This window comes from Streptomyces sp. NPDC058157 (genome assembly GCF_042884105.1).
Taxonomy (GTDB): Bacteria; Actinomycetota; Actinomycetes; order Streptomycetales; family Streptomycetaceae; genus Streptomyces.
In genome coordinates, this window is sequence record NZ_JBHVUQ010000060.1 from 1 (window position 1) to 41,299 (window position 41,299).

Genomic DNA, 41,299 nt, shown 5'->3' on the forward strand with positions numbered 1-41,299 from the left:
GGATGCAGCCCCGCCGGCGTTTGAGGCGCTGGGGATACCCCCAGCGGTAGCTGGGGGAGGGTCTGGGGGCGGAGCCCCCAGGACGGGTCCGGGCAGCGCCCGGGGAACGGGCGAAGGGCGGGTAGGGGACTTCCCGCCCGGCGGCGGCCGCGCCGCCGCGACCGCCGCCCCGGCAGCGCGCTCCGCCCCGTCCGACGACCACGCCGCCGGACTGGTCGCAGCCCTCGCGTTCCCCGAGCGGGTGGCGAAGGCCAAGGGCTCGGGGGCTTTCCTCATGGCCTCCGGAACCGGGGCCGAGCTTCCCGAGGGCTCCGCGCTGCGGCACGCGCCCTGGCTGGCCGTCGCCGTCGCCGACCGGCCCCCGCACTCGGCGTCCGCCCGCGTCCGGCTGGCCGCCGTCCTGGACGAGGACACCGCCCGGGCCGCGGCCGCCCACCTGCTCACCGAGGGCGAGGAGGTCCGCTGGGAGGACGGCGACGTGGTCGCCCGGGCCGTCGAGCGGCTCGGGGCGATCGGGCTGGTGGAGCGCGCACTGCGGGACCCGGACCCGGCGCTGGTGCGGGAGGCCCTGCTGGACGGGCTGCGCGCCGAGGGCCTCGGCCTGCTGCGCTGGTCCCCCGACGCCCTCGCGCTCCGCGCCCGCCTCGGGTTCCTGCACCGCACTCTCGGCGGCGCCTGGCCGGACGTGGCGGACGACGCGGCGCTGGTGGCGCGGGCCGACGACTGGCTGGAGCCCGAGCTGTCGCGGGCGCGCCGCCGGGCCGACCTCGGCCGGATCGACGCCGGCCAGGCCCTCCAGCGGCTGCTGCCCTGGGCCACCGGGGAGGCGGTCCGGCTGGACGAGCTGGCCCCGGAACGGATCGAGGTGCCCAGCGGTTCCCGGATCCGGGTGGACTACTCGGCCGAGCAGCCGGTGCTGGCCGTGAAGCTCCAGGAGCTGTTCGGGCTGGCGGAGACCCCGAAGGTGGCGGGGGTCCCCGTACTGGTGCACCTGCTGTCGCCCGCCGGGCGGCCCGCCGCCGTCACCGCCGACCTGGCCTCCTTCTGGCAGGGCGGCTACCGCGCCGTCCGCGCCGAGCTGCGCGGGCGCTACCCGAAGCACCCGTGGCCGGAGGACCCGGCGACGGCCGAGCCCACCCGGCACACGAACGCCCGGCTCAGGGGCCGCTGACCGGGGCGCCCGGGGCCCGGCGGCCCCGGGCCTCCAGCCAGAGGGCGGCCGCGAGGAGGGCGAGGCCGGCGAGGGCGAGGCCGGCCGGGGCGTAGGTGTGCAGCGCGAGGACCTTCGTCCGGTTGGCGGCGACCAGGTCGCGGGTGTACTTCGCGTAGTCCTCGCGCATCGTCACGTGCCCGGCGAAGGCGGTGAGCCGGCCCTCGGGGGCGCTCGCCGCGATGCCGCCGCGCATCTCCTGCTGGATGTCCTGCTCGGCGTTGACGGGCGCGCCGGTGACCGGGTCGACCCAGAAGCGGGCCTTGACCGTGTACCAGAGGGTGGTGCCGGTGGTCTGCTCGATGGTCGCCGGGTCGATGCCCTCGATCGGCATCTTCTTGGGCATCGGCACCTTGGTCCAGGGGACGGTCTGCTCGAAGTAGTAGACGTCCATGCCCCGGTAGGTGCGCGGTCCGACGTAGTGGATGGGCGAGGAGGTCCTCGTCTGCGCGTCGAAGTAGAGGTAGTCGCGCGGCTCGGTGAAGAACGGCCACTTGAACTCGATGCCCTCGCGCTTGACGGGGTCGCCGTCGACCATCTCGCCGGTGGCGTGCACCGGGTCCTGGGTGTGGGCGTCGAAGATGTAGCGCTCGGGGATCCGGGAGACCATCTTGCCGTCCGGGCCCGCGATGTAGGTCAGGGTGTCCCAGACGACGACGTCCTTGCCGGCGTCGGCCTCGATCTGCCGGGACGCCTCGACGTTGCCCTTGAGGGTCTGGACGATGGTGACCTTGTCGACCTTCTTGGGCTGCATCCCGCCGGTGTAGTCGAGGAGGGTGGCGTCCTTGGCCTCCAGGACCACCGCCTGGTACTGGTTCGCCGGGATCTTGGCCAGGCGGGGGTACGCGTACCAGCGCAGCAGTGGTGCGAGGGCTGCGCAGAACACCGCGAAGGCAAGCAGGACGAGGCTCGCTCTGCGTCGCACGGCCGGACCTCCTTACTCCTGTCCGGGCGCGGGGGGCGCGGTGGTGAGCAGGGGCTTGGGCGAGGTCCCGCCTTCGGGCGCCCCGAACGCCGTGACGGCGAGGACGAGGGCCAGCGCGGCGGCCAGCCCGACGGCGGCGGCGACGAGTGCGCGCACGGCGGAGCCTCCCTGGATCTGATGGGTCGTCAGGGAGGCGTACCGTAGCAACGCGGGGGTCAGATGAGAACCGTCGGACAGGCCCTAGGAAGCGGCGGGGGCGGGCTTCGTCGAGACGGAGGCGGAGACGGAGCCGGAGGCGGACGGGGCGGCCGTGGGCGTGGCGGCGCCGGTCGGCTTCGGGGAGGCCGAGGGGCTCGGGGTCGCGCTCGGCTTCGGCGTGGGCGTGGGGGTGGAACTCGGCTTCGGGGTCGGCGTGGCCGTCGGCCCGGGGGTCTGAGTGGGGGTGGGCGTCGGCGTCGGCGTCGGGCTCGGCGTCGGCGTCGGGCTCGGCGTCGGCTTCGGGCTCGGCGTCGGCGTGGGGGTGGGCGTCGGCGTGGGGGTGGGCGTCGGGCTCGGCTTCGGGGTCGTCGGGGTGCCCGGCTGCGGGAGCGGGGCGCCGCTGCCGTCGGGGATCTCGTGCGCGCCCTGGAGGTAGTACGCGTACCAGGACCGCACCGTCCGCAGGTACTCCGCCGACTGGTTGTACGAGAGCACCGCCCGGTCCAGGCCGGAACCGGTCCTCAGGTCACGGCTGCCCGCGCACAGGTAGCGGCCGGCCGCCAGGGCGGCGTCGTAGACGTTGTTGGGGTCGCGCCGGCCGTCGCCGTTGCCGTCCTGGCCCCAGGCCGCCCACGTGGAGGGGATGAACTGCATCGGGCCGACGGCCCGGTCGTAGCGGGCGTCGCCGTCGTAGGCCCCGCCGTCGGTGTCGGTGATGTTCGCGAAGCCGGCGCCGTTCAGCACGGGCCCCAGGATCGGCCGCAGGGTGGTCCCGTTCGCGTCGACCCGGCCGCCGCCGGCCTGCCCGGACTCGACCTTGCCGATCGCCGCGAGCAGTTGCCAGCGCAGCCCGCACCCGGGGTCGCTCTCGCCCACCCGCTGCTCGGCCCGCCGGTAGGCGGCGAGCACGCTCGCCGGTATGCCCTGCGCACCCTCCCCCGCCGGCTGCACCGCGGACGTCGCGGGCGCGGGGTCCGGTGAGGCGGCGGGGGCCGGGGCCGTCGTCTCACCGTCCGGCAGGAGCGCGGCCGGCGGCGCGGGGCTGTCCAGCGGCGGGAGTTCGGTGAAGTACGACGAGTCCCCGCCCGCCGCCGACGCGGCGGCGGGCGGCTGCGCGGCGCCCTCCCCGGCCGCGGCGATCCGTTCCGGGCCCGCGACGGCCGGTCCCTGGGAGGCCGTCATCGCGGCGGCCACCAGCGCCGATACCAGTGCCGCGGCCGCGCCCCGGCGCAGACCGCGTCCGAATATTCGTGCCGACATGAGCAGGACCCTCCCCTGGACGTCCGAACGTCCGCGTGACCCTACGTCAACTCCCTGCACACGGCACGCAAAGGGGTTCCGACATTCACCACATCCCCACGAGCCTGCGCAGTTCACGCATACTGTCCCGACACCGGCAACCCCAGGGGAGGCTCCGTGCCGTTCACTCTCAGCCACGCGGCCGCCGTACTTCCGGCCATCCGCCGCACCGGCCGGGCACGGGGCCCGCTGGTCGCCTCGGCGCTGGTGCTGGGGTCGTTCGCGCCGGACTCCCTCTTCTTCGCGGACTCGCTCGTCGGCGGTCTCATGCACTACGGCGAGTTCACCCACTCCCTCCTCGGGGTGATCACCGCGGACGCCGCCCTCACCGCCGTCCTCGCCGCGTGCTGGCTGCTGCTGCGCGAGCCGCTGCTCGCGCTGCTGCCGGGCTCCTGGCGGGGCCGCCTCCACGCCCTGGTGCGCGGCGAGAGCTGGCGCGGCCGGCCGGCCGCCGCGCTCGTGCTCCGCTTCTACCTGTCGGCGGTCGCCGGGTCGCTCACCCACGTGGTGTGGGACAGCTTCACCCACGGGGACCGCTGGGGGACGGACGCGCTGCCGTGGCTGGACCGGCCCGTCGCCCTCGGCCTGCCCGCGTACACCTTCCTCCAGTACGGCACCTCCGCGGTCGCCGCGTGCGCCCTCCTCTGGTTCACGGTGAGCGCCCTGCGCCGGCTGCCGGCGCGCCCGGCGCCGCCGTCGGTGCCGGTGCTCGGCCGGGCGGAGCGGTGGTGGGCGCTGCTCCTGGTCGCCGGCTGCACGGCGATCGGGACCGCCCTGAGGCTGATCCGCTTCTTCGCCGCCCACCTGCGGGTCCGCACCCCCCTGGACATCATCCCGACGCTCTGCTTCGGAGCCGGCGGCGGACTCGTGGTCGGCCTCCTGCTGTACGGGGCCCTGGTGCGGGCCCGCCACCGCCGCGACCGGGACCCCCACCGCCCGGACCGCGAAACGCGGACGCCCGTCCCCGCCGCGTAGGCGGGGACGGGCGCGCAGGCGTCCCGTCGGGGTCAGTGCGCGGCGGACTCCCAGTCGCCGCCCACGCCCACCGACACGTCCAGCGGGGCCCGCAGCTCGACGGCCGCGCCCATCTCGCGGCGCACCAGCTCCTCGACCCGCTCCCGCTCGCCGGGGGCGATCTCCAGGACGATTTCGTCATGGACCTGGAGCAGCATCCGCGAGGCCAGCCCGGCCTCGGCGAGGGCCTTGTCCACGCGCAGCATCGCGACCTTGACGATGTCGGCGGCGGTGCCCTGGATCGGGGCGTTCAGCGCCATCCGCTCGGCGGCCTCGCGGCGCTGGCGGTTGTCGCTGTTCAGGTCGGGCAGGTAGCGGCGGCGCCCGAAGACCGTCGCGGTGTAACCGGTGGCCCGGGCCTCGTCGACCACGCGCTGGAGGTAGTCGCGGACCCCGCCGAACCGCTCGAAGAAGGTCTCCATCAGGCCGCGCGCCTCGGCGGGCTCGATGTTCAGCTGCTGGGCGAGACCGAAGGCGGAGAGCCCGTAGGCCAGACCGTAGGACATGGCCTTGATCTTGCGCCGCATCTCGGCGTCGACCTGGGAGCGCTCGACCCCGAACACCTGGGAGGCGACGGTGGTGTGCAGGTCCTCGCCGGAGTTGAACGCCTCGATCAGGCCCTCGTCCTCGGAGAGGTGGGCCATGACGCGCAGCTCGATCTGGCTGTAGTCGGCCGTCATCAGCGACTCGTAGCCCTCGCCGACGACGAAGCCGCGGCGGATGGCCCGGCCCTCGTCCGTGCGCACCGGCACGTTCTGCAGGTTCGGGTCGGTGGACGACAGCCGACCGGTGGCGGCGGTGGTCTGGCTGAAGCTGGTGTGCACCCGGCCGTCGGCGGCGATCGACTTCACCAGGCCCTCGACGGTCACCCGCAGCTTGGCCTGCTCCCGGTGGCGCAGCATGATCACGGGCAGCTCGTGGTCGGTCTGCGTGGCCAGCCAGGCCAGCGCGTCGGCGTCCGTCGTGTACCCGGTCTTGGTCTTCTTCGTCTTCGGCAGGTCCAGCTCGCCGAAGAACACCTCCTGCAGCTGCTTGGGCGAGCCGAGGTTGAACTCGTGCCCCACGGCCGCGTGGGCCTCCTTGACCGCCTGCTGGACGGCGCCCGCGAACTGCTGCTCCATGCCCTCCAGGTGGTCCCGGTCGGCGGCGATGCCCGCCCGCTCCAGGCGCGCCAGCAGCTCGGAGGTCGGCAGCTCCATCTCGTGCAGCAGTTCCACGGCGCCGACCTCGGGGAGCTTCGCCGTGAAGGCCTCGCCCAGGTCCAGGACCGCGCGGGCCTGCGCCATCAGCGCGTCCGCCTCGGCGGTCTCGTCGGCGCCGAAGGCCAGCTGGCCGTCGGCGGCCGGCGGCTGCAGCTCACGGCCCAGGTACTCCACCGACAGCACGTCCAGCGCGAAGGAGCGCCGGCCGGGCTTGACCAGGTAGGCGGCCAGCGCCGTGTCCATCGTGACGCCCGCCAGGGTCCAGCCGTGCTCCGGGAAGACCCGCATCAGGCCCTTGGCGTTGTGCACCACCTTCGGCGCGGACGCGTCCGCCGCCCACGCGGCGAACGCCTTGTCGTCGGCCTCGTCCAGCGCGGACGGGTCGAACCAGGCGGCCGCGCCGCCCGCCGCGGCCAGCGCCACCTCGGCCACGCTGCCCTGGCCCAGCGCCCAGCTGTCCACCGTCGAGACGCCCAGCGGGCCGCCCGCGTGCGCCGCGAGCCAGGGCGCGAGCTCGCCCGCGCCCAGCACCGAGCCGTCCAGCTCCACGCCCGCCGCCGGGGCCGGCGCCTCCTCCTGGTCCGCGCCCGGGTCCACGGCCAGCAGCCGCTCGCGCAGCGAGGCGTTGCGGATCTCCAGCACGTCCAGCACGCCCGTGACCGCGGAGCGGTCGTAGGGGGCGCGGGCCAGGTCGGCGGGGGTCTTGGGCAGCTCCACGTCCTTGACCATCTCGGTCAGGACCCGGTTGAGCTTCACCGCCTCCAGGTGGTCGCGGAAGTTCTGCCCGGCCTTGCCCTTGACCTCCTCGGCCCGCTCGACCAGCTCCGCGAACGAACCGAACTGGTTGATCCACTTCGCCGCGGTCTTCTCGCCGACGCCCGGGATGCCCGGCAGGTTGTCGGACGGGTCACCGCGCAGCGCCGCGAAGTCCGGGTACTGCCGCGGGGTGAGCCCGTACTTCTCCTCGACCTTCTCCGGCGTGAACCGGGTCAGCTCGGAGACGCCCTTGGTCGGGTAGAGCACGGTGGTGTGCTCGGAGACCAGCTGGAAGGAGTCCCGGTCACCGGTGACGATCAGGACGTCGAAGCCGAGGGCCTCGGCCTGCGTCGCCAGCGTCGCGATCACGTCGTCGGCCTCGAAGCCGTCGACCGCGAACCGCGGCACCTTCATCGCGTCCAGGAGCTCGCCGATCAGCTCGACCTGCCCCTTGAACTCGTCGGGGGTCTTGGAGCGGTTCGCCTTGTACTCGGGGAACTCCGTCGAACGCCACGTCTTGCGGGACACGTCGAACGCCACCGCGAAGTGCGTGGGCGCCTCGTCACGCAGGGTGTTCGCCAGCATCGACGCGAAGCCGTAGATGGCATTGGTCGGCTGGCCCGTCGCCGTCGTGAAGTTCTCCGCGGGCAGCGCGAAGAACGCCCGGTACGCCAGGGAGTGCCCGTCCATGAGCATCAGGCGGGGGCGGTCCGCTGCGGTCGTCTGCTCGGTCTTCTTCGATGCTGTCTCTGCCACGCCCCCGATCCTAGGCGCCCCCACCGACAAATCCGCCGTCGGCGATGTCGGCGGAGCGTGACAGGATCGGGGTGTACGAGAAAACTGCTCGAAGGGGAGCGACATGGCCACCAAGCCGCCCGCAGGTGATCCGGTACAGGACGCGCCGCACGTCGGACCCCCTGCGCACGCCGCGGCCGGCCTGCCCGCCATCGGCCACACCCTCAAGATCGCGAACGAGCAGATGGGCCCGGTGCGCACCGCGCGGACCCTCCTCAAGGTCAACCAGAAGAACGGCTTCGACTGCCCCGGCTGCGCCTGGCCCGAGGGCGACAAGCGGCACACCGCCGAATTCTGCGAGAACGGCGCCAAGGCCGTCGCCGAAGAGGCCACCCTGCGCCGCGTCACCCCCGCCTTCTTCGCCGCGCACCCCCTCGCCGAACTCGCCGGCCGCTCCGGCTACTGGCTCGGCCAGCAGGGCCGCATCACGCACCCCATGTACCTGCCCGAGGGCGGCGACCGCTACGAGGCCGTCAGCTGGAAGCGGGCCTTCGAGATCATCGCCGAGGAGCTGAAGGCCCTCTCCTCCCCCGACGAGGCCGTCTTCTACACCTCCGGGCGCACCAGCAACGAGGCCGCGTTCCTCTTCCAGCTGTTCGCCCGCGAGTTCGGCACCAACAACCTGCCCGACTGCTCCAACATGTGCCACGAGTCCTCCGGCTCCGCGCTCAGCGAGACCATCGGCATCGGCAAGGGCAGCGTCTCCCTCGAAGACCTCCACCAGGCCGACCTGATCATCGTCGCCGGGCAGAACCCGGGCACCAACCACCCGCGCATGCTCTCCGCCCTGGAGAAGGCCAAGCACTCCGGCGCGAAGATCATCTCGGTGAACCCGCTGCCCGAAGCCGGCATGGAGCGGTTCAAGAACCCCCAGACCCCCCTCGGCATGGTCAAGGGCACCCCCCTCAACGACCTCTTCCTGCAGATCCGCATCGGCGGCGACCAGGCCCTCTTCCGCCTCCTCAACAAGCTCGTCATCGAGACCGACGGAGCCCTCGACGAGGCCTTCATCCGCGAGCACACCCACGGCTACGAGGACCTCGCCGCGGCCGCGAAGGAGGCCGACTGGGACGAGACCCTCAAGGCCACCGGGCTCACCCGCCCCGAGATCGAACGCGCCCTCGCGATGGTCCTCGCCTCGAAGCGCACCATCGTCTGCTGGGCCATGGGCCTCACCCAGCACAAGCACGCCGTCGCCACCATCCGCGAGGTCGTCAACCTCCTCCTGCTCCGCGGGAACATCGGCCGCCCCGGCGCCGGCGTCTGCCCCGTCCGCGGCCACTCCAACGTCCAGGGCGACCGCACCATGGGCATCTTCGAACGCCCCGCACCCGCCTTCCTCGACGCCCTCGACCGCGAGTTCTCCATCACCTCGCCCCGCGCCCACGGCTACGACGTCGTCCGCGCCATCGAGGCCCTGCGCGACGGGAAGGCCAAGGTCTTCTTCGCCATGGGCGGCAACTTCATCGGCGCCACCCCCGACACCGACGTCACCGAGGCCGCGATGCGGCGCGCCTCCCTGACCGTCCACGTCTCCACCAAGCTCAACCGCTCCCACGCGGTCACCGGCCGGCGCGCCCTGATCCTGCCCACCCTCGGCCGCACCGACAAGGACGTCCGGGCGAGCACGCCCGGTAAAAAGGGCACAGTGCAGTTCGTCACCGTCGAGGACTCCATGGGCATGGTCCACGCCTCCCGCGGCAACCTCGCCCCCGCCTCCCCCCAGCTGCTCTCCGAGCCCGCCATCGTCGCCCGCATGGCCCGCGCCGTCCTCGGCACCGCCTCGAAGACCCCCTGGGAGGACTTCGAAGCCGACTACGCCGCCATCCGCGACCGCATCGCCCGCGTCGTGCCCGGCTTCGAGGACTTCAACGCCCGCGTCGCCCGCCCCGGCGGCTTCCAGCTCCCCCACGGCCCCCGCGACGAGCGCCGCTTCCCCACCAAGACCGGCAAGGCCAACTTCACCGCCGCCCCCGTCGAGTACCCCGAGGTCCCCGCCGGCCGGCTGCTCCTGCAGACCCTGCGCAGCCACGACCAGTACAACACCACCATCTACGGCCTCGACGACCGCTACCGCGGCATCACCGGCGGCCGCCGCGTGGTCATGGTCCACCCCGACGACGCCGCCGAGCTCGGCCTCGCCGACGGCTCCTACACCGACCTCGTCAGCGAATGGAAGGACGGCGTCGAGCGCCGCGCCCCCGGCTTCCGCGTCGTCCACTACCCCACCGCCCGCGGCTGCGCCGCCGCCTACTACCCCGAGACCAACGTCCTGGTCCCCCTGGACTCCACCGCCGACACCAGCAACACCCCCGCCAGCAAGTCCGTCGTCGTGCGCTTCGAACCGGCCTGATAGAACGACCCCAGGACCAGATGGTTAACGATCGTTGACGAACGGAGCAGGCCCATGGCCGACGAGCAGCAGCACGCCGTGAAGTTCCCCCAGGAAGTCCTCGACGAGTACGCGGCCCTGGGCATAGACCTGCCCGCCCTGTTCTCCGCCGGCGCCCTCGGCGAGCGGATGGAGATCAGGATCCTGGAGGCCTCCGCCGACCGCGTCGTCGCCACGATGCCCGTCAAGGGCAACACCCAGCCCTACGGACTGCTGCACGGCGGCGCCTCCGCCGTCCTCGCCGAGACCCTCGGCTCGGTCGGCGCCATGCTGCACGGCGGCAGCAAGAAGATCGCCGTCGGCGTCGACCTCAACTGCACCCACCACCGGGGCGCCCGCGACGGGATCGTCACCGGCACCGCCACCCCCGTCCACCGCGGCCGCTCCACCGCCACCTACGAGATCGTCATCACCGACGAACAGGACCGCCGCGTCTGCACCGCCCGCCTCACCTGCCTCCTGCGCGACACGGAGTCCTGACCTCCGCTCCCACGGACGTCACGGAGCCTTAACAACCGGGCCGAGACGGCCCGTTGTGCAGCCCCCGGCGCCGGTCTAGCGTTCCCGCATGGGAACCGGACCGGCGCCGCTGCGCATCACGCCCACCCCCGGCGGCCCCCGGTGAGCGGCGGGGGCGCCGGCGGGGGCATAGGCCCCCTGGAGCCGGGCGAGGGCACCTGGGACCGCGAGGACGGGCGCACGGAGCCCCGCACGCCCCCGCCACCCGGCCGGGCCGACCGCGCGCGCGCCTTCTACGCCCGCCACCGCCGCCTCGCCCTCACGGCCGCCTCGGCCGCCGTGCTGGCCGCCGCGGCCTTCCGGATCTACACCACCCGCCCGGAGCCGCCGGTGGCGCTGCCGCCGGCCGCGCCCTCCCAGACCCTCTCGCTGGCCTACGGCGAGCCCGTGGAGCCGGCGCCCGACGGGGCCGCCTTCGCGTTCACTGTCCGTGTGCGGACCTCGTCCGGGCCGCCGGTCACCGTCGAGCGGATCGGACAGCCGTCACCGGCCCTGACCGTGACGATCAAGCCACGCCTCCCCGCCGCCGTCGCCGCCGGAGAAGAACGCGAGCTCCTCGTACTGATCCGGACAAAGGACTGCGTGCATGTAGCACGGAATTCCGGACTCCCATTCCTGGAAGTAACCCTCAGTAATGGAATCCAGAAAGAGGATCACAGTTACATCCCCGGTGACCGATATGCCAGGGATCTTTCCGTGGCACTGACCAGGGCATGTCCCGAAGACCGAGACGCGCCCGCTCCGAGCCCGTCATGACCAAAAACCCTTAGAGTCCTGGCGTGTCAGGACCCAAACGGGCGCACACTCCTGCCGCATCTCAACATCCGGACAAGACGAACCGGCCTGAATTCCCCCGTTCCACCCGCACACATCCGCTATGTATTACGCCGTGGCATAACAAGAGAGTCACATCATTGGCCTCAGCCCTCCATATCCCCCGAAGACCCGCCTAGAGTCACGGCCAGTTACCGCGACCGCCGGATTTACTCAGTTCGGTTCCCCGCGTTCTACTCGACGCGTCCCACGGGGGACGCGGCGCCAGGAAAGGACTGCTTGTGCGCTCTCGTCAGCTCATCGCCGTGACCGCCGCCCTCGCCGCGGGCGCGCTCACCCTCACCGCCTGCGGCTCGCGCAACGACAACGGCGGCTCCGCCGGCGACAGCGGCAACACCACCGTCACCATCGCCGTCGACGCCCCGCTGACGGGCGACCTCTCCGCCCTCGGCCTCGGCATCAAGAACTCCGCCGAGCTCGCCGTCAAGCAGGCCAACGAGAAGAAGTACGTCAAGGGCGTCACCTTCAAGTTCACGGCCCTCGACGACCAGGCCCAGGCCACCTCCGGCCAGCAGAACGCCACCAAGCTCGTCGCCGACAAGGACGTCCTCGGCGTGGTCGGCCCGCTGAACTCCTCGGTGTCCGAGTCGATGCAGAAGGTCTTCGACGACGCCAAGCTCACCCAGATCTCCCCGGCCAACACCAGCCCCTCCCTGACCCAGGGCCCCAAGTGGGCCGAGGGCCAGAAGACCCGCACCTACAAGAGCTACTTCCGCACCGCGACCACGGACGCCATCCAGGGCCCCTTCGCCGCGCAGTACCTCTTCAACAAGGCGGGCAAGAAGAAGGTCTTCATCATCGACGACAAGAAGACCTACGGCGCCGGCCTCGCCGGAACCTTCAAGGGCGAGTTCACCAAGCTCGGCGGCCAGATCGCCGGCGAAGGCCACATCGACCCCGACTCCAAGGACTTCTCCGCCGTCGTCACCCAGGTCAAGTCCTCCGGCGCCGACGTCGTCTACTACGGCGGCGAGTACCCCGCGGCCGGCCCGCTCAGCAAGCAGATCAAGGCCGCCGGCGCCAACATCCCGCTCGTCGGCGGCGACGGCATCAAGGACAAGAAGTACGTCGAGCTCGCCGGCCCCGGCGGCCAGGGCGACCTGTGCACCTCCGTCGGTGCCCCCGTCGAGACCCTGCCCTCCGCCAAGGAGTTCATCGACAACTACAAGAAGGCCGGCTACAAGGACGACTACTCCGCCTACGGCGGCTACTCCTACGACTCCGCCTGGGCCATCATCGAAGGCGTCAAGAAGGTCGTCGACGCCAACAACGGCAAGCTCCCGTCCGACGCCCGCGCCAAGGTCCTCGAAGCCGTCCAGGGCGTCTCCTTCGACGGCGTGACCGGCAAGGTCTCCTTCGACGAGTTCGGCGACGCCACCAACAAGCAGCTGACCGTCTACAAGGTCGACGGCGACGACTTCAAGTCCGTCGAGTCCGGCACCCTCGCCGGCTGACCCTCCGCCAGTCCCCTGCACAACCCCTCACTTGCCGCGCGGGGCGCGAACCAAGCGCCCCGCGCGGTGTCACATCCGTCGAAAGACTCGGAGGACCTGCGGTGCACGAACTGCCGCAACAGCTGGTCAACGGCCTGCTACTGGGATCCATGTACGGGCTCGTCGCCATCGGCTACACGATGGTCTATGGCATCGTCCAGCTCATCAACTTCGCGCATGGCGAGATCTTCATGACCGGCGGCTTCGGAGCGCTCACCGTCTGGCTGATGCTCCCCACCGGCACCACCATGTGGCTCGCGCTGCCGCTCATGCTCATAGGCGCGGTCATCGTCGCCACCCTCATAGCCGTCGGCGCCGAACGCTTCGCCTACCGGCCCCTGCGCAGCGCACCCCGCCTCGCACCGCTCATCACCGCCATCGGCCTCTCCATCGTCCTCCAGCAGGCGGTATGGGCCTGGTACCCCGACGCGAAGTCCTCCGTCAAGTTCCCCGAAATCCCCGGCGGCCCCTTCCACATCGGCAGCATCACCATCCAGACCGGTGACCTCTTCCTCGTCATCGCCGCCCCCATCTCCATGGCCTTCCTCGGCTTCTTCGTCAAGAAGACCCGCACCGGCCGCGGCATGCAGGCCACCGCCCAGGACCCCGACACCGCGAAGCTCATGGGCATCAACACCGACCGCATCATCACGATCGCGTTCGCCCTCGGCGCCACCTTCGCCGCCGTCGGAGCCGTCGCCTACGGCCTCAAGTACGGCGAAGTCCAGTACCGCATGGGCTTCATCCTCGGCCTCAAGGCCTTCACCGCAGCCGTCCTCGGCGGCATCGGAAACATCTACGGCGCCATGGTCGGCGGCCTCGTCCTCGGCCTCGCCGAAACCCTGACCACCGCCTACATCGCCGACGTCCCCGGCATGCACCAGCTCGGCGGCCAGTCCTGGGGCAACACCTGGGCGTTCGTACTCCTCATCCTCGTACTCCTCTTCCGGCCCCAGGGCCTGATGGGTGAGCGCGTGGCGGACAGGGCGTGAGAACCATGACGACCATCACCGCGGACACCGCACAGACCACCGCAGCCGACACCGGCTTCATCGCGATCCCCGAGAAGGCGGCCCGCCTCCTCGCCACCGCGGGCGGCCTCCTCACCGTCGTCTCCTGCTTCCTGTCCTGGACCTGGACCCGCGAATTCCCCGGAGACCTCACCGTCTACGGCTACCCCGGCGGCCTCCAGTGGCTCGTCCTCGTCGGCGGCGCACTCACCGCCGTCTTCGGACTCGCCTCCTACGGCATCAAGGGCCTCGGCTGGCTCGTCCCGGCAGGCGCCGACGCCGCCATCAAGCTCTCCGCCCTCGCCGCCTTCGCCACCGCCTGGTTCACGGTCATCATGATCTGCGCCGAACTCGGCGGCATCGTCAACCTCGAACCCGGCGGCTACATCGTCGCCCTCACCTCCCTCGCCACCCTCCTCGGCGCCCTCGCCCTGCCCTTCAAGCGCCCCGAGCTCGAAGAGGCCGACCCCGACGACGGCGCCTGGGACACCTTCAAGCACAACGCCGGCAACGTCGCCACCACCATCAAGGCCGGCTTCGCCGCCCGCACCCCCGCCCCCGCCCGCGCCCTCCCCGGCTGGGCCGAGATCCTGGTCATCGCCGCCGTACTCGCGATCGCCCTCGGCGTCTTCACCTACGGCATCACCACCCCCTACCAGGAACTCTTCATGGGCTTCCTGATAGCCGCCGGCTTCGGCTTCGGCGCCCTCAACAAGAGCGGCCTCGTCGCCCGCTTCACCGCCCTCACCGCCAAGCACCGCAACGTCGCCCTCATCGGCGCCTTCGTCGCGGCCATGGCCTTCCCCCTCACCCAGACCGACGACCAGTACGCGACCGTCGGCGTCAACATCCTCATCTTCGCCACCGTCGCCCTCGGCCTGAACATCGTCGTCGGCCTCACCGGCCTCCTCGACCTCGGCTACGTCGCCTTCCTCGGCGTCGGCGCCTACACCGCCGCCCTGGTCTCCGGCGCCCCCAACTCCCCCTTCGGAGTCCAGTTCCCCTTCTGGGCCGCCATCATCATCGGCGCCGTCGCCTCCATGGTCTTCGGCGTCCTCATCGGCGCCCCCACCCTCCGCCTGCGCGGCGACTACCTCGCCATCGTGACGCTCGGCTTCGGTGAGATCTTCCGCATCACCATGAACAACTTCGACGGCGTCTCCGGCCCCAACGTCACCAACGGGTCCAAGGGCATCTCGAACATCCCCAACGTCGACCTCTTCGGCTTCGACTTCGGCGCCAGCCACACCATCGCCGGCTTCACCATCGGCCGCTTCGCCAACTACTTCCTGCTGCTCCTCCTGGTCACCCTCATCGTGGTCATGGTCTTCCGCCGCAGCGCCGAATCCCGCATCGGCCGCGCCTGGGTCGCCATCCGCGAAGACGAGACCGCCGCCGAAGCCATGGGCATCAACGGCTTCCGCGTCAAGCTCATCGCCTTCGCCCTCGGCGCCACCCTCGCCGGCCTCGCCGGCGCCGTCCAGGCCCACGTCCAGTACACGGTCACCCCCGACCAGTACCAGTTCGCCAACTCCCTCCCCCCGAACTCCGCGTTCCTGCTCGCCGCGGTCGTCCTCGGCGGCATGGGAACCATCTCCGGACCCCTCGTCGGCGGATCCCTCCTCTTCCTGATCCCCAACAAGCTCCAGTTCCTCGGCGACTACCAGCTCCTCGTCTTCGGCATCGCACTCGTCATCCTCATGCGCCTGCGCCCCGAAGGCCTCATCCCCAACCGCCGCAACCAGCTCGAGCTCCACCAGGACCTCGAAGCTCCGGCAGTCCTCAGCAAGGCAGGGGCCTGACCATGACGACGACCACCACCGAAACGGTCCTCGACGCCCGCGGCGTCACCATGCGCTTCGGCGGCCTCACCGCCGTCAAGAACGTCGACCTCACCGTCAACAGCGGCGAGATCGTCGGCCTCATCGGCCCCAACGGCGCCGGCAAGACCACCTTCTTCAACTGCCTCACCGGCCTCTACATCCCCACCGAGGGCGAAGTCCGGTACAAGGGCACGGTCCTGCCCCCCAAGTCCTTCAAGGTCACCGCGGCCGGCATCGCCCGCACCTTCCAGAACATCCGTCTCTTCAACAACATGACGGTCCTGGAAAACGTCCTCGTCGGACGCCACACCCGCACCAAAGAAGGCCTCTGGTCGGCCCTCCTGCGGCTCCCCGGCTTCCACAAGGAAGAAGCCGCCAGCCGCGAGAAGGCCATGGAGCTGCTCGAGTTCATCGGCCTCGACCACAAGGCCGAACACCTCGCCCGCAACCTCCCCTACGGCGAACAGCGCAAGCTCGAAATCGCCCGCGCCCTCGCCAGCGACCCCGGCCTCATCCTCCTCGACGAGCCCACCGCCGGCATGAACCCCCAGGAGACCCGGGCCGCCGAAGAACTCATCTTCGCCATCCGGGACAAGGGCATCGCCGTCCTCGTCATCGAGCACGACATGCGCTTCATCTTCAACCTCTGCGACCGCGTCGCCTGCCTCGTCCAGGGCGAAAAGCTCATCGAAGGCACCGCCACCGAAGTCCAGAGCGACGAACGCGTCGTCGCCGCCTACCTCGGCGAACCCTTCGAAGGCGCCCCCGGCGCCGACGAGGTCGCCGAAGTCGAGGCCGCCGAAGCCCACGCCGAAGAGGCCCACGCCGAGGAAGCCCCCGAGGCACAGGCAGAGGCCCCCGCGGGGGACAGCACCACCAGCACCACCAGCACGGACGGAGAAGCCAAGTGACCGCACTCCTGGAGGTCGAGGACCTCCGCGTCGCCTACGGCAAGATCGAAGCCGTCAAGGGCATCTCCTTCACCGTCGAAGAAGGCCAGATCGTCACCCTCATCGGGACGAACGGCGCCGGCAAGACGACCACCCTGCGCACCCTCTCCGGACTGATCAAGCCCAAGGGCGGCCAGATCAAGTTCCAGGGCAAGTCCCTCAAGAAGGTCCCCGCACACAACATCGTCTCGCTCGGTCTCGCCCACTCCCCCGAGGGCCGGCACATCTTCCCCCGCATGAGCATCGAGGACAACCTCCTCCTCGGCGCCTTCCTCCGCAGCGACAAGGAAGGCATCCAGAAGGACGTCCAGCGCGCCTACGACCTCTTCCCCATCCTGGGAGAACGCCGCAAGCAGGCCGCCGGCACCCTCTCCGGCGGCGAACAGCAGATGCTCGCCATGGGCCGCGCGCTCATGTCCCAGCCCAAGCTGCTCATGCTCGACGAGCCCTCCATGGGCCTCTCGCCGCTGATGATGCAGAAGATCATGGCGACCGTCGCCGAACTCAAGGCCTCGGGCACCACCATCCTGCTCGTCGAGCAGAACGCCCAGGCCGCGCTGTCGCTCGCCGACCAGGGCCACGTCATGGAGATCGGCAAGATCGTCCTGACCGGCCCCGGCCGCGAGCTCCTCGTCAACGAGGACGTCCGCAAGGCGTACCTCGGCGAGGACTGACCGCCCTGAAACCCGTGCGGCCCGCCTCCCCTCGGGGGGAGACGGGCCGCACGCGTGTCCGGGCTACTTGCCCGCCTGCTGCTTCTTCTCCTCGGCGTCCTCGATGACCGCCTCCGCGACCTGCTGCATCGACATGCGGCGGTCCATCGACGTCTTCTGGATCCACCGGAACGCGGCCGGCTCGGTCAGCCCGTACTGCGTCTGCAGGATGCTCTTCGCCCGGTCCACCAGCTTCCGGGTCTCCAGGCGCGCCGAGAGGTCCGCGACCTCCTTCTCCAGCGCCTTCAGCTCCGCGAACCGGGACACCGCCATCTCGATGGCCGGCACCACGTCGCTCTTGCTGAACGGCTTCACCAGGTACGCCATGGCCCCGGCGTCCCGCGCCCGCTCGACGAGGTCGCGCTGCGAGAACGCGGTGAGCATGAGGACCGGGGCGATGGACTCCCCGGCGATCTTCTCGGCGGCGGAGATCCCGTCGAGGACGGGCATCTTCACGTCGAGGATCACGAGGTCGGGACGGTGCTCGCGCGCCAGCTCGATGGCCGTCTGCCCGTCGCCGGCCTCGCCGACCACGGAGTAGCCCTCCTCTTCGAGCATCTCTTTGAGGTCGAGACGGATGAGCGCCTCGTCCTCGGCGATGACGACGCGGGTCGTCAGCGGCGGAACGTGCGACTGGTCGGCGTCGGGCGTGGGCGTCGACTCGTGCTCGGCGGTCACGGGGGCTCCTCTTTGCGGGGCTGTGCTGCTTGGATGAGCCTACCTAGCAGCGGCGGCGCACGGTCACCCGGTACACTCCGACGAGCAAGCCTGCCGGGTTGGCGGAATGGCAGACGCTGATGTCTCAAACACATCTGTCCGAAAGGGCGTGCGGGTTCGAATCCCGCACCCGGCACATGTCCGAAAAGCGGACGTTCACCTTCGCGTGAACGTTCGCTTTTTGCTACGCGGGGCAACCATGCATCACGCACGGTTGTCGCATGGAGTTTCACAGCCTCGAAGTACGCCAGACGGCCCTCACCCTCTTGCGCGGCGGCGCCAAGAACACCGAGGTGGCCCAGCGGCTCAACGTGCCACTCGGCACGATCAGCTACTGGAAGCACAAGGATCGTGTGAAGCGCAATGAGCCCGTCACCGTCCGCCCCTCCTTGCTCTGCCCCATATGTGACGAGCGGGAGCTCGACATCTCGGCCTACTCGTACCTTCTAGGCCTCTATCTGGGCGACGGCCACATCAGCCACTACGCCAAACACAAGGTACCGAGCTTGATGATCACTCTCGATGACGCTTGGCCCGGCATCCAGGACGAGGCGGAGGCTGCTCTACGTGCCGTCTTTCCCCATAACGCAACCTGCCGGGTGCGTAGCATCGGCGCACACAACATCAAGGTCTACTTCAAGCACCTCCCGTGCCTCTTTCCGCAACACGGCCCAGGCAGGAAACACGAACGGCAGATCACCCTTGAGGACTGGCAGCAGGCCATCGTGGACGCTCACCCGTGGGAGTTCATCCGGGGGCTGATCCACTCCGACGGGTGCCGGATCACCAACTGGACCGTGCGGAACGGCAAGCGGTACGAGTACCCCCGGTACTTCTTCACCAACAAGTCCGACGACATCCGGCGGCTCTGCACGGACACCCTCGCCAAGGTCGGCGTCCAGTGGACCGTCCTCGCGCGGGGCAGTGATCCCTTCAACGTCTCCATCGCCCGGAAGGAGTCCGTCGCCCTCATGGACGCCCACGTCGGGCCGAAGTACTGACGTCCAGGGCGTAGACCGTGCAGGGGCGGTCCAGGACCGTGTCCTCGCGGAGGGGGGTGAAGCCCAGGCGTTGGGCGACGGCCGTCGAGGCGGTGTTGCCGTGGTGGATCATGGCGGTGATGCGGTCGAGGGCGAGGGGGCCGAAACCCCAGGCGAGGACGGCGCGGGCCGCTTCCGTCGCGTAGCCGTGGCCCCAGTGGGGGCGGGCGAAGGTCCAGCCGATTTCGGTTTCCTGAAACCGTTCCCACCAGTTGAGGCCGCAGCGGCCGATGGGTTCGCCGGTGGTGCGGAGTTCGACGGCGCAGAGGCCGTGGCCGCGGTCGGTCCACTGCTGCTGTATGTCGCGGAGGCGGGCCGAGGCCTGGGTGTGGGTGTAGTGGCCGACGTAGCGGCTGACGTCCTCGTCGGCGTGGAGGTGGACCCACCAGTCGGTGTCGTTCTCGGTGAGCGGGCGCAGGCGGAGGCGTTCGGTGGTGATCACTGGGTTTCGGTTTCCTTGCGGTGGATGGCGGTGTGGGCGGCTTCCGCCGTGACGAGGGCGAGGGTGATGAGGGTGGCGCCGACGGGGCCGAGCCAGTGGGGGCCGAGTCGGGTGAGGCCGGCCTGTCCGGCGACCGGTGCGATCGCGACGCCGACGTAGACGGCTGCGGAGGCGAGGCCGGTGAGGAGGGGTGCGGCGGTGGGGAGGGTGGTGATGAGGCGGTGGGTCTGGGGGGCGAGGAGTCCCCAGCCGCAGAGGCCCCAGAGGGTGAGGGCGGCGAGGGTGGTGGGGAGGTGGGCGCTGGTCCAGGGGAGGAGGGCGAAGTTGACGGCGGCGAGGGTGAGGGCGGTGTTGATGATGCGGCGGCTGCCGTAGCGGTCGGTGAGGGGGCCTGAGGCGAGGGTTCCGGCGGTGGCGGCGAGGCCCCAGGCGAAGAGGAGGGCGGCGAGGGTGGTGCCGTTGTCGTGGGTGGCGCGGTCGAGGGCGGGGCCGATGAAGGAGTAGACGGTGTAGAGGCCGGTGTAGGCGAGGAGGGTGGTGAGGAGGGTGAGGCCGATGCGGTGGTCGGTGAGGGGGGTGAGGCGGGTGCGGAGGGGGATGGTGGGTGGGGTGGGGAGGGTGGGGAGGTAGAGGGCGGTGCCTGCGGCGGCGAGGAGGCCGAGGGCGGTGACGAAGAGCATGGTGGTGCGCCAGTTGTGGGTGAGGCCGGCGAGGGCGGTGCCGAGGGGTGAGCCGAGGGCGGTGGCGGCGCTGAGGCCGGTCATGACGGTGGCGATGGCGCGGCCGCGGCGTTCGGGTGGGGCGAGTGCGGTGGCTGCGGCGACGGCGGCGGGGGTGATCATGGCGCCGCCGAGTCCGGCGAGGGCGCGGGCGGCGAGGGCTAGGGGGAAGAGGGGGACGTAGGCGGTGAGGAGGTTGCCGGTGGTGAAGAGGGTGAAGCCGGTGAGGAAGAGGGTGCGGCGGGGCCATTGGGTGGTGAGGGCGGCCATGACGGGGCCGAGGAGGGCGTAGGTGAGGGCGTAGGCGGTGAGGAGCCAGCTTGCGGTGCCGAGGGGGACGTCGAGGGAGTGGGCCGCGTCGGGGAGGATGCCGGCGATGACGAAGCTGTCGGTGCCGATGGCGAACATGGCGGTGGCGAGGGTGAGGAGTGGGCGGTGGTGGTGCACGGGTGGGTGGCTCCGGGGCGTTGATGTAACCATGTTGGTTACGATGATGGGCTGAAAAGGGGCCGACCCTGGGGGTCGGCCGGTGTCAGGTGGGGGTGGCGACGGTGTCGCGGAGGACGTCGGCGATGGTGACCGTCGCCAGTTCGCGTTTCATCGCTTCTTCCGCGCGGTCGTAGGTCTCGCGGAGGACGGGTGGGATGCCGGTGCCGATGGGGCATTTCTGGTTCGGGGTGGCGGCGTGGAGTGCGAGGAGGGGGTCGGGTTCCACGGCGAGGTAGACGTCCCTGAGGGTGATCTCCCGCGGGGGGCGGGTCAGGAGCCAGCCGGCGCCGACGCCGCGGCGGGATGCGACGAGGCCGGCGTCGCGGAGGTGGCCGAGGGTGCGGCGGATGACGACGGGGTTGGTGTTGACGCTGTCGGCGATCTGGTCGGAGGTGACGATGCCGTCGGGGCGTTGGGGGCAGACGAGGGCCATCCAGGTGAGGGTGTGGGTGGCCACGGTCATGCGGCTGTTCGCGCTCATCGGCCTCTCCTGCCGTCGTCCGTGTTGCAACTGATTCTGTTACGACATCGGCCGCAAGTCTAGCCTTGAGTCTCCAGTGGGTGGAGACCTCAGGGTGGGGGCATGGACGGCGCGGCGGAGTGGTTTTCGATCGGGGAGCTGGCCCGGAGGTCGGGGCTGGCGGTGCGGACCATCCGGTTCTACTCCGATGAGGGGATCGTCGTGCCGGCCGGTCGTAGTGGTGCCGGGTACCGGTTGTACGACGTCGGGGCGCTGGTGCGCCTGGAGCTGGTGCGGACGCTGCGGGAGCTGGGGGTGGATCTGCCCAGTGTGCGGCGGGTGCTGGATCGGGAGTTGCCGGTGGCCGAGGTGGCTGCCGTGCATGCCGATGCGGTGGAGGCGCAGATCCGGGTGTTGCGGTTGCGCCGGGCGGTGTTGCGGTTGGTGGCCGAGCGCGGGTCGAGTCCTGAGGAGGTTCGGTTGATGCACGAGGTGACGCGGTTGTCGGCGCGGGAGCGGCGGCGGTTGGTGGACCGGCTGGTGGAGGGGGCGGAGGAGTCGGTGGCGGCGATGGTGCGGGTGGCTGCGCCGGATCTGCCGGAGGATCCGTCGGCGGAGCAGGTGGCGGCGTGGGTGGAGTTGGTGGGGTTGATGGGTGACGAGGGGTTCGGTGAGGCGTTCCGGGCGGGGCCGGGGGTGGAGGGGCCGGTGGATCCTCGGGTGGAGCGGTATTGGCGGTTGGTGTGGGCGGTGAACGGGTGGGAGGTGGTGCCGGGGTGGGTGCCCTAGGTTGGGGGCGACCGGAGATCGTATGAAGGGGTGCCTCGGTGAGCGAGAAGGCTCGGAAGTTGTTCGATGCGTTGGATCTGAACCATGACGGTGAGCTGACGCGGCTGGAGGTGATTTCGGCCCTGCGGTCGAAGGGGCCGACGCTGGCGGCGCGGGGGGATCTGCCGTTCTGGGGTCTGGGGGACGCGGACGCGTCGTCGGCGTTGTTCGACGCGGCGGACAAGAACGGCGATCAGGTGTTGAGCTTCGAGGAGTTCGAGGCGGAGGTGGACCGGCGGTTCGGCTGGTAAGGGGGGTTTGCCCCACCTGGGGTCGGGTGGGTGGCGGGATGCCGTCGGGGGCCGGTCCCCGGTGATCGTTGGGTGTGGCACGGAGTGGTGCCGGTTCGGCGATTTCCGGGGAGGGTCCATGGGTGGGCGGCGGATGGCGGCTGCGGTGGCGGTCGGGGTACTGGCGCTGGGGGTCGCGGCGCAGCCGGTGGCGTTCGCGGCGGGGCGGCCGGATGCGGTGCAGCGGGGGTTGGACGGGCTGGTGCGGGAGGGCGGTGTGCCCGGGGCGCTGGCGACCGTGACGGAGGGGGACGGGCGTACGCGGACCTATACGGCCGGGGTCGGTGACCGGGCGACGGGTGCGGGGGTGCCTCGGGACGGGCAGGTGCGGATCGGGAGCAACACGAAGGTGTTCACGGCCGTGGTGCTGTTGCAGCTGGTGGGTGAGGGTCGGCTGGGGTTGGACGATCTGGTGGAGAAGCACCTGCCGGGGGTGGTGCGCGGGGACGGTTTCGACGGTCGGAAGATCACCGTGCGGCAGCTGCTCCAGCACACGAGTGGTATTCCGGACTACGAGGCGGAGGTCGGGGAGGCGATCGAGCAGGGGCGGTACGTGGAGCCGCGGGAGGTGTTGGAGATCGCGTTCCGGCATCCGGCGACGTCGACGGACGGGAAGACGTTCCATTACAGCAACACGAACTACGTGCTGGCCGGTCTGATCGTGGAGAAGGTGGCGCGGCGGCCGCTCGCGGAGGAGATCGACCGGCGGGTGGTGCGGGCGCTGGGGTTGCGGCACACGTATTTCCCGGCGCCTCGTGACCGGGGCATCCGGGAGGCGCATCCGCACGGCTACCACCAGGACGCGGTGGGCGGGGCGCTGCGGGACGTGACGGCCATCGATCCGTCGGCGGCGTGGGCGGCGGGTCAGATGGTGTCGACGAACTCGGACATGAACCGGTTCTTCTCGGCGTTGCTGGGGGGTCGTCTGCTGCGGGACGAGCAGTTGCGGGCGATGCGGACGACGGTGCCGGTCGGGGATTCGGGTGCGGGGTACGGGCTGGGGCTGATGAGCCGGCCGTTGTCGTGCGGCGGGGTGTACTGGGGGCACGGCGGTGACATCACGGGGTTCGAGACCCGGGGCGGGGTGGGGCCGGACGGGCGTGCGGTGAGCATCGCGGTGACGACGGATCCGGCCGATTACGCGGTGACGGAGCGGTTGGAGGGGCTGGTGGACCAGGTCCTGTGCCGTTGAGGTGAGGTGTGGGGGCATGGGAACACCGCCGGGCCTCCGAGGGGCTGCGGCGGTGTTCTCGTGTGCGCGTCAGTGGACGGGGTCGCCGATGTGGTGGATGCGGACGAGGTTGGTCTTGCCGCTGACGCCGGGGGGTGAGCCGGCGGTGATGACGACGATGTCGCCGGTCTGGCAGCGGCCGATGCGCAGGAGTTCCTCTTCGACCTGGGCGACCATGGCGTCGGTGGAGTCGACGTGGGGGCCGAGGAAGGTTTCGACGCCCCAGGTGAGGTTGAGCTGGGAGCGGGTGGCGGGGTCGGGGGTGAAGGCGAGGAGGGGGATGGGTGAGCGGTAGCGGGAGAGCCGGCGGACGGTGTCTCCGCTCTGGGTGAAGGCGACGAGGTATTTGGCGTCGAGGAAGTCGCCCATTTCGGCGGCGGCGCGGGCGACGGCTCCGCCCTGGGTGCGGGGCTTGTTGCGGTCGGTCAGGGGCGGGAGGCCCTTGGCGAGGATGTCCTCTTCGGCTGCTTCGACGATGCGGGCCATGGTCCGGACGGTTTCGACGGGGTGCTTTCCGACGCTGGTCTCGCCGGAGAGCATGACGGCGTCGGTGCCGTCGATGACGGCGTTGGCGACGTCGGAGGCTTCGGCGCGGGTGGGGCGGGAGTTCTCGATCATCGAGTCGAGCATCTGGGTGGCGACGATGACCGGCTTGGCGTTGCGCTTGGCGAGTTTGATGGCGCGCTTCTGGACGATGGGCACCTGTTCCAGGGGCATTTCCACGCCGAGGTCGCCGCGGGCGACCATGATGCCGTCGAAGGCGGCGACGATGTCGTCGATGTTCTCGACGGCCTGGGGCTTTTCGATCTTCGCGATGACGGGGAGGCGGCGGCCTTCCTCGTCCATGATGCGGTGGACGTCTTCGATGTCGCGGCCGGTGCGGACGAAGGAGAGGGCGATGACGTCGGCGCCGGTGCGCAGGGCCCAGCGGAGGTCTTCGATGTCCTTGTCGGAGAGGGCGGGGACGGAGACGGCGACGCCGGGGAGGTTGAGTCCCTTGTGGTCGGAGACCATGCCGCCTTCGATGACGCGGGTGTGGACGCGGGGGCCTTCGACGGCGGTGACTTCGAGGGTGACGCGGCCGTCGTCGACGAGGATGCGTTCGCCGGTGGTGACGTCGTGGGCGAGGCCCTTGTAGGTGGTGCCGCAGGTGTGGCGGTCGCCTTCGTGGTCTTCGACGGTGATGGTGAACTCGTCTCCGCGTTCAAGGAGTACGGGTCCTTCGTGGAAGCGGCCGAGGCGGATCTTCGGGCCTTGAAGGTCGGCGAGGATGCCGACGCTGCGGCCGGTTTCGTCGGCGGCCTTGCGTACGCGCTGGTAGCGCTCCTCGTGTTCGGCGTAGGTGCCGTGGCTGAGGTTGAGGCGGGCGATGTCCATTCCGGCTTCGACCAGGGCTTTGATCTGGTCGTAGGAGTCGGTGGCGGGGCCCAGGGTACATACGATTTTCGCTCGGCGCATGGGGCGAGGGTATGCCCTACCGAGGGGTAGGAAATGTGGTGGGCGTGTCTGCTCAACAACCTTTGGGCAAAGGCTTGTTGACATTTGTTGAATGTGCGTGGGGGTGCTCCGATGAGCACCCCCACGGGGTCACCGCTTCGGCGTTTCGTACGGGTTTCAGAGCTGCGGCGGGGTCATCGTGAAGCGGGCGTTCACCTGGGCGTAGACGGTCTGCCGCTGGGGTTCGAGGTCGAGGGGCGGGGCGGCTTCCTCCTCGGCCGTGGCGAAGGCCATGGAGCGGTAGGCGCCGGCGGGGGCGGCCATGGCGAGGGGGGCGGCGTTCTCGGCGCCGAGGTCGGCGAGCTCGACGAGGGCGGCGAGGTCGGCGCCGAGGGCACGGGCGTATTCGCGGGCGCGCTGGACGGCTTCGAGGACGGCCTGGCGGCGGGCTTCGCCGTGGGCGGGCGAGGTGGGGCGCAGGGCCCACCAGGGGCCGTCGACGCGGGTGAGTTCGAGGTCGGCGAGGCGGGTGGTGAGTTCGCCGAGGGCGGTGAAGTCGTTCAGTTCGGCGGTGATGTGGACGGTGCCGTGGTAGGCGCGGACGCGTTCGGCACGGCCGTGGCGGGTGAGTTCGGGGGTGATGGAGAAGGCGCCGGTCTCCAGCTTCTCGACGGGGTCGCCGTAGCTCTTGACGAGGTCGAGGACGGTGTTGTTGCGGCGGGTGAGGTCGTCGAGGGCGCTGCGGCGGTCGGTGCCGCGGGCGGTGACGGTGATGCCGATGCGGGCGATCTCGGGGTCGACTTCGAGGCGGGCTTCGCCGCGGACGGCGACGCGGGGCACTTCGGGGGTGCCGTAGGGCTGGTGGGTGGCCTGGGTGTGCGTGGCGTCCTGGGTCATGGTTTCACTGTCGCACCGTCGCCCGTTCGGGTCTGGTCATCGGATCGAAACCTGGGTGGGGTGTTGCGGCTTGTTACCCATCGGTCAGAATCTACGCGCGTTGTCCACGCGTTTTGACGCTGTACTGACATACGCCTGACCAGGGGAGAGTGACATGGGGTTCGACCGTAGGACGTTCATGGGGGCTTCGGCCGCGACGGGTGCCGCCGTGGCGCTGGCGGGGGCGACGGCCGCTCCGGCCGCCGCCGCGCCGGCCGCCGCCGCGCCGTCGGCGAAGCAGCGGACGTACTCGTTCACCGTGATGGGGACGACCGACCTGCACGGGAACGTCTTCAACTGGGACTACTTCACGGACAAGGAGTTCGACGACAAGGCGCACAACGACATCGGCCTGGCGAAGATCTCGACGCTCGTGAACCAGGTGCGGGCGGAGAAGGGGCGGTGCAACACCCTCCTGATCGACGCCGGTGACACCATCCAGGGCACGCAGCTGGCGTACTACTACGCCAAGGTGGACCCGATCACCGCACGCCGGGGCCCGGTGCACCCGATGGCGCAGGCGATGAACGCGATCGGCTACGACGCGGCGGCCATCGGCAACCACGAGTTCAACTACGGCATCCCGGTGCTGCGCAAGTTCGAGGAGCAGTGCCACTTCCCGCTGCTGGGGGCGAACGCGCTCGACGCGAAGACCCTGAAGCCGGCGTTCGCCCCGTACAGCATGCACCGGCTGCGGACCCCGCACGGGCGGGACGTGAAGGTGGCGGTGCTGGGGCTGACCAACCCGGGCATCGCGATCTGGGACAAGGCGAACGTGCAGGGGAAGATGACCTTCCCGGGTCTGGAGGAGCAGGCGGCGAAGTACGTGCCCCGGCTGCGGTCGATGGGCGCGGACGTGGTGATCGTCTCGGCGCACTCGGGGTCGAGCGGTACGTCCTCGTACGGTGACCAGCTGCCGTACATCGAGAACGCGGCCGGTCTGGTGGCCGAGCAGGTGCCGGGGATCGACGCGATCCTGGTGGGCCACGCGCACACGGAGATCCCGGAGTACCGGGTGAAGAACAAGGCGACCGGCAAGGACGTGGTGCTGTCGGAGCCGCTGAAGTGGGGGCAGCGGCTGACGCTGTTCGACTTCGAGCTGGCGTGGGACCGGGGCCGCTGGTCGGTGTCGAAGGTGTCGGCGAAGGTGCTGAACTCGAACACGGCCGCCGAGGACCCGAAGATCACGAACCTGCTGTCGGACGAGCACCGCAAGGTGGTGGCGTACGTCAACCAGGTGATCGGCACCTCGAAGCTGGCGATGAGCTCGGCGGACGGCCCGGTGAAGGACGTCCCGATCATCGACCTGATCAGCCACGTGCAGGCGGAGACGGTCAAGGGCGCCCTGGCGGGCACGGAGTGGGCGGCGCTGCCGGTGCTGTCGCAGGCGTCCTGCTTCTCCCGGACGGCCTCCATCCCGGCCGGGCAGGTGACGATCAAGGACGCGGCGGGGCTGTACCCGTTCGAGAACACCCTGGAGGCGCGTCTGCTGACGGGTGCGCAGCTCAAGGACTACCTGGAGTACTCGGCGAAGTACTACGTCCAGACGGCGCCCGGTGACGTGGTGGACCCGGCGAAGATCACGAACGCGGAGTCGACCCCGGACTACAACTACGACGCGCTGTACGGGCTGTCCTACGACATCGACATCGCGCAGCCGAAGGGTGCGCGGATCTCGAACCTGTCGTTCCAGGGCAAGCCGGTGGAGGCGGCGGCGCAGTTCGTGCTGGCGGTGAACAACTACCGGGCTTCGGGTGGCGGCAACTTCCCGCACGTGCCGCAGGCCAGGCAGCTGTGGTCGAACTCGGAGGAGATCCGCACCACGATCATCCAGTGGGTGAAGGCGAAGGGGACGATCGACCCGGCGCAGTTCGCTTCGGTGGACTGGAAGCTGACGCGGGCCGGGGTGCCGGTCTTCTAGTACCGCGCTCGTCCCGTCCGGGGCCGGGTTCCGCCGTGGGGCGGGGCCCGGCCCCGGGTGCGTTCAGGGGTGGTCGACGAGCGGGAGGAGGTCGACGGCGGGGCGGGGGCGGGTGTGTTCGCGCTGTTCGAGGCCGAAGGTGGTGAAGGCGGTGCGGTCGGGCTGGGGGTAGGGCTCTTTGCCGGTGAGGGTGTTGAGGATGGCGGCGCTGCGCCAGGCGGCGAGGCCGAGGTCGGGGGCGCCGACCCCGTGGGTGTGGCGTTCGCCGTTCTGGACGAAGACGGTTCCGCTGACGGAGGGGTCGAGGACCATCCGGTAGCGGTCGTCGATGCGGGGGCGGCCGGAGGAGTCCTTGCGCATGTAGGGGTCGAGGCCGGCGAAGAGGCTGGTCAGGGGGCGTTCCCGGTAGCCGGTGGCGAGGACGACGGCGTCGGTGGTGAGGCGGGAGCGGGTGCCCTGCTGGGCGTGTTCGAGGTGGAGTTCGACCTTGGTGGTGGCGACGCGGCCGGCGGTGCGGACGGTGACTCCGGGGGTGAGGACGGTGTCGGGCCAGCCGCCGTGGAGGGTGCGGCGGTAGAGCTCCTCGTGGATGGCGGCGATGGTGGCGGCGTCGATGCCCTTGTGGAGCTGCCACTGGGCGGGGACGAGGCGGTCGCGGACGGGTTCGGGCAGGGAGTGGAAGTAGCGGGTGTAGTCGGGGGTGAAGTGTTCGAGGCCGAGCTTGGAGTACTCCATGGGGGCGAAGGAGGGGGTGCGGGCGAGCCAGGTGAGGCGTTCGCGCCCGGCCGGGCGGGCGCGCAGGAGGTCGAGGAAGACCTCGGCTCCTGACTGGCCGGATCCGATGACGGTGACGTGTTCGGCGCCGAGGATGCGGGCGCGGTTGTCGAGGTAGTCGGAGGAGTGGATGACGGGGACGGTGGGGGCGTCGGCGAGGGGGCGCAGGGGTTCGGGGACGTAGGGGGCGGTGCCGATGCCGAGGGCGAGGTTGCGGGTGTAGGTGCGGCCGAGGGCTTCGGCTTCCCCGTCGGGGTCGAGCTGGGTGTAGTCGACTTCGAAGAGGTCGCGTTCGGGGTTCCAGCGGACGGCGTCGACCTGGTGGCCGAAGTGGAGTGAGGGCAGGCGGCCGGCGACCCAGCGGCAGTAGGCGTCGTATTCGGCGCGCTGGATGTGGAACTGCTCGGCGAAGTAGAAGGGGAAGAGGCGTTCCTTGTGCTTGAGGTAGTTCAGGAACGTCCAGGGGCTGGCGGGGTCGGCGAGGGTGACGAGGTCGGCGAGGAAGGGGACTTGGAGGGTGGCGCCGTCGATGAGGAGGCCGGGGTGCCAGCGGAAGTCGCGGCGCTGGTCGTAGAAGGCGGTGGCGAGGCGGTCGGCGCCCTGGGCGGGGAGGCCGTGGCTGAGGGCGGCGAGGGAGAGGTTGAAGGGGCCGATGCCGATTCCGACGAGGTCGTGGGGTGCATCGTGCTGGGCGGTCATCGGTGGGTTCTGCCTTCCAGGTGGGCGATGAGGGTGTCCAGGTCCCCGGTCGTGGTGTGGGGGTTGAGGAGGGTGGCCTTGAGCCACAGGCGGCCGTCGGCGGTGGCGCGGCCGAGGACGGCGGTGCCGTCGTGGAGGAGGGTGCGGCGCAGGGTGGCGAGCCGGTCGTCGTCCGTGGGGGTGGGTCGGAAGAGGACGGTGGTGATGGTGGGGTGGGCGTGGAGTTCGAAGCCGGGGTGGGCGTCGAGGAGGTCGGCGAAGTGGCGGGCGGTGGCGCAGGTGTGGTCGATGAGGTGGGCGAGGCCGTCGCGGCCGAGTGAGCGCAGGGTGGTGGCGATCTTGACGGCGTCGGGGCGGCGGGTGGTGCGCAGGGAGCGGCCGAGGAGGTCGGGCAGGCCGGCTTCGGTGTCGTCGGTGGCGTTGAGGTAGTCGGCCTGGTGGGCGAGGGGGGCCAGCAGGCGGGTGTCGGGGACGGCGAGGAGGCCTGCGGCTACGGGTTGCCAGCCGAGTTTGTGCAGGTCGAGGGTGAGGGAGTGGGCGCGGTCGAGGCCGGCGAGCTTGGGGCGGTGGCGGGGGCTGAAGGTGAGGGTTCCGCCGTAGGCGGCGTCGACGTGGAGTTCGGCGCCGTGGTGGTCGCAGACGTCGGCGAGGGCGGGGAGGGGGTCGATGAGGCCCGCGTCGGTGGTGCCGGCGGTGGCGGTGACGAGGACGGGGCCGGGGGTGCGGGTGAGGGCGGCGTCGAGGGTGGCGGGGTCGAGGGTGCCGGTGGGGGTGGGGAGGGTGTGGGTGGGGGGCAGGCCGAGGAGCCAGGCGGCTCGGGGGATCGAGTGGTGGGCGTTGGCTCCGTGGACGACGGTGAGGCGGGGGCCGTGGCGTTCGCGGGCGAGGAGGAGGGCGAGCTGGTTGGCTTCGGTGCCGCCGGTGGTGAGGAGGGCGTCGGGGTGGCGGGTGGGGTAGAGCTCGGCGGCGAGGGCGGCGGTGAGGTGTGCTTCGAGGGCGGAGGCGGCGGGGGCCTGGTCCCAGGAGTCGAGGCTGGGGTTGAGGGCGCTGACGGCGAGGTCGGCGGCCGCGGCGACGGCGAGCGGGGGGCAGTGGAGGTGGGCGGCGCAGAGGGGGTCGGCGGGGTCCGCGGCGCCGGCGGCGAGGGTGTGGACCAGGGTGGCGAGGGCTTCGTGGTCGCCGGTGCCGTGGGCGGGCAGGACCTCGCCGAGGGTGGCGCGGACGCGGGCGGCGGTGGTGTGGGGGCCGCCGGCGGGGAGGGGTCCGCCGCGTTCGGCGGCTCCGGTGCGCAGGGCGCTCAGGACGGTGTCGAGGAGGGGCCGCAGTGCGTTGGCGCCGCCCTGTCCGCCGGCGAGCGGGGGCGTGGGCACGGTCATCGGGGCCTCCGGGGTGGGCGCGGTGGGGTGCCTGGGCGGCTGCTCGGTGGCCGGGGCCGGGCGGGACACCCGGCCGGTACAACGATCAGACTCGAATGGGGTAACCCTCGGGAGGGGACGGGAGTCGGTTTTCGGCCGTCCGACCGGTACGGGTGCGGGGTGGGGGCGGGCGGGCCGGGATGGGGAAGTCTTGGTGTTCCGGGCTCTGGGACGCAGGTCGCGGCGGGGCTACAGTGCGGTCGGCACGGGGCGCGCGTGCTCTGCGGGAGGGGACCCGATGGCTGGATCCGGGGTGTGGGCGAAGGTGGCCGGTGCGGTCGGCGGGAAGACGGCGGCGGTGGTCGCGGCGGGGGCCGTGGTGGTCGCGGGTGCGGCCGGTGCGGGGGTGTGGTGGACCTCGCAGGGACCGGAGCCGGTGGTGGTGGTCCAGCGCAGCACGTCGGTGTCGGTGCCGGCGGGCGCGGAGCAGCTGACGGTGGCGGGGTGCCTGCCGCACGAGACGGCGCTGGGCGGCGGGTATGCGATCGCCGGGTCGGGGTTCGCGACGAACAGCCATTTCATCGGGGGTGCGTGGCTGGCGTCGGCGTTCAATCCGGGGGACGCGGCGTCGACGCTGACCTCGTACGCGTTGTGCGTGAACGCGAAGCCGCAGGTGCAGGGCGGCCTGGACTTCCAGTGGACCACGTACGCGTTCCTGGACAGGACGAGCAAGTTCCCGCCTCCCGGGGGCATTCACGACGCGACGACCGAGGGGCCGTTCAAGGGGATGACGACCACGACGACGGCCACACCGCACTGCGGGGACGGGTTCACGATGGTGGGCTCCGAGTTCAAGGCCGACCGGGCCCTGAAGGGGCGGCCGGTGGCGCCGGTTCCGCTGGACCAGCTGACGCCGCTGGCGGCGGCGCCCGGTCCGGCCGGTCCGGCGGCCGGTGGGAGTGATTTCGTCACGCATCTGAACCCGGGTACGGAGTTGAGTTCCCGTCCGTTCCCGTTGAAGGACTCCTCCGACGTGCTGCGCATGACGCAGTTGCAGAATCCGCCGCCGCCGCAGGCGAACTTCTCGGTGGGGGTGCGGCCGGTCTGCGTGAAGCTGAGGAGTGTGTCGGTGGTGACGGCCCAGGTGGCGGTCGCGGCGGGCGGCAGCGCGCAGGCGACGGTGGCCTGTCCGAAGAACCGGCTGTTGCTGGGGGGCGGTTTCGACTTCCCGGCGGACAACGAGCACGGTGCGCCGGAGGCCCCGCAGCGGTACTTCGGGGACGGCTGGCTGTTCGCGGGGACGGACGGGCCGGCGGTGTCGGGTACGCCGTCGGGGGGCCGGGTGCGGGAGTGGCACGTCACGGGGGTCAACCAGCAGAAGCCGGGCGGGCTCTACCACGATTCGGCGTGGGTCGAGCACAGTGACGCCGAGACGTCGACGGGCAACGTCTACCTGGACGCGCAGGCGCACGACGGGCACGACCAGATGCTGCGTGTCGCCGGAATACCGGACGCACAGCCGATGATCGCCAGTGCGGTGTGCGCGACGATCGACGCGAAGGCCACCTCGCCGTCGAAGGGGCCGGCGCCGACCTCGGTGGGGCGGCCGGACCTCCCTTCGGTGCCGGGGGTGGAGCCTTCCGTTCCGGCGTCGGGGTCGCCGTCCGCGTCACCGTCTCCGTCCGCGTCCCCGTCGCCCTCGCAGTCGCCGGGGCACGGTGCCCCGCCCTCGTCCGGCTCCCCGAACTCCCCCTCCCCCGGCCGGCCCACGAACGGTGGGAACCCGCAGCCGTCGGCGAGTACGCCGCAGCAGCCGCAGCCCCCGGCGGTGGCGATCCGGCAGCCGGGGAGCGGCGGGCAGCTGCGGCGCGGGTGCGAGGAGGACTTCGCCGGGTCGGCGCGGACCCGGCCGGGTGACCGGGCGATCACCGACCCGCAGTACACGGCCTGGCAGCTGAAGGGGCCGAACGGGCCGGTGGCGGTGGGGGCGGGCCCGTCGGGCGGCTTCCTGGTGCCGCTGCTGCCCGACGGGACGTATCCGCTGGTGTTCACCGCGACCGACCCGGACAGCGGCCTGTCGGCCAGTGCCCAGGTGTCGGTGCGGATCGTGGGCTGTCTCCGGTAGGGCGCCTCAGGAGTCCAGGGCCCCGCGGACCCGCAGGGTGCGGGCGAGGTCGTCGAGCTGGTCGACGAGGACGCGGCGCATCATCGGGGTGATCCCGGGGTCCTCCAGGGCGGTGTGCCCGGCCTGGAGGTTGGCCTCGTCGACGTGGTGGGCGGGGAAGGCCCAGCGGCCGGCGGCTTCGCCGATGGCGGGGCCGCGGCGGGCTCCGACGGCGATGGCCTCGGGGTAGTAGCGGGCGACGTAGTCCTGGACGAGTTCGGTCTGTTCGGGCTGCCAGAAGCCCTGGGCGGTGGCGGTGAACAGGTAGTTCGACAGGTCGTCGTCGTGGAAGAGGCGCTGCCAGGCGGCGGCCTTGGCCTCGTCGGTGGGCAGGGCGGCGTGGCAGCGGGCGGCACCCTGGCGGCCGGTGGCGCTGGGGTCGGCTTCGAGGGCGGCGTCGATGGTGTCCGCGTCGATCGCGCCGAGGACGGCGAGGCGGGCGAGGATGCGCCAGCTCAGTTCGGGGTCGAGTTCGGGGCCTCCGGCGACGGTGCCGTCGGCGAGCCAGGCGGCGATGGTGTCGGGCTGGGTGGCGCTGTCGATGAAGGCGCGGACGGCGGCCAGGCGCAGCCCCGGGTCGGTGCCGTCCTCGGTGCGGCGCAGCAGGGCGCGGGTGGCGGCGGTGATGAGGCCCAGGGCGGTGTCGCGGGCGGCGGGGGCGGCGTAGCGGTCCGCGATCTGGGTGCGGGCGAAGCCGAGGACACCCTGGACGACGGCGAGGTCGGATTCCTCGGGGATGTGGGCTTCGAGGGTGTGGAGGTAGTCGAACGGGTCGAGTTCGCCGTCGCGGACCATGTCGCGCAGGGAGCCCCAGACGACGGCGCGGGTGAGGGGGTCGGGGATGCGGGAGAGGCCGCGGAGGGCGGTTTCGAGGGAGGTCTCGTCGAGGCGGATCTTGGCGTAGGTGAGGTCTCCGTCGTTGAGGACGAGGAGGTCGGGGCGGGGGCCGGCGGCGGAGAGGACCTCGTCGGTGGGGACGTCGAGGTCGAGGAGGGCGGTGCGTTCCAGGAGGCCGTCGGTGGCGCGGGTGTAGGTGCCGGCGTTGATGCGGTGGGGGCGGCTGCCGTTGCGGTCGACGGTGAGGGTCCAGCCGCCGGCGCCTTCCTGGATGCGGGGGGTGAGGGTGTCGATGCCGGTGGTGCGCAGCCAGATGTCGGCCCAGGCGTGGACGTCGCGGTCGGTGTGGGCGGCGAGGGAGTCGACGAAGTCGGCGAGGGTGGCGTTGGCGAACTTGTGCCGGGCGAAGTGGGTGTTGATGCCGGCGAGGAAGTCCTTCTCGCCGAGCCAGGCGACGAGCTGGCGCAGGGCGGAGGCGCCCTTGGCGTAGGAGATGCCGTCGAAGTTGAGGAGGGCGGACGCGGTGTCGGGGACGTCCTCGGGGGCGGGGGCGACGGGGTGGGTGGAGGGGCGCTGGTCGGCGGCGTAGCCCCAGGGCTTGCGTTCCATGCCGAACTCGGTCCAGGTGCCGGTGAAGCGGGTGGCTTCGGTGAGGGTCTGGTAGCCCATGTACTCGGCGAAGGACTCGTTGAGCCAGATGTCGTCGAACCAGGCGAGGGTGACGAGGTCGCCGAACCACATGTGGGCCATCTCGTGGGCGATGACCATGGCGCGGCGCTGGCGTTCGGTGTCGGTGACGGCGGAGCGGAAGACGAACTCGTCGCGGAAGGTGACCAGGCCGGGGTTCTCCATGGCGCCGGCGTTGAACTCGGGGACGAACGCCTGGTCGTAGGAGTCGAAGGGGTAGGGCTCGGTGAACTTCTCGTGGTAGCGGTCGTAGCAGGCGGTGGTGACGGAGAGGATCTCGTCGGCGTCGGCGTCGAGGTGGGGGGCGAGGGACTTGCGGCAGTGGATGCCGAAGGGGAGCCCGGCGTGTTCGGTGGTGACGCTGTGCCAGGGGCCGGCGGCGACGGCGGCGAGGTAGGTGGAGATGACGGGGGTGGGGGCGGAGGTCCAGGTGGCGGCCGCCGCGTCGTCGCCGGTGGCGGGGCGCTCGCCGGTGCGGGTGGTGGTGCCGTTGGCGAGGACGGTCCAGTGGGCGGGGGCGGTGACGGTGAACTCGAAGACGGCCTTCAGGTCGGGCTGGTCGAAGGCGGGGAAGACGCGCTGGACGTCGTCCATGAACATCTGGGTGTAGACGTACGTCTCGCCGTCGGCGGGGTCGGTGAAGCGGTGGAGGCCCTCGCCGGTGCGGGAGTAGCGCATGCGGGCGTCGAGGCGGAGCTCGTGGGGGCCTTCGGTGAGGCCGGTGAGGGGGAGCCGGTTGCCGTCGAGGGCGGCGGGGTCGAGGGGGTGGCCGTCGAGCGTGGCGGAGCGCAGTTCCTCCGGCTTCAGTTCCACGAAGGTGTCCGCGGGGGTGCGGGCGCTGAAGCGGATGACGGTGGTGGAGTCGAAGGTCTCGTCGCCGGTGGTGAGGTCGAGGGTGACGGCGTAGTGGTGGACGTCGAGGAGCTGGGCTCGGAGCTGCGCTTCGTTGCGCGTCAGTGCGGACATGTGGCCCATGCTGCCGGATGGGGGGCCCGGGTCCTAGGCCGTTTGCGGCCGGTCGGGGCGGGGTGCGGCCGCCCCGACCGGGGGGTCACTCCTCGGCGGCGGCGATGGTCTCGTGGTGGCGGATGACCTCGGCGATGATGAAGTTGAGGAGCTTCTCGGCGAAGGCCGGGTCGAGCTTGGCGTTCTCGGCGAGCTGGCGCAGGCGGGCGATCTGGCTGGCTTCGCGGCCGGGGTCGGCGGGGGGCAGGTGGTGGCGGGCCTTGAGGTGGCCGACCTGCTGGGTGCACTTGAAGCGTTCGGCGAGCATGTGGACCACGGCCGCGTCGATGTTGTCGATGCTGTCGCGCAGGCGGGCCAGTTCGGCGGTGACGTTCTCGTCGATCGCCTCGGGGTCGGTGCCGCTGTCGCGGTCGCTGGTGTTCATGGTCACCGAGCTTACGTGGCGGGCGGGGGTGTCACCTCTGGCATGTCGCTGGGTGAGACGGGGTCCGGGCGGCGGGTTCACAGGGGCAGCAGGGCGGTGACGAGCCAGCCGCCTTCGGGGGCGGGGCCGGCGGTGAGGCGGCCGCCGAGGGCTTCGGCGCGTTCGGTCATTCCGGCGAGGCCGTAGCCGCCGCCGCGGGCCTTGTCGGAGAGCCGGGCGGGGTGTCCGCCGTCGTCGGCGACGCGTACTTCGAGGCCGGCGGGGACGGTGCGCAGGCCGATGCGGACGGCGGTGGCGGTGGCGGCGTGTTTGGCGATGTTGGTGAGGGCTTCGAGGACGATGCGGTGGGCGGTGGCGGCTACGTCGCCGGGGATGCGGTCCTCCAGGCCCTGTTCGATGTAGAGGACGACGGGCGGGCCGGCGAAGCGGCGGGCGAGGTCGCGGATGTCGGCGAGGCCGGCGACGGGTGCGGTGGCGGGGGCCGTGGGGGTGCCGTCGTCCTCGCGGAGGATCTTGACGAGGCGGCGCATGGAGCCGAGGGCCTCGTCGCCGGCGGTTTCGATGCGGGCGAAGACCTCGGCGGCGCGTTCGGCGGTGACGCGGGTGAAGCGGGCGGCGCGGGCCTCGACGACGATGCCGGTGACGTGGTGGGCGACGAGGTCGTGGAGTTCGCGGGCGAGTTCGAGGCGTTCGGCGGTGCGTACGGCCTGCAGTTCGCGCAGGCGCTGCACGGACTGCAGGCGCAGCAGGAGCGAGTAGGCGGTGACGACGACGGTGAGGACGGAGAAGAGGAGGGTGAAGCGGCCGGGGTCGGCGTCGCGTACGGGTACGGCCATGCAGCCGAGGCCGAGGAGGGGGCCGAGGACGGCGGCGGTGCGGGCGGGGGTGCGCAGCAGGACCTGGGAGAGGAGGACGAGGAGGGCGATGGCCTCGCCGGCGCCCCAGACGATGGTGGGCCGTTCGCCGAGGACGAGCAGGAGGGTGACGGTCCAGGTGGTGGCGGCGGCGAACCAGGCGCGTGCGAGGAGGGGGAGGCCGGGCCAGGGGGCGGCGCTGAGGCAGACGAGGATGCCGGAGACCCAGACGGTGGCGTGCGGGGGGCTGGGCTGGCGGGCGAGGACGACGCCTTCGAAGGTGACGAGGCCGAGGAGGAGCGCGGAGAGCAGCAGCCGGATCCGGACGGCGGCGCGGGGGTGGCGGCGGGCCCAGGAGGCGAGGGGGCTCACGGGCTTTCACGCGGTGGTGGAGGCGAGGCCGCTTTCCCAGGCCCAGGCGGCGATCTCGACGCGGTTGCGGGCGGTGATCTTGGCTTGGACGTTGGCCAGGTGGGTCTTGACGGTGGACAGGGAGACGTAGAGCTCGGCTGCGATCTCGGCGTTGGTGAGGCCGCGGGCGAGGCAGCGCACGACGTCCTGTTCGCGTTCGGTGAGGGGTTCGGAGGGGCGGCGGGCGGCTTGGGGGCCGGCCATGCGGGGGGCCATCTCGCGCAGGAGGCGGACGGTGATGGCGGGTGAGACGAGGGCGTCGCCGGCGGCCGCGGCGCGGACGGCTTCGACGAGCATGGCGGGGCTGGCGTCCTTGAGGAGGAAGCCGGAGGCTCCGCCGTGGAGGGCCGCGTGGACGTATTCGTCGAGGTCGAAGGTGGTGACGATGACGATGCGGGGGGTGTCCTGGCCGGAGAGGCGGCGGGTGACTTCGAGGCCGTCGACGCGGGGCATGCGGATGTCGAGGAGGAGGACGTCGGGGTGGTGGGCGGCGACGGCGTCGAGGGCGGCCTGTCCGTCGGGGGCGTCGGCGACGACCTCGATGTCGGGCTGGCTCTCGAGGATCATCCGGAAGCCGGTCCTGACCATGTCCTGGTCGTCCGCGATGACCACTCTGATCGTCATGCGCCGCCTGCCCCACTGTCGCCCTGTGGCCCTGTGGCCCTGTGGCCCTGTGGCCCTGTGGCCCTGTCGCCCTGTGGCCCGCTGCCGCCGGTGGGCCCGCCCCGGCGGGGTGCCGGGGTGTCCCCGTCCATGGGACCCGGGGGTGCGGCGGCCCGCTACCGGCCGGCCGGGGGCTCGCCCTTCCGGCCGGTTCGGGTCCGGCCGGAAGGGCGAGGTGCGCGGGTGGGGGGTGCCGGGGGTGGACCGGTGGGGTTACAGGCCTGCGGCGGCGGCGCGGATGTCGGCGGCGAAGGTGGAGACCTCGGAGTAGACGCCGGGGTATCCGGCGCGGGCGCAGCCCTCGCCCCAGCTGACGATGCCGACCTGGATCCAGGCGTTGGTGTCGTCGCGGCGGAACATGGGGCCGCCGGAGTCGCCCTGGCAGGTGTCGGTGCCGCCCTGGTCGTAGCCGGCGCAGATCTCGTCGGAGGGGACGAGGGAGTCGCCGTAGGCGGCCTGGCAGGCGGCGTCGGAGACGAAGGGGACGGTGGCCTTGAGGAGGTAGCGCTGCTGGGCCCCGCCTTCGCGGGCGGCGCCCCAGCCGGCGACGGTGAAGGTGCCGTTGTCGTAGGCCTTGGTGTCGGCGATCTTCAGGGTGGGGAGGTTGATCGGCTTGGCGAGTTTGATGAGGGCCCAGTCCTTGCCCTGGCCGTTGTAGCCGGGGGCCTGGAGCACCTTGGTGGACTTGACCTTGACCGCGCTGCTGCTCTGGAGGTCGACGACGCCGGCGGTGGCGGTGATGGAGGTGTTGTTGCCGGAGCCGTTCACGCAGTGGGCGGCGGTGAGGACGATCTGCTGGGTGTAGAGGGCGCCGCCGCAGCCCATGGAGAGGCGGACCATGAAGGGGAACTCGCCCTGGGCGGCGCGGGTGCCGCCGACGACGGGGGTCGGGGAGGCGCTGGCGCCGGCGGGCTGGAGGCTGACGGCGGCGAGGGCGACGGCGCCGACGGCGAGGCCGCGCTTGAGGATCGTGGCAAGGGTGGACACGGTCAACACACTGCCTTTCGTGGGGGGTTGGGCTGTGCGTGCCATCCGGTGAATGACGGGTCCATGACACATCGGCGGCCGGGAGGGCAACAAGAACGCGTTTTCGGACAATCCCCGCCACCCGGCGGGCGCGGCGCCGCGGATTCATTCCACGGCCACGAAAAGTTTCCTACCGGCCAGTAGACACGCAGGGGATTCTGGCCAACTCTGGGCACGTACATGCCAATCCCCGGTAGATGCCGAGCCGTTCCCAGGAGCGCCCCCACATGCGCAGCACCCGCCGCACCCGCACGTCCCGTACCGCCGCCGCGACCGTGGCCGCCGCGGCCGCCGTGATGACCCTGCTGCCGGCCGGCTCCGCCGCCGCGGCCCCGGCCGCCACGCCCGCACCCGCGCCCGCTCCGGCGGCGGTCGCCGCCTCCGCGCCCGGCGGCAACGCGGCGATCCTCGGCATCGACTACGCCACCTGGCAGCGCGACGTGGCCGCCGTCGTCGACGCCGCCCGCCCCGCCATCGAGCAGCGGATCGCGGCCTCCCCGGCCGGGGAGAAGCCCGCGATCGTCCTGGACATCGACAACTCCTCGCTGGAGACGGACTTCCACTGGTTCTGGACGTTCCCGACCCCGGCGATCGAAAAGGTCCGCGCGCTGACCCAGTACGCGAACCAGCGCGGGGTCGCGATCTTCTTCGTCACCGCCCGCCCGGGCATCGTGTACTCCCTGACCGAGCGCAACCTCAAGGCCGTCGGCTACCCGGTCACCGGGCTGTACGTGCGCGACCTGCCGGCCCTGTTCGAGCAGGTCAGCGCGTACAAGACGGCCAGGCGCGCCGAGATCGAGGCCCGCGGCTACACGATCATCGCCAACATCGGGAACAACGAGAGCGACCTGGTCGGCGGCCACGCCGAGCGCACGGTCAAGCTCCCGGACTACGGCGGCAAGCTCTCCTGACGCCGTAGTCCGGATCCGGCGGGCCGGAAGTGGTTCGAACGCGCGGTATGGCGGGTAGTCATATCCCATCGCAACGAGTGCCGGGCCCGACCCCTCGCCAGGGGGCCGGGCCCGGCGCCCGTTCGGCGGGCCGCCGCCGCTACGCCTTCTTCGGCGCGGGGCAGGTCTGCCAGGCGAGGTGGTAGAGCGTGTTCACGCTGGCGTCGGTGGAGTCCATGGCCATGAAGCTGGTGGCCGTCTGCGGGTTCGAGGTGCCGGCGTTCACCCGCAGCTCGGTGTTGATGTTGAAGTTGCGCTTCTCGCCGCAGGGGGACCAGACCAGGTCCGCGTAGTCGGTCTTGTCACTGGTCTGCCAGTTGTCGTTCAGCGGTCCGCTGAACGTGTGCGTGCGCTGGGTGGTCTGCGGCATCCCCTGGAAGTAGTAGTTCGCCCGTTCCTGGCCCGAGGCCCCGGGCTGCAGGAACGCGAACCCCCGGTAGTCCGCCTGGACGATCGCGTAGGTGAACCCGGACGGCACGTGCACGCGCAGGTTGAGCTGGCAGTTCCTGCGGAAGGCCGTCGGCGGGGCGCCGGGGCCGACCTGGGCCATGTACTCGCTGTAGGTGACGGTGAAGGCCGTGTTGTCGGGGGCCACGGCCACCTGGGCGGTGCCCTCGCGACAGCCGGAGCCGTTCACGGTGGCGAGCTCGATCACGATCTTGTCGGGCGGGACGGTGATCGGCGGAAGGCCGCCGGAGCCCGGGGCGGCGGCCCCGGCGGGGGCGGACGTCGCGATGAGCGCGGCGGCCGCGGCGGCGGTGAGCAGGGTGCGGGACAGGGAATGGGACATCGTTGTCGCTCCTGACTCCTGGTCCTGGGGTCTGCTGCGCGAAGCCCTGTGCGGACGTGGCCGTCAGGCCGCGGGGCACTCCTTCCACTCGAAGTGGTAGACCGTGCTGACACTGCCGTCGGTGGAGTCCATGCTCATGAAGCTGAGGTTCTGCGAGCCGGACGTGCCCGCGTAGACCCGCAGTTCGGTGTTGACGTTGAGGTTGCGCTCCTCACCGCAGGGGGCCCAGACGAGGTCGGCGTAGTCGGTCTGGTCGGCGGCCTGCCAGTTGTCGGAGAAGGGGCCGTTGAACTGGTGGGTGCTGCGGGCGGTCTGGGCGTTGCCCTGGAAGTAGTAGTTGGCGCGCTGCTGGCCGTAGGCGCCGCGCTGGAGGTGCGCGAAGCCGCGGTAGTCGGCGCGGGCGATGGCGTACGTGAACCCCTGGGGGACGTGGATCCGCAGGGCCAGCTGGCAGTTCTTGCGGAAGTCCGTGCCGCCGGAGCCGGCGCCGGTCTGGGCGAGGTAGTTGCTGTAGGTGACGGTGAAGGCGGTGTTGTCGGAGGCGGCCGCGACGTCGGCGGTCCCCTGGGGGCAGCCGGAGCCGTTGACCCCGGCGACCTCGACGGTGACGCGGCCGGGCGGGGGGACGGAGGGGGTGTCGGGGCGGGCCTGCGCCTGGGCCTGGGCCTGGGCGGGGGCGGGGGCGGCGAGGGCCGTCAGGGCCGCCAGGGCCGCGACGGCGGCGCCGAGCGGGAGTCTGCGCGGGGGCATGAGGGGTCTCCGTTCGTGCGGAGGGGAGCCCGGTTTGGGCATGGACATGCCACCACGCTGGCGCTGGGCGGGGGAGGGTCCGATACGGCCATCGGGGGGCGCGGGGGGCGCGGCCCCCGCCCTCTGGCCGGTTCCGGCGACCAGCGGGTCGCCCTTCCGCCGGTCGGCGGCCCTGCCGGCCGACGGGACCGGCCCCCGCCGCCCACCCGGATGTCCGGAACCCGGGCCCCGGGTACCGCTGCGCGGAACGTCTCCCCGCCCCGCCCTTCGCCCGTTCCTCCCCCAGCTACCGCTGGGAGGTGCCCC

36 protein-coding genes and 1 tRNA gene are annotated in these 41,299 nt (G+C 71.5%); 18 read left to right on the forward strand and 19 right to left on the reverse strand.

The window, feature by feature from the left end; all coding sequences use genetic code 11:
* Positions 1 to 1,171, forward strand: a 1,171-nt coding sequence (locus ACFVXK_RS17385) for an ATP-dependent helicase C-terminal domain-containing protein (RefSeq protein ID WP_389612538.1), incomplete at its 5' end; no start/stop codon positions are given.
* On the opposite strand, the gene ACFVXK_RS17390 is transcribed toward ACFVXK_RS17385, so the two are convergent.
* The 3 genes from ACFVXK_RS17390 to ACFVXK_RS17400 form a co-directional block, all read right to left on the reverse strand.
* The gene (locus ACFVXK_RS17390) at positions 1,158 to 2,135 is read right to left on the reverse strand and encodes a DUF3068 domain-containing protein (RefSeq protein WP_389612540.1); all 978 of its coding nucleotides are present in this window, start codon (positions 2,133 to 2,135) and stop codon (positions 1,158 to 1,160) included. The two genes, ACFVXK_RS17385 and ACFVXK_RS17390, sit on opposite strands and share 14 nt — an antisense overlap.
* A 12-nt stretch (positions 2,136 to 2,147) precedes the next feature.
* Entirely contained in the window at positions 2,148 to 2,291 is a 144-nt protein-coding gene (locus ACFVXK_RS17395; RefSeq protein WP_389612542.1) for an SPW_0924 family protein, read from the reverse strand.
* A gap of 84 nt (positions 2,292 to 2,375) precedes the next feature.
* Positions 2,376 to 3,593, reverse strand: coding sequence for a lytic transglycosylase domain-containing protein (locus ACFVXK_RS17400; protein WP_389612544.1), 1,218 nt, complete (start codon positions 3,591 to 3,593; stop codon positions 2,376 to 2,378).
* 156 nt (positions 3,594 to 3,749) lie between these two features.
* On the opposite strand from ACFVXK_RS17400, the gene ACFVXK_RS17405 reads away from it, so the two are divergent.
* On the forward strand, positions 3,750 to 4,607 hold the full coding sequence (locus ACFVXK_RS17405) for a DUF4184 family protein (protein WP_389612546.1): 858 nt from the start codon (positions 3,750 to 3,752) through the stop codon (positions 4,605 to 4,607).
* 32 nt (positions 4,608 to 4,639) lie between these two features.
* On the opposite strand, the gene polA is transcribed toward ACFVXK_RS17405, so the two are convergent.
* The gene (polA, locus tag ACFVXK_RS17410) at positions 4,640 to 7,360 is read right to left on the reverse strand and encodes a DNA polymerase I (RefSeq protein ID WP_389612548.1); all 2,721 of its coding nucleotides are present in this window, start codon (positions 7,358 to 7,360) and stop codon (positions 4,640 to 4,642) included.
* 103 nt (positions 7,361 to 7,463) lie between these two features.
* Here polA and ACFVXK_RS17415 point away from each other — a divergent pair, with 103 nt between their 5' ends.
* From ACFVXK_RS17415 to ACFVXK_RS17450, 8 genes are all read left to right on the forward strand, one after another.
* Positions 7,464 to 9,752, forward strand: coding sequence for an FdhF/YdeP family oxidoreductase (locus ACFVXK_RS17415; protein WP_389612550.1), 2,289 nt, complete (start codon positions 7,464 to 7,466; stop codon positions 9,750 to 9,752).
* A 54-nt stretch (positions 9,753 to 9,806) separates the two neighbouring features.
* A complete protein-coding gene (locus tag ACFVXK_RS17420; protein WP_389612551.1) occupies positions 9,807 to 10,271 on the forward strand; it encodes a PaaI family thioesterase in 465 nt (154 codons plus the stop codon).
* 141 nt (positions 10,272 to 10,412) lie between these two features.
* Positions 10,413 to 11,066, forward strand: a complete 654-nt coding sequence (locus ACFVXK_RS17425; protein ID WP_389612553.1) for a Tat pathway signal sequence domain protein — start codon at positions 10,413 to 10,415, stop codon at positions 11,064 to 11,066.
* A 299-nt stretch (positions 11,067 to 11,365) separates the two neighbouring features.
* Positions 11,366 to 12,598 carry a branched-chain amino acid ABC transporter substrate-binding protein gene (locus ACFVXK_RS17430; RefSeq protein WP_389612555.1) on the forward strand — a complete coding sequence of 411 codons (1,233 nt, stop codon included), beginning with the start codon at positions 11,366 to 11,368 and terminating at the stop codon, positions 12,596 to 12,598.
* A 101-nt stretch (positions 12,599 to 12,699) separates the two neighbouring features.
* The gene (locus tag ACFVXK_RS17435; protein WP_389612557.1) at positions 12,700 to 13,629 is read left to right on the forward strand and encodes a branched-chain amino acid ABC transporter permease; all 930 of its coding nucleotides are present in this window, start codon (positions 12,700 to 12,702) and stop codon (positions 13,627 to 13,629) included.
* Positions 13,626 to 15,449 carry a branched-chain amino acid ABC transporter permease gene (locus tag ACFVXK_RS17440; RefSeq protein WP_389612559.1) on the forward strand — a complete coding sequence of 608 codons (1,824 nt, stop codon included), beginning with the start codon at positions 13,626 to 13,628 and terminating at the stop codon, positions 15,447 to 15,449. The genes ACFVXK_RS17435 and ACFVXK_RS17440 overlap by 4 nt, the downstream gene beginning before the upstream one ends.
* A 2-nt stretch (positions 15,450 to 15,451) precedes the next feature.
* Positions 15,452 to 16,381: an ABC transporter ATP-binding protein gene (locus ACFVXK_RS17445; protein WP_389612561.1), complete on the forward strand. Its 930-nt coding sequence runs from the start codon at positions 15,452 to 15,454 to the stop codon at positions 16,379 to 16,381.
* Positions 16,378 to 17,094, forward strand: a complete 717-nt coding sequence (locus tag ACFVXK_RS17450; RefSeq protein ID WP_389612563.1) for an ABC transporter ATP-binding protein — start codon at positions 16,378 to 16,380, stop codon at positions 17,092 to 17,094. The genes ACFVXK_RS17445 and ACFVXK_RS17450 overlap by 4 nt, the downstream gene beginning before the upstream one ends.
* Before the next feature lie 63 nt (positions 17,095 to 17,157).
* Here ACFVXK_RS17450 and ACFVXK_RS17455 read toward each other — a convergent pair whose 3' ends face one another.
* Positions 17,158 to 17,811, reverse strand: a complete 654-nt coding sequence (locus ACFVXK_RS17455; RefSeq protein ID WP_389612565.1) for an ANTAR domain-containing response regulator — start codon at positions 17,809 to 17,811, stop codon at positions 17,158 to 17,160.
* A gap of 92 nt (positions 17,812 to 17,903) precedes the next feature.
* On the opposite strand from ACFVXK_RS17455, the gene ACFVXK_RS17460 reads away from it, so the two are divergent.
* Together ACFVXK_RS17460 and ACFVXK_RS17465 are read left to right on the forward strand one after the other, a co-directional pair.
* Positions 17,904 to 17,986: transfer RNA gene (locus tag ACFVXK_RS17460), tRNA-Leu, on the forward strand.
* 85 nt (positions 17,987 to 18,071) lie between these two features.
* Positions 18,072 to 18,851, forward strand: a complete 780-nt coding sequence (locus ACFVXK_RS17465; protein WP_389612568.1) for a helix-turn-helix domain-containing protein — start codon at positions 18,072 to 18,074, stop codon at positions 18,849 to 18,851.
* On the opposite strand, the gene ACFVXK_RS17470 is transcribed toward ACFVXK_RS17465, so the two are convergent.
* The 3 genes from ACFVXK_RS17470 to ACFVXK_RS17480 all read right to left on the reverse strand — a co-directional run bounded on the left by ACFVXK_RS17470 (position 18,820) and on the right by ACFVXK_RS17480 (position 21,021).
* A complete protein-coding gene (locus tag ACFVXK_RS17470; RefSeq protein WP_389612570.1) occupies positions 18,820 to 19,332 on the reverse strand; it encodes a GNAT family N-acetyltransferase in 513 nt (170 codons plus the stop codon). The genes ACFVXK_RS17465 and ACFVXK_RS17470 overlap by 32 nt on opposite strands.
* On the reverse strand, positions 19,329 to 20,498 hold the full coding sequence (locus tag ACFVXK_RS17475) for an MFS transporter (protein WP_389612572.1): 1,170 nt from the start codon (positions 20,496 to 20,498) through the stop codon (positions 19,329 to 19,331). The genes ACFVXK_RS17470 and ACFVXK_RS17475 overlap by 4 nt, the downstream gene beginning before the upstream one ends.
* An 85-nt stretch (positions 20,499 to 20,583) precedes the next feature.
* Entirely contained in the window at positions 20,584 to 21,021 is a 438-nt protein-coding gene (locus tag ACFVXK_RS17480; protein ID WP_389612574.1) for an Rrf2 family transcriptional regulator, read from the reverse strand.
* Between the two features lie 102 nt (positions 21,022 to 21,123).
* Here ACFVXK_RS17480 and ACFVXK_RS17485 point away from each other — a divergent pair, with 102 nt between their 5' ends.
* The 3 genes from ACFVXK_RS17485 to ACFVXK_RS17495 all read left to right on the forward strand — a co-directional run bounded on the left by ACFVXK_RS17485 (position 21,124) and on the right by ACFVXK_RS17495 (position 23,310).
* Positions 21,124 to 21,789, forward strand: a complete 666-nt coding sequence (locus ACFVXK_RS17485; RefSeq protein ID WP_389612576.1) for a MerR family transcriptional regulator — start codon at positions 21,124 to 21,126, stop codon at positions 21,787 to 21,789.
* 38 nt (positions 21,790 to 21,827) lie between these two features.
* Positions 21,828 to 22,079 (forward strand): EF-hand domain-containing protein, encoded by a 252-nt coding sequence (locus ACFVXK_RS17490; RefSeq protein WP_079431655.1) that lies wholly within the window; start codon positions 21,828 to 21,830, stop codon positions 22,077 to 22,079.
* A 277-nt stretch (positions 22,080 to 22,356) separates the two neighbouring features.
* Positions 22,357 to 23,310, forward strand: coding sequence for a serine hydrolase domain-containing protein (locus tag ACFVXK_RS17495; protein ID WP_389612604.1), 954 nt, complete (start codon positions 22,357 to 22,359; stop codon positions 23,308 to 23,310).
* A gap of 69 nt (positions 23,311 to 23,379) precedes the next feature.
* Here ACFVXK_RS17495 and pyk read toward each other — a convergent pair whose 3' ends face one another.
* Positions 23,380 to 24,807, reverse strand: a complete 1,428-nt coding sequence (gene pyk / locus ACFVXK_RS17500) for a pyruvate kinase (protein WP_389612580.1) — start codon at positions 24,805 to 24,807, stop codon at positions 23,380 to 23,382.
* Positions 24,808 to 24,963: 156 nt separating this feature from the next.
* Complete coding sequence (locus ACFVXK_RS17505) at positions 24,964 to 25,683, reverse strand: SIMPL domain-containing protein (RefSeq protein WP_389612582.1); 720 nt, start codon at positions 25,681 to 25,683, stop codon at positions 24,964 to 24,966.
* A gap of 154 nt (positions 25,684 to 25,837) precedes the next feature.
* Here ACFVXK_RS17505 and ACFVXK_RS17510 point away from each other — a divergent pair, with 154 nt between their 5' ends.
* The gene (locus ACFVXK_RS17510; protein ID WP_389612583.1) at positions 25,838 to 27,643 is read left to right on the forward strand and encodes a bifunctional metallophosphatase/5'-nucleotidase; all 1,806 of its coding nucleotides are present in this window, start codon (positions 25,838 to 25,840) and stop codon (positions 27,641 to 27,643) included.
* 63 nt (positions 27,644 to 27,706) lie between these two features.
* Here the strand turns inward: ACFVXK_RS17510 and ACFVXK_RS17515 are convergent, their stop codons facing one another.
* Both ACFVXK_RS17515 and ACFVXK_RS17520 read right to left on the reverse strand, forming a co-directional pair.
* Positions 27,707 to 29,116 (reverse strand): lysine N(6)-hydroxylase/L-ornithine N(5)-oxygenase family protein, encoded by a 1,410-nt coding sequence (locus tag ACFVXK_RS17515; RefSeq protein ID WP_389612585.1) that lies wholly within the window; start codon positions 29,114 to 29,116, stop codon positions 27,707 to 27,709.
* Positions 29,113 to 30,486: a pyridoxal phosphate-dependent decarboxylase family protein gene (locus ACFVXK_RS17520; RefSeq protein ID WP_389612605.1), complete on the reverse strand. Its 1,374-nt coding sequence runs from the start codon at positions 30,484 to 30,486 to the stop codon at positions 29,113 to 29,115. The genes ACFVXK_RS17515 and ACFVXK_RS17520 overlap by 4 nt, the downstream gene beginning before the upstream one ends.
* 283 nt (positions 30,487 to 30,769) lie before the next feature.
* On the opposite strand from ACFVXK_RS17520, the gene ACFVXK_RS17525 reads away from it, so the two are divergent.
* Complete coding sequence (locus ACFVXK_RS17525; protein WP_389612587.1) at positions 30,770 to 32,596, forward strand: hypothetical protein; 1,827 nt, start codon at positions 30,770 to 30,772, stop codon at positions 32,594 to 32,596.
* Positions 32,597 to 32,602: 6 nt separating this feature from the next.
* On the opposite strand, the gene pepN is transcribed toward ACFVXK_RS17525, so the two are convergent.
* The 5 genes from pepN to ACFVXK_RS17550 all read right to left on the reverse strand — a co-directional run bounded on the left by pepN (position 32,603) and on the right by ACFVXK_RS17550 (position 38,509).
* On the reverse strand, positions 32,603 to 35,125 hold the full coding sequence (gene pepN, locus ACFVXK_RS17530) for an aminopeptidase N (RefSeq protein WP_389612589.1): 2,523 nt from the start codon (positions 35,123 to 35,125) through the stop codon (positions 32,603 to 32,605).
* Positions 35,126 to 35,210: 85 nt separating this feature from the next.
* Complete coding sequence (locus ACFVXK_RS17535) at positions 35,211 to 35,549, reverse strand: chorismate mutase (protein ID WP_389612591.1); 339 nt, start codon at positions 35,547 to 35,549, stop codon at positions 35,211 to 35,213.
* A gap of 77 nt (positions 35,550 to 35,626) precedes the next feature.
* Complete coding sequence (locus ACFVXK_RS17540; protein ID WP_389612593.1) at positions 35,627 to 36,775, reverse strand: sensor histidine kinase; 1,149 nt, start codon at positions 36,773 to 36,775, stop codon at positions 35,627 to 35,629.
* 6 nt (positions 36,776 to 36,781) lie between these two features.
* A complete protein-coding gene (locus tag ACFVXK_RS17545) occupies positions 36,782 to 37,438 on the reverse strand; it encodes a response regulator (protein WP_389612595.1) in 657 nt (218 codons plus the stop codon).
* Between the two features lie 252 nt (positions 37,439 to 37,690).
* Positions 37,691 to 38,509: a serine protease gene (locus tag ACFVXK_RS17550; protein ID WP_389612596.1), complete on the reverse strand. Its 819-nt coding sequence runs from the start codon at positions 38,507 to 38,509 to the stop codon at positions 37,691 to 37,693.
* A gap of 221 nt (positions 38,510 to 38,730) precedes the next feature.
* Between ACFVXK_RS17550 and ACFVXK_RS17555 the strand changes: the two genes are divergently transcribed.
* On the forward strand, positions 38,731 to 39,414 hold the full coding sequence (locus ACFVXK_RS17555; protein WP_389612598.1) for an HAD family acid phosphatase: 684 nt from the start codon (positions 38,731 to 38,733) through the stop codon (positions 39,412 to 39,414).
* Positions 39,415 to 39,553: 139 nt separating this feature from the next.
* Here the strand turns inward: ACFVXK_RS17555 and ACFVXK_RS17560 are convergent, their stop codons facing one another.
* Together ACFVXK_RS17560 and ACFVXK_RS17565 are read right to left on the reverse strand one after the other, a co-directional pair.
* Positions 39,554 to 40,243 carry a DUF4360 domain-containing protein gene (locus ACFVXK_RS17560; RefSeq protein ID WP_389612600.1) on the reverse strand — a complete coding sequence of 230 codons (690 nt, stop codon included), beginning with the start codon at positions 40,241 to 40,243 and terminating at the stop codon, positions 39,554 to 39,556.
* Positions 40,244 to 40,306: 63 nt separating this feature from the next.
* On the reverse strand, positions 40,307 to 40,993 hold the full coding sequence (locus ACFVXK_RS17565; RefSeq protein ID WP_389612602.1) for a DUF4360 domain-containing protein: 687 nt from the start codon (positions 40,991 to 40,993) through the stop codon (positions 40,307 to 40,309).
* Positions 40,994 to 41,299: the final 306 nt, after the last annotated feature.

Bases quoted from the DNA above. Each gene is read 5' to 3' on its own strand.
- ACFVXK_RS17465 (WP_389612568.1), top strand. From the start codon at position 18,072: ATGGAGTTTCACAGCCTCGAAGTACGCCAGACGGCCCTCACCCTCTTG.
- ACFVXK_RS17485 (WP_389612576.1), top strand. From the start codon at position 21,124: ATGGACGGCGCGGCGGAGTGGTTTTCGATCGGGGAGCTGGCCCGGAGG.
- pepN (WP_389612589.1), bottom strand. From the start codon at position 35,125: ATGTCCGCACTGACGCGCAACGAAGCGCAGCTCCGAGCCCAGCTCCTC.
- ACFVXK_RS17555 (WP_389612598.1), top strand. From the start codon at position 38,731: ATGCGCAGCACCCGCCGCACCCGCACGTCCCGTACCGCCGCCGCGACC.
- ACFVXK_RS17510 (WP_389612583.1), top strand. From the start codon at position 25,838: ATGGGGTTCGACCGTAGGACGTTCATGGGGGCTTCGGCCGCGACGGGT.
- ACFVXK_RS17400 (WP_389612544.1), bottom strand. From the start codon at position 3,593: ATGTCGGCACGAATATTCGGACGCGGTCTGCGCCGGGGCGCGGCCGCG.
- ACFVXK_RS17525 (WP_389612587.1), top strand. From the start codon at position 30,770: ATGGCTGGATCCGGGGTGTGGGCGAAGGTGGCCGGTGCGGTCGGCGGG.
- ACFVXK_RS17480 (WP_389612574.1), bottom strand. From the start codon at position 21,021: ATGAGCGCGAACAGCCGCATGACCGTGGCCACCCACACCCTCACCTGG.
- ACFVXK_RS17535 (WP_389612591.1), bottom strand. From the start codon at position 35,549: ATGAACACCAGCGACCGCGACAGCGGCACCGACCCCGAGGCGATCGAC.
- ACFVXK_RS17415 (WP_389612550.1), top strand. From the start codon at position 7,464: ATGGCCACCAAGCCGCCCGCAGGTGATCCGGTACAGGACGCGCCGCAC.
- ACFVXK_RS17545 (WP_389612595.1), bottom strand. From the start codon at position 37,438: ATGACGATCAGAGTGGTCATCGCGGACGACCAGGACATGGTCAGGACC.
- ACFVXK_RS17565 (WP_389612602.1), bottom strand. From the start codon at position 40,993: ATGCCCCCGCGCAGACTCCCGCTCGGCGCCGCCGTCGCGGCCCTGGCG.
- ACFVXK_RS17560 (WP_389612600.1), bottom strand. From the start codon at position 40,243: ATGTCCCATTCCCTGTCCCGCACCCTGCTCACCGCCGCCGCGGCCGCC.
- pyk (WP_389612580.1), bottom strand. From the start codon at position 24,807: ATGCGCCGAGCGAAAATCGTATGTACCCTGGGCCCCGCCACCGACTCC.
- ACFVXK_RS17445 (WP_389612561.1), top strand. From the start codon at position 15,452: ATGACGACGACCACCACCGAAACGGTCCTCGACGCCCGCGGCGTCACC.
- ACFVXK_RS17420 (WP_389612551.1), top strand. From the start codon at position 9,807: ATGGCCGACGAGCAGCAGCACGCCGTGAAGTTCCCCCAGGAAGTCCTC.
- ACFVXK_RS17550 (WP_389612596.1), bottom strand. From the start codon at position 38,509: ATGGCACGCACAGCCCAACCCCCCACGAAAGGCAGTGTGTTGACCGTG.
- ACFVXK_RS17505 (WP_389612582.1), bottom strand. From the start codon at position 25,683: ATGACCCAGGACGCCACGCACACCCAGGCCACCCACCAGCCCTACGGC.
- ACFVXK_RS17515 (WP_389612585.1), bottom strand. From the start codon at position 29,116: ATGACCGCCCAGCACGATGCACCCCACGACCTCGTCGGAATCGGCATC.